We start from the raw sequence: 57,671 nt of genomic DNA on the forward strand, positions 1-57,671 counted from the left end.
GAAATTATTGACTATTGGAATATTTGGATATATATTATTGGAATAAAGAGAATTGTGAAAATATTATTTAAGGAGTGTCATTATGACTGCTGATAAACTGGCTGCAAGAAACATGCTCCAACGAATGATTGTTGATTTTACGACTAACGAGTTGGCACCGCTAGATATGGCGATTGATAAATTAGGAAATTACCCCGACGGATTATTCCAAAAGGTAATCGATAATGGCTTGTTGGGAATGATCCTTCCCCGTGAGTTTGGCGGCGCCGCGTTTGACTATGAATCTGCTGCCGAGGCGTTGCACCATATGGCGTTTGGTAATGCAAGTATGGCCGTCACTTTGGAGGGCCACTTTAAAACGATTGAACAATTCCTCAAATACGGAAACGAGAAGCTGAACCAAAAATACTTACCATCCGCAACCAACCGAATTTTCGCCTTTTCGCAAACCGAGGCCTCAGGGGGCTCCAATCCTGCCGGAATTTCTACCCGCGCCGTTAAACAGGGTGACAACTGGGTGATTACTGGCGATAAGATCATGATTACAAATGGCGGCCTCGCACAAGTTTACTGTGTTCTCGCAAAAACTGAGGATGACGAATTTGTCGTATTCGTGGTCGATCAAGACATGCCTGGGTTCCAATTTGGCAAGCGAGAATATTTTCTCGGCTTAAAGGGTGTTCCTGTGGGTGAAATCGTGATGGATCACATCGTGGTGCCCGACTACCACATGCTTGGGAAAATTGGTCAGGGACACGACATTGGTAATAATGCGCACGATGATGCACGAATTTTGATGGGCGCTGTTTTAGCCGGCATTTTAGAACACGAGTTAAAGATTGCCATTGATTACACAAAGCAGCGAAAAGCCCTCGATACTCCCCTTTATGAACTTCAAATTATTCAGGAAAAATTAGCTGACATTGCGATTGCCAAACAAAATACCCAGTTGCTATACGAGGCAGGCGCGAAAGCGAAGGATGCTAGCCAACCCTACTCCGAAGTTGCCGCAATGGCGAAATCCTATGGGAGTCGTGCAGCCGTTTCAGCTGGTGACAAGGCACTGCAGGTTCTTGCCGGTTACGGCTACAGTCGCGAGTATCCGGTTGAACATCTCATTCGGGATGCCCGCGCAATGGAAATTGCGGAGGGTACCGTTGAAAAGATGAATACCGAAATCTCACTTAGCGAAGTCACTAAATAAGGAGCTACCAAAATGAAAATTGTCGTTTGTATTAAACAGGTGCCAGTTGGGGCCGTTAAAATTGATCCTGAAACTCATAACCTCGTCCGGTCAAACGTGGAGGGCGACATTAATCCCTATGACCGCAATGCCATTGAAGCTGCAATTCAATTGAAGGAACAGGCTGGCGGTGAGGTCATTTTGCTCAGCATGGGACCGGATAGCTACATCAGTTCATTGCGCGATGGTTTGGCAATGGGCGCAGATTCAGCTGTTCTGCTCAGCTCACGGGCATTTGGTGGTGCTGATACGCTCGCAACCGCCTACACCCTCGCTGCAGGAATTAAAAAAATTGGCAACGTTGATCTTATTCTATTTGGCCGTCAATCCGTTGATGCCGACACTGGTCAAGTTGGCCCAATCGTGGCTGAAGACCTCGCCATTCCACAAATTACCTTTGCCGAAAACATCGAGTTGCACGATCACAACGTGTTAGTGGTGAAACGACTACTCGACAACGCCGTTCAAGAAGTCAAAGTAACCTTACCAGCAGTTGTTTCCGTTCGGGCGGAACTCAACCAACCCCGCTATGAAAATCCGTTGAACATTCAAACGAGTTTTGAAAAGTCCGTCACCATTTGGAGTGAAAAGGACCTTGATTTAGACGACTCGCAAATTGGTCAAGCAGGTTCGCCAACTGTTGTTCGAAAGGTTTATGCGCCAGATAAGGCCACGAAACAAATGGAACAATTGCCAACCGATGCATCAAAAGCCGTCACTCAACTACTTTCAGAGCTGAACAATTAGGAGGTCAATCATGAATAATGCATTATGGGTTTACGTTCAATTAAACGGACAAAAGGTTGAGCCAACTAGTCTCCAGCTGATTACAAAGGCTCGCCAAATTGCGGAAGGTCGACCAGTCGTTGCCCTCCTTGCAGAAGATTTAACCACGAATGCCGAGGAAACCGTCAAGGAATACGGTCCAGACGAGATTATCGTTCTCAAAGACGACCATTTCACTCAGCCAACTGATGGTGAGCTTGCCGACGCGCTTTTTCAGGTTGTCAGTGCCAATACACCAAACGGCTTACTCTTCCCCGCAACGGTGCAAGGTCGTTCAGTTGCTCCCCGTTTGCAGGCTAAGCTTCGAACCGGTTTGACGGCCGACTGTCTTGACGTTTATTACGATGGTGAGGACCTCATTCAGGTGAAACCAACGTATGGTGACGACATCATGTGTGAGATTCTGTGCCCTGACCACCGCCCTCAAATGGCAACGGTTCGACCGAATACGTTTAATGCGGAAAAGGTCACTGGTGCTAACGTTAAAATAACCACCGCGACTTTCACCTTTCATCCAGAAGCTAACATTGAAGTCGTCAGCGAAAAGCCAATTATCAGTAGCTCCGCTAACATTGCGGATGCCAAGATTGTGGTCGCCCTGGGTCGAGGCGCAGACAACGACAAAACTATCGCGCTAGCTGAAAAAGCTGCAGCAAAATTGGGTGGCATGGTCGGTGTTTCCCGTCCCCTGACTGATAACCCTAAGTTCAGTCACGAAAGCCAAATTGGCCAAAGTGGAAACACGATCGCACCTGATTTGCTCATCAATCTAGGCGTTTCCGGTGCTGTGCAATACACCGTTGGAATCGAAAATGCGGGTAAAGTCGTTTCTGTCAATACAGATGACAAAGCGCCAATTTTTGCCGTTTCTGACTTCGGCTATGTTGGAACTGCGAATGAATTTTTGGAAGCATTGGTAAACGATATTAAATAACTATGATAAAAAGAGGGTTCCAATTCAGTTAGATTAGTTGTCTAACTAGATTGGAGCCCTTTTGTATTTGTTTTAGAATTCATGTTGCTCACGTCAAGCTGTTTTCTCTTCTAATAAATTATTGATTAAACTGCGTCTTCACGTACTCTCGATACAATGGAGATTTCTCTTGAAGTTCTTGATGCGTCCCACTACCACTCACATGGCCTTTTTCAATGAAGTTGATGGTATCCGCATTAACAATCGTGCTCAGTCTGTGGGCGATGACCAAAGTGGTCCGGCCCTTCATCAATTCATCAATGGCTTTTTGAACCATGGCCTCTGATTCTGAATCCAATGATGCCGTTGCCTCATCGAGCATTAAAATCTTTGAATCTCTCAAAAAGGCTCGCGCAATTGCAATTCGTTGTCGCTGTCCGCCTGAAAGTTTGACGCCCCGCTCTCCGACGGTCGTGTCTAATCCATCCGGCATTTCATGAACAAACTTATCTGCATAAGCTAACGTTAAGACGTGACAAAGGTCATCATCGGTATAGTCGTCAATGTCGTCATCGGCCAATCCATACGTCAAATTATAGCGAATGGTGCCCGCCATAATGGCTGAGTCTTGAGATACAAAGGCAATCTGCTCGCGCCAATTTGCCAAATTCAAATCCGTCACATTTTGATCACCAATTGTAATTTTGCCTGAATCCGGCTCATAGTAGCGTTCCAATAGACTAAAGATTGTCGATTTACCGCCACCTGAAGGCCCAGCAAACGCAACAACTGTATTCGGTTTTGCTTCAAATGAGAGATCCTGAATAATTGGTTCATCTTGATCATAGGCAAAGTTCACGTGACTGACTTTGAGGGTTTCATTGTCGATATCTAATGAGCCATCAGCACTTAAATCTTCCTCTGGTTCATTTAGCAAGTCTCTCACCCGTTCTGTGGAACCGCTAGCCTGTGACATTGACGAGAAGAAGTTGCCCAAATTTCCTGCGGGTCCCATTATCTGGAAGAGGTACATCAGGAACGCAAACATGGTCCCCATCGTCATCGTTCCTGCCGAAACTCGACTAGCACCATAGATCAATACGCCAATCACTAGCGCCATCATCACCCCCATTATAAGGGGATTCGCTATAGAAGCGTAAACGGCTTCTTTCAACCCAATCCGGTAGAGTTTCTCTACTGAATCTGCCCCTCGTTTTTCTTCGTAGGGTTCGGCGTTTGATAATTTCACCAGCCGAATCTCGCTCAATGTTTCGCCCGTATCACCGGTAAACGTAGCAAGCGCATCTTGGCGAGCACGCGCAACCTTGGCTGACAAACGGATGAGTGGCATCATCACTAGGAGTACCAGCGGAATTGCCGGAACCATGATGGCAGTCATCCGCCAATCCATTTGAATCATTAAAAATAAAGCACCAATGATTGTCAGGATGGAGGTCACCATTGAAGGAACCGCGCTAGCAAGAAAATCCTTGATTTGCGTTGTGTCGTTGACTAAACGCGATGTCATCTCTCCCGACTTGGTGTTATCAAAGTAAGGAATTTGTAAATGAAGCAATTTTCCCCATAACCGATTCCGAAGTTTTGCGACTACATCCTGACCGAAGAATCCAAGAACGGATCCTGAAAGGGCGCTGATAATCGCACTTCCAATGAAAAGGCCAATAACCAACTCTAATTCATGATAATTAGATGCATGTTTCAAACTATTAATCAGACTGCTGGCCATTTTGGGGATTGCTAATTGGGCACCCGTTGAAATGAGGCCGAAAAACAATCCCAAGCCTAGTAACCAATACGCCGGTTTTGTTTGATTCAGCAAACCAAAGAAACTTTTTAAACTAAATTTTGTCTTTTTATAAGGCATGCTTGTGCCTCGTGGTCCTCTTTGCATGACTGCGCCTTCTTCTAATTAATCCCGATCAAACGGGTTTCTTCCATTCATTCCGTCATGAAAATCAAATGGTCGTCCTCTATGAAACTGACCATGGTGCGGCATGAACTTCATCATTTCTTTTTTGACATCGGGCATTCCACTTAACAGCTTACTTAACAAATCATGAAGCTGCTGTTGCTCGTCTTCGGATAAAGACTCAAAGAATATTTCCGAAATTTCATTATGGCTTTGATTAGTTGAATCCAGGAGCTTGCGACCCTTCTCGGTCAAATGGATAGCGGACATGCGACCATCACTTTCAAGTGGTTGCCGCTCAACAATGCCGCCGTCTTCCAATCGTTTGACCATGGTACTGACTGAACTAGGTCGAATATCCAGTAGCTCAACAATTTCAGCGTTCGTTAACCCATCCTGCTTACTCAGTAATTTCAATAAGCGTTCGCGACCCCGTCCTTTATCGAGATCGCTATAACGATGCATGTTTTCGTTTCGTTTTAAGGCGCCCATAAAGAATGGCTGCGTCATTAATTGACTAAATAAGTCCATTAGACTGTTTGTTTTATCTGACATTGAACTGCCTCCAAATTTTCGTTTGTGTTTTAGTTAGCTTTTGATTAATTAAACTAACTAAATGATAATATAGTCGCCTCTTTTTACTTTGTCAACAAACTTCCCTATTTTATTTGACACTAAAAGATTTTCTGACCCCAGTCTTTTCCTTTGGTATCCTAAGTCGTTGCAGTAGGATGGCTCCTTTCACTTCAGGACTTACACTTCTTTGAATCATTTTCTGCCAAAAATTTATAATGGTCACACATTTAGCTATCCGTAAACTACTGGTTACTTGTATTATTAGTCCCACGGCTTTAAGCTTTTTATGTTAACAAAATAACTCAATGCGCATTGATAATAAAATTAACCACAAGGAGTAATTATCATTAAAAATTTAATTAAAGTTGTATCCACTTTATTAACAAGCATTTTATTATCAGCACTATTTATTCAATCAGCTTACACAGTAAAAGCTGATCAAGTTATTGATCTGTCCAAAAGTGTCAACAATGATACCGGTGAATTACCTAATAAAGTAGTGACACTTAATCCTAATAATCCAATTTTTATTGCTAATACCGATAAATAATTAACAGAACAGCAGAGGCAATCTGTTAATGTAATTTTGAGTTGTCTTGTAAATGAAGTTAAAGATTCCGCTGATTTTTTGGATCCAAGTTATGGACAGACCATTATTTCAAATACAGAAAAAAGTGGTAAGGCAGGATTAACTGCAAAAGCTGCAGCTAAATTGATGAAAGCCGGACTTAAAAAAATGGGCAAGAAAGCATACACCAAAATCGCTAAAACTACTGGATTACAAGCTGTTGGACTTAATTGGACTGCAATTAATAAAGTAGCAAACTACGCCGGTAATTTCGGCGGCAAAATTGAAACTGCTTTAAAAAAAGCTCTAAAAAAAGTTGGCTTAAATAATTATTGGGCAGGTGTTGCCTCTCGAGTTATCTCTGATGTGTGCTTCTAAATTTTCAATTGGAGTAATTATTCTATGAAATCCATCAAAAACGCTATATATAACACACTTTTAATTGGTATAATTTGTTTTCCCATTCTATTTGGCCTTAAGGGTATTCTTGATTTTATTAATAAAGGAAACTACTTTCTTGAATTCTATCTAAAAACCTATTTCACTGGATTGCTGGGCACGTTCATTTTCTTCTTGATTTTAGAGTTAGTAGACAAATTATACAAAAACAAACATCACTAACGGATTCGAAAATTTAATTTTACCATACTAACAACTAAAATCAGTTAACTCGTTATTTTAAGCGGCCTCTATTTGGGATGAATCCCAAATAGAGGCCGCTTCTGATTTATAATATAAATTATTTTATTTATTTCTTTTAAAACTTCCCTTAACCAATTCATCCAGAGTTAACTGATAAAAATCACTTAAAAAGACTAAATTATCGATGTCAGGATATGTCTTTCCCGTTTCCCATTTTGAAATTGCCTGACGCGTAACATTCAAAATTAACGCCAGGTCATTCTGAGAATAACCCGCCTTTTCTCGCGCACCTTTAAGCTGCGTTGCTAATTCTAGCAATTATTCCACCTCCAAATAGAACAAATTTCCATATATCAATTACCAGTGTAAGTGAAAATAAATAAAATTTCATCTGGACTAAGAAAGGAACAGCCACCCAAAAATTGTCTGGTTGGCTGTTCCTCAGAATTTACTGTTCAATTAAACTAATTATGTCGATTGATTACCAAACTCAGTCATAATTTTATCCACAAAATTGGTTAACTTCATACCAGACACTGTAAATTCAAGTGGAATGTATGTAATTTCACTATAAATCAAAACGCTATAATAGTATCTGCTTCTATTGTTCTTATATCTTAATAGATTATTTAAAAAGGTTTCATAGAGGCTCTCAATAATCATAGCATTGAGTTACGTTCAGATTGGATAATCTCATTAAGTGCTGTAATAAAATGGTGCCAGTCACCTTCGAATTCAGTGGCACCTTCACAAAAAAAGGTAAGTTTGAAAATCGAGGCTCCAAGTATTTTCTATAGGAACTTATTGGCGCAATGATGACTGTATTAAATACTTTTTGATACGAGTTATTGCTAACAATCAAGTAAGGACGTAATTTTTTGGTCTCAGTGCCCTTACTTGGTTCTAAATCAATCATATAGATTTGACCTTGTTCAATCATAATAATCTATAACCTCCGCACCAACATCTGGTCCCCAGTCAATTTCCGGACTATCATCAATTGGTCCATACTGGGCAACATTCTCGTTAACGCGATTCCAAAAAGAATCTGTTTCTTCCACTTTCATCAGATAGGAATCAGCACTATTTTGGATAAATCGTAATTTCGAGTCCGTATCTATCCCCAAATCGTCCCTTACTGCCTTAGGAATGGTAATTTGTCCCTTAGCTGTTACCTTACTCAAAAACTGCTTATTCGATTCGTACATCATTGGTTACCGCCTCTACTAGATTCCTTACTTTTCCTTACTTATTACAGTTGATTAATTACGTTTTGACAATTTAGCTAATTAAAAAATTTACTATCAGTTTTGTGCAAACAGCTTATTATTTTCCAATGACTAAATTCAATGTCACTTGATCCTTTAATTGCTGACCTGCTTCAAAAATGGGCTCGGCATAGTATCTGATGAAGTAATTCTTTGCTACTGACACCACTTGAAAACCGAATTTCTCATAAATGCGTTGCTGTGGCGACTGATATCCCGTCCTAATCACCAAATGTTTAACACCTACTACCTTACAGTTTTGCACAGCAAAACTAAGCAAACCACGACCGATTCCCTGATGTTGCCAGGCTGGGCTCACTGATAAATTCATGACTTCGCTATCCGTCGAATTGAGCGACTTCACAACAATTATGCCAACTGTTTGCTGCTCGCGTTGATCCACAAAAATATCAGCTTCTGCCAGATATGTCAGCACAACCGCCCGATCAGGATCTGCTTCAAGTAACAACCGCCACTCAGCATCCCCAACTTCGTTAACTTGTATTTGTTTGATTGTTATATTTTCACCTCAAATAAAAAACTCGCTAACGGTAGTGTACCATCAACGAGTTCACGCTAGCCTAGTTTTAAGCATTTTCATCAATCATAATAATCGGCTTAATCACTGATCCATCCAGCGATTCTGCCATTGCCTGATTAATATCTGCTAATGAATAGAATTTAACCAATTTTTCAAATGGAAATTGACCCTTTTTATGAGCTTCGATTAACTGTGGCAAAAATAGTTGTGGAATTGAGTCGCCTTGGGTGATTGCCATTAGGCGACGATTATCTGCCAGCATATCTGCCGTGAAGTTCATCTTGAGCTCTTGAGTGGCACCCACGAGGCCAGCCGTTCCCATAATATCTAATGACTTAACGGCAGCCAATGAAACCATGCTGACTGCAGTTGTATCCAGAGTGTACTTGACCCCATAGCCATTCGTTACTTGTTTGACCGCTTCAGCAATTTCGTCCGCTGATTTTAAATATCGGCTATTTACGACCGTCGTGGCACCCAGTGATTTGGCTAATTCAAGGCGATTATCGTGAATGTCAACGGCAATAATCTGTTGAACATTACGCATCTTAGCGGCCATGATAGCGGCTAGACCAACTGCTCCAGTTCCAAATACCGCAACCGAATCGCCTATATCTGGTTGAAAAACATTTAAAATGGCACTCGCACCTGTATTAAGTCCACAACCAAGTGGCCCATACCATTTCAAGTCCAAGTCAGGATCAACTTTAATTGCTGAACGCTTGTTGACAATTGCGTGTGTCGCAAATGATGATTGACCAAAGTAATTACCTAACTCTTGATCCCCTTGGTGTAGTCGCTTCGTACCATCCTGATAATAGCCGCCAAAATTAAGTTCATTTACTCGGCGACATTCTGCTGGATGTCCGGCCAAGCACTGGTCACATTCCCCACAAGAAGCAACAGTTAAAATGACGTGGTCCCCCACCTTTAAATTGGTGACGCCAGTACCAACCTGTTCAATAATACCTGCACCCTCATGGCCTAACACAGCTGGCAAGGGTGTCATTTGAAATTGTGTTGCAATAATGTCGGCGTGACACATCCCGGTTGCAACCAGTTTGACCATAACCTCATCGTTCTTTGGTTGATCAAGTTCTGCCTCTTCTACTTTTAATGGTTGGTTAAAGTCATGTGCGACTGCTGCAGCTATTTCCATTATTAATTCCCCCGTGTTTTAAGTTGTTTAGCAACGTATTCTTTAAATGTTGTCGGCTTTCTTCCTAATAACCAGGTCAAAACATTTGGATTACCTGCCAGACCGTAATCTGAATAGGTTTTTGCTAAATGTTTAACCGATTCACGTCCGTATACATTCAAGAATCCAACCTGATTCATAAAGTCATCTAGATCTGGTACTTGTTCGGCCACGGCATGCTCACCAGTCAACTCATTAAATTCTTTAACTAGACCTTTTGGTGATAGGAAGTCCGGTCCGACTAATTCATAACTGGCACGATTGTGCTTCTGTGGATCTGCCAATACCTTGCTGACTACTTCACCAACATCATCTGGATCAACGTAGGATAACTTAGTTTCCGTATTATAGAATATTTCATATTTTCCACTCTCTTTGACCGCATTGGGATCGAAATTATGCATATAGTGCATCGGTTGCAAAATTGTATAGTTGAAATGCGCTTTCAATTCCTGATACATCAAATGCTCTTCAACTAGGCGTTTTGCTGTATGGTTGAGTAAGCTGCTCATGATTGGATGAGTGACGGAAACGAAAACAAACTGTTTAACATTGGCCTTAATTGCTTCGTCAATCAAGTATTTTCCTACTAATGCCTCTTCTGCAATAAACAGAGGTGGAATATGCACGATTTGACCGACGCCTTTTACCACTTTTCGAATTGTTCGAATATCTGTTATATCACCAACGACTACTTCCTTGACACCTAACGTTTCCTTCAATTTTTCAGTTTCCGGAGAAATATCAGTAGCACGCACGTCATACCCGCTTTTCACTAACTGTTTGATAATAAATTGACCTGAATGGCCATTTGCTGAAGTAACAAGTATCATTTAAATCCAGCTCCTTTTGTGAACTAATGAACTTTTAAAACCACTTTCATTCTACATCCAACTTTATCAAAGTAAAACAATATGTATGCGCATACATATTTATAGCAAAATAAAACCGAGTAATCATCACTAATTACCCGGCTCAGTCGTCATTAATTTATAAATTTGGGTTCTATACTTTTTCCTGTTGATGGATTGCCAGAGTGGTAATCTATTAACAGGATTTTTTTGTAAATTAAAAGCCCACAGGTCCCCATCCAATAAAATCCACCCACTACAGCATCATTAAAGGAGATAAGAACCCATGAACCCTATTGATAATACCATAAAGTTCGTCCTAAGCATAACTGACGAGAACGTTAACTTTTTTGCTTATAAAAGCCAATCTATTAAAAACAAACAATCTAAGATTTACATCGCCAACGTTAAAGTTAACTGTGTGAGATGTCCCCAATGTGGTTTCAATCATCTGAACCATAATGGTCACTACATTGCGCGTACTTCGTACCCGTCAGCCAATGCCAGTGAGCCAGTGTACCTTGAGCTGCATAAGGAACGATTAGTTTGTAAAGACTGTGGTGCTTCAATAATGGCATCCACTAGTCTAGTTGATAAATATTGCAACATTTCGCAAGCCACACGACAGAAAATATTCATGCATTTGCAGGACGACCGGACTCAGGCCAGCATCGCCTTAGATAATTGTGTATCACCAAGTACAATTTGTCGCTATTTAGATAATTACGATGATTTATTCCGCCGGAATTATGATTACTTACCAGAGCATTTAGCGATGGATGAAGTTCGCGGTGTTGGTGGTCAATTACACTTTATCTGTATTAACGGTGCCAGCAACCATGAAATTCAACAAATCTTGCCGGATCGCTATAAAAAAAGCATTATTGAGTACTTTAATAAATTCCATATCAATACCCGAAAACGGGTTCAAACCGTAACTCTGGATCTCAATAGTTACTATAAAGATATCGTTAAGGAAATGTTTCCAAACGCAGAAATTGTCGTTGATCGATTCCACATTATCGCCATGATGACGCGGGCATTCAACCAGACTAGAGTTCAGACAATGAAAAAATATGACAAGAAATCTATCGAATATCGACTGCTTAAGTTCTCATGGAAACTATATTTGAAGCACATTGATGAACTAGAAGTCAGCCAAACTTTCTATGATCGTCATTTACGACAGCAGTTAACTCAACAAGGGCGAGTACAAATGGGGCTTGACACTGATGACACTATTTCGAGCACATACGATGCGCTGCAAGGTATCATGTCCTGTCTTAAAAATCATGACAAAGATGGCATTGTCCACTATCTCTACAAAAATGAAAACCTAAGTTTTCAAATGAAGGAAACACTAAAAACGTTTAAAAGTAATCTGGAAATTGTCTTGAATGCCAGTGAATCTAAGTATTCTAACGGCCCAATTGAAGGTATTAATCGGATGATTAAGCAGATTCAGCGGACTGCGTTTGGATTTAGAAATTTCCATCATTTAATCTCGCGGATCAAACTTCAACAAATGAGAACAAAACCAAATACAAAAACAGAACTAGAAGCCGCTTAGCTTCTAGTTCTGTAAAACTATCTATCAACAGGATTTGACAGAGAGCCTAAATTTGTTCCCCAACTTTTTTTAAATCCTTGGAGAATTGTGCCTTTCGACCTTCAGGAATTTGAGCAATTAAGGCCGAATTTTGTTCGTCAATTTCTTTCGCAACAATCTTATATACTTGCTTACCAGAATCCGTTAAAAACAGATTGGCCGTCCTTTTGTCATCCGGATTACGAACCTTGTCAATATAGTTTAAATGGACTAATTGTTGAATTCCCCTCGCAATCCCGCTTTGATCAATGTAAATGATATCATTCAGTTCATACTGCGAAATGCCAGGATGATCGTGAATTTTTAGGATAAAGTAGTAAAGACTCGCTCCCAAATGATAAGGTTGAAGTTTCCGGTCGATTTGTACAGCTGCATATTTAGCAGCTACTGCCAGCCACATGTTGACATCTTCCATTTCTGACATCCCCTGACGATTACTTTAATATTAATAGTTTAGCATAACTCAAGGGATTCACTATCAAAAACTATGCCAATTTATCCTTAATGGCTGCAAGTGACACGTCACTCGTATCCGCAAAGCGCACATCCGCTTCCGTCAATTGATTACCAATCCCGATTGAAAGTTCACCCGCCGCATTAATTGACTTAATGCCAGCACCTGAATCTTCTAGACCGGCAACAACTTCCGGTGCTAAGTCCATCACACCGGCCGCCAAACTGAAGATTTCTGGATCCGGTTTTCCGGCATGCAACTTGGCTGGATCAACCACGCCTTCAAAGTAGTCGGTAATTTTCAACTGCTTCAAAATTGCAGGGGCGTTCTTTGAGGCTGAAGCAACGGACATTTTATAGCCGCTAGCTTTTAATTTGTCTAAGAAGGCTTTCATCCCTGGTAGCACGTCATCTGGCGTTAATGATTCAACCAGCTTCAAATACTTGGTGTTCTTTTCGGTAGCCAAAGCCACCTTTTCATCCTCGGTGTAGTCATTTTCATGGCCACCCGCCTTCAAAATCATTTCCAGTGAATCCATACGGCTGACACCCTTCAAGGCTTCTGCCAATTCTGGTGTCCATTCTGAATGAACTTCATCCGCCGTTTGGTGCCATGCCTTAGCGTGCAATCGGGCACTATCGGCAATGACGCCGTCCAAATCAAATGCAAATCCCTTAATATCTTCAAACTTCATGGTTATCCCTCCGAATAGTAATAAGTTGATGTGTACGTTTTAGTTTGATTAGCGGGTAAAACAATGTCGCCAAATCCGTCGTGGTGAATCGCATCTGGGACCGTTTGTAATTCCACAGCCAGTCCGTTATCTGGGTGAGCAGCAAGCCAATCCGCATCTTTGCCAATGCAATCGGGATTGACGTTAAAAATAATGACGCCATTGCGATCACTGCCCATTTCTAATTGATGCTGCTTTGCGCTATCAACTAGTAACAAGCTTGGTGTTACGCCTAGCGATGTATTTGGTTTCTTAAAGGCATCATCAAACTGTTCGTTGCTGCCAAGTTTTTCACATTGATCGCCCAGCTTAACAAGGTTTGTAAAATCAAACGGGGTATTTTCAACGACCTGTATTTCACCCGTTGGAATCTTTTCTTCATTTACCACGATATGCCTATCCGCAACTATCTTCAAGAATTCATCCTTGATCGGCGCATCCGGTCCATCCAAATTAAAGTAAACATGCGTCATCGGATTAAATAGGGTTTCCACGTTGCTGCGTCCCTCATATTGTACGGAAACGTGGTTATCCTCATCTAAAGAATAGGTGACGGCCATTTCCAACGTCCCAGGAAAAATTGCTTTCTGTTGCATGGTATATCGAATTTTTGCAAATTGGTCGTCGAGAATAATCTCGCCATGCCAATTGAGCCGGTCAACGCCAGTGTTGCCACTGTGCAGCACATTTTTATTTTCGTTGGGCTTCAAATTGACCCTGAATCCAGCGACGTTAAACGTATGGCCGCTCAACCGTCCTGCCACCCGACCAATGGTGTTTCCTAAATGAAAGGGATTCGTTTCATATTCGTGCACATTATCAAAATTTAAAATGATATTCTTCTCTGGTGTCACAAAGTAGCCAGTCCAGGTTGCTCCGTAACTGATTGTGCGGAGGCTCACACCATTTTTATTTGTAATCGTAAATTCTTTGACTAACTCACCATTTTCTAAATGGCCAAAGTCTTTAACAGTCGATTCCACCAGTCTCACCCACTTTCTTTTAATAAAAAAGGCGAAGAGCAGTTTCCCACTCTTTGCCCTTTTTTTAGTCCTATTTAAGCTCTTTCTTCTTACCATCGAGGTCAACCGTAATTGGGTCGCCATCGAGTAAGTCTAGCTTCGTACCAGACTGATCAACCGTTACCTCAATCAAACGACCGCGGAACAATTGACGGAACTGGTATGACTGCCATTTCTTAGGTAGAAATGGTGCATAGTGTAACTCACCGTTGCGAACTCGCATGCCAGCAAATCCTTGAACAATGGCTAACCAGCCACCAGTCATAGCTGTGATGTGCAAGCCATCGACCGTGTCATTATTGTAGTTATCCAAATCGAGACGAGCTGTCCGTTCGTACAATTCGGTTGCCTTTTCTTCATAGTGAAGATCAGCTGCCAAAATGGCATGGATTGAAGCTGACAAACTTGATTCATGAACCGTTAATGGCTCATAGAAATCAAAGTTGGCTTTCTTCTGTTCAGGTGTAAAGTCATCAATAAAGTCCCAGATTCCTTGAAGCACATCGGCTTGTTTGATGTATGGTGAACGAAGAATTTTGTCCCATGACCAGTTTTGGTTAAGTGGTAGTTGATCCTTAGGAAGTGAGCTAACTGGCTTGATATCCTTGTCTAGGAAGCCATCATGTTGAACGAAAATTCCTAACTTCTTGTCTTCAGGAAGGTACATTCTGTCCACAATGTCTTGCCACTGTTTCTTTTCAGCGTCAGTGACGTTTAAGTCTTTAGCAACTTCTGGGGCAACCTCTGGCAAAATTTCAAGCGTATATTTCAACGTCCATTGTGCCAAAATGTTGGTATACCAGTTGTTATCGACGTTATTTTCGTACTCATCAGGACCAGTAACACCATGAATCATGTACTTGCCATTCCGTTCTGAGAAGTGAACCCGGTCAGCCCAGAAACGTGAAATCTCCGTTAAGACCTTGGCGCCTTCATGCTGAACGTATGACTTGTCACCAGTGTAGTTTGTGTAGTTGTAAATTGCGTAGGCAATGTCGCCGTTACGGTGAATTTCCTCAAATGTAATTTCCCATTCGTTATGAGACTCAATCCCATCAAACGTAACCATTGGGTATAAAGCACCCTTAAGGCCCTGTTCCTTAGCATTATGGAAGGCACCGTCAATTTGTTGGTAACGATACTTCAACAAGTTCTTGGTAACATCTGGATCCGTAACACCAAGGTAAACGGGAACCGCAAAGGCTTCTGTATCCCAGTATGTGGCACCACCGTATTTTTCACCGGTAAAGCCTTTAGGTCCGATGTTCAAACGAGAATCCTCGCCATAGTACGTTGAGAAGAGCTGGAATAGGTTAAAACGAATTCCTTGTTGCGCTTCATCGTCGCCAGCAATTTTAACATCAGAAACGTTCCAGCGATTTGCCCAAACTGCTTTGTGGGCGTTGAATAAATCACTGTATGATGCTGCAGAAATTTCTTTATTTAATTCGGTTAAACGAGCTTCAAGATCAGCTTGCTTAGGGAAGTCACGTGATGACACAACCACTGTGCGCTTCTGGATAATTGTTTGCTCACCAGCAGCTAACGTTCCGCTAAAATGGTTCGTCGCTGAGACATCAGTTTGATCTGCAGACTCACTGTTCCAGTCCGTGACAACTGTTGATAAAGCACCAACCGTAAATTGTGGTGTTCCAAAGTCGTTTGGCTTTGTTTCCGCAATTACTTCGGCTTCATTATCAGTCTTGGCAACTTTCAAAACGTCCCAGAACTTTTCATCGTAATTGGCGTCTTCATTTTGTACGTCAGCATCAACGGATGAACTGAATTCAACCTTAGCTTCTTTAGAACCCATATTCTTCAAGATAATCCCTTGAACAACGAGTTCCTTAGTTGCAGCACTGACAAATCGTTCAAATGAAATCTGAACCTTTGCGCCACCCTTTTCAACAGTGAAAGCCCGTTCGAGAACGGCTTGTTGCATATCTAAATCAAGGTTGAAGTCACTCACCTTGTCCTTAGCCAAATCAACAACTTCACCGTTAATTTTAATGCCAACCTTGATAAAGTTGATCGCGTTAATCACTTTGCCAAAGTACTTAGGATAGCCGTTTTTCCACCAGCCAACCTTTGTCTTATCTGGGAACCAAACGCCACCAATGTAGATTCCGGGAAGCGTGTCGCCACTGTAACCTTCCTCAAAGAATCCACGCATGCCGAGGTTACCATTTGCAAGACTGGTCATTGATTCTTGAAGACGTTTATCGTCTGGATTAAGTTTAGTGGTCACAATGTGCCACGGTGATACGTCAAATGTTCGTTTCATCATTCAGACTCCTTTAATTTTTATGCGAATACTTCTTTAATACTGCTTACTGAGAAGGCACCGACTAACATCAAGATACCGGCTAAGAGAACCATCCCTGGCATTGATGAGCCCATCAATGGGAACAAAGCGAAACTCAATACTGAAGCAACGATTTGTGGTAAGCAGATACTTCCGTTGAATAAACCAAGGTATGACCCCATGTTGGCACCTGAAAGTGCGTTGGTCAAAATGGTGAATGGGAACATCATCATTGCGGCCCATGAAATACCAATCAAGCAGAATGAAAGGATGAGAACCCATTGATTATGAACAACGAAAATTGAGGCAAACCCAACGGCACCTAATACTAAACTAGTTGCGTACATTGGCTTGTGCTTGTCATTTGGCATCTTAGCAAGAACTAATGACCAGACAACGGCAGCTAAAGCGTAAATTGCGGATAGAACACCGAACCAGTTGGCACCGGCTTGATAGCCAGCACTTGCAGGATCTGTTGCACGCCAAACGTTCTTAGCGACGGCACCTGCACCATAAGTCCAAAGGTATTGGAAGGCCATCCAGCAGAAGAATTGAACAAGGGTTAACGTCCAGAATACTTTAGGAGCACGTTTCAAAAGTGTAAATAAACCAACTTTTTCTTGAACATCTGCTTCAGTAATACCGTGATAGGCGTTATATTCTGCAGGTGTATATTCTTTAACTCTCAAAATAGTGAAGGCACTACAGATAACTAAGATAACGGCACCTGTATAGAATGAGAAAATAACTGAGTTTGGAATGACACCCTTTGGCGCAATGTTGGCAACGCCCAAACCAGTTAGGAGGTATGGGAAGATTGCAGCTAGCACTGAACCACTATTTGATAAGAAACTTTGGATTGAGTAAGCAAATCCTTTTTGCTCATCATTCACCATGTCTCCGACCATCATCTTGAATGGTTGCATGGCAACGTTAGACGATAAATCCATGAAGAGAATTGTGATGGCACCGAACCAAAGTGCGGCAAGTGACCCATAACCAAATCCTAAGCTACCAGAGTTTGGTAGTAAGAACATAACGATGACGGCGACTAACGATCCCATCAAAAGGTAAGGTAATCGACGACCAATTTTAGGCATCCACGTTTTATCTGAATAATAGCCAACTAATGGTTGAACCACTAAACCTGCTAGTGGAGGAAGAATAAAGAAGAAACCTAATTTGGTTGGGTCAGCTCCCAAAGTTTGGAAGATCCGCCCCATTTGTGAAGATTGTAAAGAGAAAGCCATTTGAACACCGAAGAATCCGAAACTAATCATCCAAATTGTCGCGATAGACAATTTTGGCATTGGCTTGGTTTTTGGCGTTGTAGCCGTGTTACCTTGTGCTGAATCATTTTCCATGATTTGTCACTCCCTGTTTATTTGGGTTATGTGAACCCATTTTTCTTAACAAAATGAATTATAAACCGCTTTCATAATTTGTGCAACCGTTTGCACAAAAATAAAATAAAAAAAAGTTGTTGCTCACAACTCGTACTGCACAATTAATTTTTGAACATTTCGATCCGTAAATAACAATTCCACCGCGCGACTACCCAGCATTTCCGGCCGCATATCAACCATACGGACATCTTGGTCGATTAACGCTAATAGCTCACTCTTATTGAAACTCATCATCGGAATTTTCTTTGTGTGTCGAATTTTGCTCCAAACCCGATTAAACCGCAGCAAGCCAACATCGTCGGTTGCAATTACCGCATCGACCTCTTGGTGTTGATTCAAAAATACCTCGACTGCTGTTTCAGAAACGCGTTTTGGTAATTTAAATACTAGCGGTTCTAATTGAACCTCCGCCATCGCTTTTTCGTAGCCCATTCGGCGATTTCGCTCGTATTGCCACTCATATTCGGATTCAACAAATAGCGGGTTTCGAACCCCACCGTTTTGAAGAATTGCCATTGTGGCATCTCGCCCAGCCTGAACATTGTCGTTATCGACATATCGATCCGTCAAATCTCCAATTGGCTGACCAATAACCACAAAGTCCAAATTTTCGCGACGCAAATAGTCAACGACCGGATCATTCTCATCCGTATATAGTAGAACGAACCGTTTGACCTTTGCCTGTTGAACCATGGCCGTCACGTTAGCAAGAACCTCTTCCACCCGACTCCCAATCGCAATTGATAAAACATAGTGACGAGCGACCAGCGACTGATTGATGCCTCGGAGCATATCAATATAGAACGGATTCTCCGGTGAGGAACTTTCCGCCGTTGGAAAAATAACTCCGACGACGTTTGCTTCACCGCGAGTCAGGTTCTTAGCAGTATAATTTGGCAGATAATCAAGATCCTTAGCGAGTTTTTGAATTCGCTCCCGCGTTTTAAGGCTGATTCTTGAATTATTATTTAGCGCACGTGAGGCGGTTGAGACTGAGACACCAGCTCGACGCGCAATATCTTTTATTGTAATCATGAGCGTTTCCTTTTTCATTTATTGGTAAGTTTCTCCATCTGAAGTTTACCACGAAATCCCTCCCATTTACCGACAAATTCAGGTAGGTCGGCCATTTTAATCTCAAGTACGCCGGCCGTCTTGTCCAAATTCATTCTTTCATCGCTTACACAATTACTTAAGGCCCTATACCTTTATAAAATTCTTTCATTGTGAAAAAATTATTTTCAAAATATTTCCCGTAGTTACTAATGTAAGACAGTTTTCACGAAATTGTGTCGATTTAAAGTAAATGAAAGCATTTACAAAAAAACCAGATGAGTTTATAGTGAAAATGTAAACAAATTCAGAGGAGGATTTCCGTTATGAAGGAAAATTTTGACTTTTTAATGCCTAGTGTTAACTTTTTTGGTGCTGGTGTTATTAAAAAAGTTGGCGATCGGGCCAAGATGCTTAACATGAAGAAGCCTTTGATCGTAACTGACAAAGGAATTGAATCACTTGAAAATGGTCCTGTTGACCAAACCTTGGCTTCATTAAAAGGTGCCGGCGTGGATTACGTTGTTTATGATGGCGTTGAACCCAACCCTAAAGTTCATAACATTCAAGAAGCTAAGAAACTTTATTTAGCTGAAGGTTGTGACAGTATCATCACTGTTGGTGGTGGTTCAGCTCATGACTGTGGTAAAGGAACTGGTATCATTTTGACTAATGGTGATGACATCACTAAGTTAGCCGGAATTGAAACCCTTGAAAATCCACTACCACCTTTGATGGCCGTTAACACCACTGCCGGTACTGCTTCAGAGCTTACCCGTCACTGTGTTATCACTAATACTGAAACGAAACTTAAGTTCGTTGTTGTTTCATGGCGTAACGTTCCATTGGTCTCATTCAATGACCCAATGCTAGAACTTGACGTTCCTAGGGGTATGACTGCTGCTACAGGTATGGATACCTTTGTACAAGCAATCGAACCATACGTTTCAACCAACCGAAACGACATTACAGACGGTCAATGTATACAAGCTATCAAATTAGTTGAAGAGAGTCTTCGTGAAGTCGTTGCTAACGGCCACAACGTTGAAGCTCGTACTAAGATGGTTGAAGCTGAAATGCTCGGTGGTATGGCCTTCAATAACGCTGACTTAGGTTACGTTCATGCCATGGCTCACCAACTCGGTGGCCAATACGATGCACCTCATGGTGAGTGCTGTGCAATCTTGTTACCAATCGTTGAAAAGTACAACATCGTTGCTTGCCCAGAACGTTTTGCTGAATTAGCTGAAATCATGGGTGAAAACACTGAAGGACTTTCAGTTCGCGATGCTGCTGACCTTTCAATTAAGGCAATGCGTCAGATGTGTGATGACGTTAACATCCCTCGTAGTATCAAAGCAATCGGTGCAAAGCCAGAAGACTTTGAATTGATGGCTGAGAATGCTTTGAAAGATGGTAACGCTCCTTCGAACCCACGTAAGGGTACTAAAGAAGAAATCGTTAAGTTGTTCCAAGAAGCTTACGATGCAGAATAGTTATTAATTTATGAAGTTTAGGAAGTCGCGGACTGTGAGCCACGGCTTTTTTTCTAATAGAAAATAAAATTACTAATTTTCCGTAATTATCTGACAAAATAATTGGATTATGTGGCAATTAGTTATACAATTTATCCTAACTTCAAACTTAATGAATAACTAGAAATGGAGTGGTGCTCAATGTTGAAGTTTTACTACAATGCAAATACGCCATCCAAGCGGAAAGCCTTAAAGTGGCTAGATGACAACGAAATTCAATACGAAACTCGAAACATTAATTTCAAGCCTTTGGATGAAGAAGAAATTACTCATATCATGCACCTTTCTGAAGAAGGTACTGACCAGATTATTTCAAAGCGCTCAAAAATCATGCAAAACTTGCACGTCGCTTTGAGTAAGCTCTCATTTAATGGTGTCGTTAAATTGATTAAGGAAAATCAAGGGATTTTAAAGAGTCCCATTTTGATGGAGAATGATAAATTAATGTCTGGCTTTGATTCAGAACAGGCCCGCATGTTCATTCCCCCAAAGAAACGCCGTTTGGAAATGCGCAACTTACTAAGTTTGCTTATTAAGAACGATCCATTATTAAACTAAACAACTAATAAAGCTGAAGTATCTTGGTTTGATTGACTCAACCAGGATGCTTCAGCTTTTTTGTTATATAAAATTCGTTAACCTTATTTCTATGAATCACCCTTAACGTAATTAACACCATCGGCAGCCGGAGCGACGGCCTTACCAAGAAAAATTACCAAAACAACAATGGTAATCACGTATGGTGCAATTTGGAACCACACATCATTAATATTTTTCAATCCCGGAATGTACCCACTAATAATTGGGAGACTTTGCGCTAAACCAAAGAAAATTGCTGCGCCGGTTGCGCCCATTGGATGCCATTTGCCAAAAATCATGGCTGCTAGTGCCATAAATCCCTGCCCTGAAATAGTCGAGGCACTAAAGTTCAACGTAATCGACTGTGACATGACAGCACCGCCAATGCCACCCAATAATCCAGAAATCATAACGCCCAAATAGCGATACCAGCTCACATTGATTCCAAGCGTATCTGCCGCAGCGGGATTCTCACCAACTGCTCGAAGTCGAAGCCCGGTATTCGTTTTGTAGAGTAAATACCAACTTAAGCCACCAAAAACGACTGCTAGATAAGCAACTAAAGACGTCTTCGTAAATAAAATTGGTCCCAGAATGGGAATTTTGTCTAAACCTGGGAACGTAAAATTCCCAATACTTTGATCGATAATTGGCGTTTGTCCCTTACCGCTGTAAAAAATTCTCGTCAAAAACACACACAGCGCTGGCGCCAGCAAATTTAACACCGTCCCACTAATAATGTGGTTAGCTCTTAGGGTAATTGTGGCGACCGCATGTAGCAGTGTAAACACAATTCCAACGAGTCCGCCAATAACTAATGAAATCCATGGAGTCGCAGCACCAAACACGGAAACAAACGTCAGGTTAAAGACTGTCGCACTGAACGCTCCAACAATCATTATTCCCTCTAGCCCAACATTGATAATCCCACTATGTTCTGAAAAGGCACCACCGATTGCGGTGAAAATTAATGGTGCAGCATAAACTAACGTCGTTGAAAAAATCGTCATTAGAACCATTGATGTACTCATTAATTTTTCACTCCCTTCTTTTGTAGCATTGGGGCGATTAAACGCTCAAATAAGTAACGAATTCCAACGAAGAAGATAATTGACGCAATCACGATGTCCACGATTTCTGGTGGAGTGGTCGAATAGACTGAAATGCTAAGTCCACCAATTTGTAATGCTGAAAATAAGATTGAGGCAAAAACAATCCCAATCGGATGCTCATTTGCCAACAACGCAACGGCCATCCCATCAAATCCAATATTCGGCAAACTGTTGGAAACTGAAATGTTTTGATAGTTTCCGAGGCCGTCAATACAGCCCGCCAAACCGGCTAGAACCCCGGATAGCAGCATTGCAATCATAATCGTTTTCTTTGTATCAATCCCAGCATATTTAGATGCCTGTGGATTTAGCCCGACCGAATTAATCTCAAATCCAGACTTGGTTTTGGTCATATACACCCACATAATTACGATAAAAATTAAGGCGATTAAAAATCCCATATTAAAAGTTGAATTATCAGTCAATTTTGTTAGCCAAGAAACTCGTAAACTGGCCTTTTTTAAAATATTTGCGGAGGCATCTGCCCCCTTAGCGGCAAACCATTGCTTAACGGCAAAGTTCACAAAATAGAGTGCAATATAGTTCAGCATGATTGTTGTAATAACTTCACTGGTCCCAAAGTAAGCTCGTAAAAAACCAGCAATCCAAGACCAAATACCGCCTAAAAGTGATCCAGCAATTAACGCACCAATAATTAGCAGCCAGCCTGGCAGGAAACTAAATTTTAGTGCAAAAATAATCGAACCAAACCAACCCACTAAATATTGACCGGAGCCACCAATATTAAAGAAACCAGCGCGACTAGCTATTGAAAACCCAAGACCCGTTAGCATTAATGGTGCTGCATTACGCAGCGTTTCACCGATTGAATAGATATCACCAAATGCCCCATTCAGTAAATTGCCATAATTTTGCAGAGGTGAATAGCCAAAAACGAGCATGATGATACCACCCACAATCAGTCCCGCTAAAACAGCACTTAGCGACACTATTAAGCCTGAATACTTTTGTTTCACCATTCTATTCGCCTCCTACTGTTTGGTGCTGACCCGCCATTAATAGGCCGAGTTCTTGACTAGTCGTGCTTCGCGGATCAATTTCGCCAGTGATTTCGCCATTATGCATCACTAACACCCGGTCCGCTAATCGCAAAATTTCATCTAATTCAAAACTAACGAGCAAAATGCCACCACCTTGGTTTCGGTGATCCATTAATTGCTGGTGGATGTACTCAATTGCCCCCACATCGACACCACGAGTCGGATTGGCTGCAATTAAGACTTTCGGATTACCTGCTAACTCACGGGCAATAATTACTTTTTGCTGATTTCCACCTGATAATTCTCCTGCAGATTCTAATTCGGATTGCGATCGAATATCAAAATCTTTGATTAATTGGACAGCATGCTGATTAATTTTTTGATAGTTCAACAATCCGTGTCGATTGTATCGAGCTTGATAATACATTTTTAACGTTAAATTTTCTGCCAAAGTGAGCGGCAGGATTAGGCCCACATTCTGGCGATCTTCCGGGATAACTCCTAAACCACTCTCGTTAATTTTGCGTGGAGATTGATGGGTCACTTCTTTCCCCGCAATTTTAATTTTTCCGGACTGGATTTTAACGAGCCCAGAAATGGCATCGATTAATTCAGTTTGGCCGTTCCCGTCTACACCAGCAATTCCGACAATTTCACCCGCTCGAACCGTCAAATTGAGATCTTTCACCTTAATTCGCTGGTCACGTTTGACTGTTAGTCCGCTGACTTCCAAAACCGGCATTGTTGGTGCCGTTTCCGACCGATTCAGTTGGTCATTCATTGGATGTCCAACCATTAATTCCGCTAACTCATTTTCGGACACATTTTCAACTGGTAGTTTCTTAATGACTTTTCCCGCTCGAATGACGACGCAGTTATCCGCAACTTTTTTTATTTCTCCAAGTTTGTGCGTAATAAAAATGATGGCTTTATTTTCTTTAACTAGTTGCTTAAAAATCACAAATAGCTCATCAATTTCTTGTGGCGTCAATGCAGCAGTTGGTTCATCAAAAATAAGCACCGTTGCCTGTCGGTACAAGGCTTTCACAATTTCGACTCGTTGTTGCATCCCGACCGAAATAGTTTCAACCTTGGCATTTAAATCCAAATTCAAACTGTATTTTTTAACGAGCGACTCAACGGCGATCCGTGCCTTTTTATAGTTAATTTGACCAAGCTTAGTCGGTTCATCACCCAAAATAATGTTCTCTAAAACCGTAAATGCTGGAATAAGCATAAAATGTTGATGCACCATGCCAATACCGAGTCGTTTTGCCTGTCTGGGTCCCGTCAATTTGGTAATTACACCGTTAATCTCAATTGTTCCCGTCGTTGGCTGTAATAGCCCAGATAAAACGTTCATAATAGTTGATTTTCCAGCGCCATTTTCACCTAGTAACGCTAATATTTCACCATTGTGCAGAGTTAACGAAATGTCGTCATTTGCTTTAAAATTACCAAATTGTTTTGTAATGTGGTTCATTTTCACTACTTCAGCCATAATCTACCTCGTTATTGATATGTAAAAAGGTGAAGTATCATACCCCACCTAATTGCGAATCGAACCTATTTTTATTCTGCAGATACTTTGATTGATCCATTTTCAATTTTCTTTTGGTAGCTCTGAACAATCTTCCATGCGGATTTACTCATATTGTCATTAACTAATGAAACACCATCATCCTTCAGATCATATGAAAGGGTTTTGCCACCAGGGAACTTGTTCTTCATTGCATCATTGGATAGGTCTTCAACTGCAGTTCCTACCTCTTTGACAGATGAAGCTAACGTGACGTTACCGCCTGAATACTTACCGTCAGCCTTTTGATCTTGATCAACACCAATGACCCAGACTTTATTGCCGCTCTTTGAGGCATTCTTGGCTGCCGTAAACACACCAGCACCAGTACCACCAGCTGCATGATAGATAACATCTTCGCCATTATTGTACATAGCGGTTGCTAATGACTGACCGACATCTGCTTTTGTAAATGAGCCGGCATATTTAACATCAACCTTAATTTTTGGATTAACAGCCTTTACGCCTTGTTGAAAGCCGGCCTGAAAAGTTTTAATAAGTGAGCTCTTAACGCCACCAACAAAACCAACTTTATTTGTTTTAGTCGTTTCTGCTGCTGCCACACCAGCTAAGAAGGAAGATTGTTCGGTCTTGAAGGTTACTGAAGCAACGTTCTTCCGGTTCTTAACAACAGAGTCAATAATTGCGAAATTGACTTTAGAATTATCTTTTGCGGCATCACTAATTGCATTATCTAAGTTATAGCCAATTCCAAAGATTGTTTTGTAGTTCGCTTTAATCAACTTGTTAATGTTTGGCGTGAAGTCTGAATTAGAACTAGACTCCGCGTAGTTAAACCCATTGACACCCTTGGTTAAATCGTGACTTTTACCCCAGGCTTTCAAACCCGTCCAGGCGGATTGATTAAATGATTTATCATCAATTCCGCCACCATCTGTCACCAATGCAGCTGTATGAGAATTCCTTTTACTAGAAGAACTGTTACCACAACCCGTTAACACGCCACCAATTAAGAATAATGCTGCTGAAAGAACCACGACTGCCTTTTTGTTCATGAGTAACCTCCAATAGATTTGATACCTAATTATAACCACTTAAATTTTATAAAATCAATACATTTATTATTTATTATTTTAAATAGTTCGTGTTTTATAATTATTTATGAGTTGTATAAGTTTTAATATACTCAAGATGTTTAAAAACACGAACAATTTTATATTTAACAAAAAAGGACTGAGATCCAATGATCTCAGTCCTTTTGGTGAATTAGAAGCCAGAATTTCTTTTTTTAATTTTTTGCTTTCCAACTTACATTGGTTTCACGCTGCCTCGTTCTTCAATCTTAATTGACGTAAACTTGGTCGTCCTACCGCTTTCGAGTGCCCTGACGCCTTCAACCCCCATTTCAAAGAAAGCCTGGGTAACACTGGTCAACTGTGGCTGAACAATTTTGCATAGGTCGGTGCCATCAATACTAATGATTGAAAGGTCGTCTGGCACAGCGATTCCATAATCATGTGCCTGATTCAGAAGACCGATGCCAACCATATCACTCGCAGCGACCACAGCCGTCATTCCGGAATGTTCGCCAAACTTCTTCATAGCATCAATCCCGGCGTCATAACTGTAATCCCCATACTGAATCCATTTTTTAAGGGGCTTAATGCCAGCCTCTGCCAGCGCTTTTTCATATCCTGCCAAACGATTTCGGCCCGTCATCGCATTCTTTTGAACGTCAATTCCGGCCAATCCAATTTTTCGGTGACCCTTATTTAACAAATAGCTGGTTGCTTGATATCCAATCTCTAAATCATTGGATGATATGTATGAGATTTGCTCGTCAGTAAATGCCTGTGATAATGAAATATATGGAATTTGGGCCTGGTTTAAAAGCGCCAAATCATCGGTTGAAACATCGACAGAAAGAAGTAGAATGCCTTTTACCGACCGTTCAATCACGGTTTGAATGGCCCGGTGCTGCATTTGTGCATCCCCGACCCCTGCATACACAATAATGGCGCTAAGATCGTGTTCATTGGCTTCCTGTTGAATGCCTTCGATAATGCTATTCGAAAAGTTCGTTTGCGTTGAGTTGATGACAACCCCAATTGCCTTACTTTTCTGAGTCGCTAATTCGGCAGCTGCCGTGTTTTTTTGATATCCCAGCTTCTCTGCAGTTTTCTTGACTTTACGAGCCGTTTTTTCAGAATAGAACGATCCCTTATTCGATAAAACTCGGGAAACGGTTGTAATTGAAACCCCTGCCGCTTGTGCAACATCTTTGATTGTGACCGTCATAATTGCTGGCCTCCCTCTAACTTATTTTTATTATAGCAAAAATTCCTGAACATCCTGATATTATCACTATCAAGGCATTTTGTGAAACATTAAACGTTTGTGTTGCTGCTATATAGCTATTGCAAACGTTTTCTTTTTGACCTATACTCGATTTTGTAAACGAACAATAACTCATTTATTCATTGCTATTATTTTAAATCTAATTCCTAGGGGGAATGTTTCATGGAAGCTTCTAATGATTCACTGCCAAAACTACCTTTACTAACCCTTTTTGCCATGACATTTGGTTATTTCGGCGTCAACATGGCGTTTTCGCTTCAATCATCGCAAATGGGTCGGATTTTCCAAACGATTGGTGCTGACCCAACCAAGCTTGGCTTCTTCTTCATTTTGCCACCGCTTGCCGGAATGGTTGTTCAACCGTTGATTGGTAAGTATTCCGACAAAACCTGGAACCACTTCGGGCGTCGAATGCCATACCTCATCATCGGTGCACCCGTGGCAGCACTCGTCATGGTTCTTCTGCCCAACGCGGGATCATTCGGCTTTGGGTATGCCTCGGTTGCCGCACTGCTGTTTGGTGCCATTGCCATCCTCTTCATGGACTTGTCATCAAACGTCTGCATGCAACCATTTAAGATGGTTATCGGGGACATGGTCAATGAGGATCAAAAGGATCTTGCCTGGTCATGGCAACAATCCTTCGCCAACCTTGGCGGGGTACTTGCAACCTTACTCCCATTCTTACTAACGAGTATTGGGATTGCAAACGTCGCACCAAAAGGATCCGTTCCACTTTCCGTTAAATTGGCCTTTTACATTGGCGCTGCCCTTCTATTAGGAACCGCCATTTACACGATTGCGTCAGTTCACGAATACGATCCAGATACCTACGCAGAATATCATCATCTCAAAAAACAACCCAAGAAAAAATCTGAAAGTCTTTGGAAATTATTACTCAAGGCGCCCCCGTTCCTTCTGGGAAATTGCGTTAGTTCAGCTATTTGCCTGGTTTGCAATTCAGTACCTTTGGACATACGGAACCGGTGCAATTGCCGCTAACGTTTGGAATACATCAAATCCTGCTTCAGCAGGTTATCAAGATGCTGGTAACTGGTTCGGAATTATGACCTGTGTTGAGTCATTAGCCGCCGTTATTTGGGGCTTCCTGGTTCAATCACACACAAGCCCAACTCACCGAAAATTCTGGTATCGGCTCGGACTTGTAATCGGCGGTTTTGGCTTTATCGGCGTCTTCTTCGTCCACTCACAGCTATTGCTTATCATTCCATTTAGCATGATTGGTATCGCTTATTTGGCAATGCAGACCCAACCATTTTCAATCTTTACCGAAGAGTTAAACGGTCAAAACGAGGGTGCTTACCTCGGACTCTTCAACTGCGCCATTTGCCTACCTCAAATTATTGCCTCGCTTTGCAGCTTCTTCATTTTCCCACTTATCGGAAAATCAATGCCCGGCATGATCTTCGTTGGTGGCGTTGTGATGTTAATCGGCGCCTTATCAGTTGGTATTATTCACGAAAATAAAAATGTTATTGAAGTTAAAATTTAGGAGGAATTAATGATGGCTCAATCAAAAGATTGGTGGAAACATGCAGTTGTTTATCAGGTTTACCCACGAAGTTATCAAGATAGTAATGGCGATGGGATTGGTGATTTACCAGGTCTAACGCAACGACTTCCATACATTAAGAAATTAGGAGCCGACGTCATCTGGTTGAATCCAATTTACAAATCTCCCGACAAAGATAACGGCTACGATATTGCGGATTATAAATCAATCCAACCCGCTTATGGCACAATGGCCGACTTCGACGAGTTGCTCGCAACCGCCCATAAATTAGGCTTAAAAATTTTAATGGATCTAGTTGTGAACCACACTTCAGATCAAAACGAGTGGTTCAAAGAAAGCCGCAAATCACGCGACAATAAATACAGTGATTATTACGTTTGGCGTGATCCCGTTGACGGACATGAGCCCAACAACTGGGGCTCCTACTTCAACGGCCCAGCTTGGACGTATGATGAAAATCGCAAGCAATACTACTTGCACTTATTTGCGCCAGGTCAACCCGATTTAAATTGGGAAAATCCAGAAGTTCGCGAAACGGTCTTTGACGTCATGCGTTTCTGGTTAGACAAGGGTGTTAATGGCTTCCGAATGGACGTTATTAATCTGATTTCGAAACCTGAAGGCCTTCCTGACGCTCCAAATCCAGAACATGCCAAGTATGCAAACGTTGAACCATTCGTTTCTGATGGCTATCGTTTGAATGAATTCTTGCAGGAAATGAATCGTAAAGTGCTTTCGAAATACGACGACATCATGACCGTTGGTGAAATGCCTGGATCAACACCACAAGATGCCACGGAGTACACCGGATTTGACACAAATGAGCTGAACATGATCTTCCAATTCCAGCACGTCAGTTTGGCGGGTAATCCTGATAAGCGTTTGGGCAAATGGAACGATCAACCAATTCCACTTAGCGATTTAAAGAACGCCCTCTCACGCTGGGAAGTCGCCCTTAATGGGAAAGGTTGGAATAGCCTCTACTGGAACAACCATGACCAGCCACGCGCCGTTTCCCGATTTGCCACGGACGACCCTAAGTACCGCGTTCTCGCCGCTAAAATGTTGGGAACAACGCTGCACATGATGCAAGGGACCCCTTACGTTTATGAGGGCGAGGAACTTGGTATGACCAACGTTCATTACCAGAAGCTTTCACAATACGAGGATTTGGAGTCAATCAATGCGTACCACGAATACGTCGACCAAGAAAAGCTCTTGCCAGGCGACACGATGCTCAAGTACTTATCCAACATGTCGCGGGACAATGCGCGAACACCGATGCAGTGGGATGAATCCGCTAACGCAGGCTTCTCAACCGCAACACCGTGGTTTGACCTCAATCCAAACTACCCTGAAATCAACGCAAAGGATGCTTTGGCAGATCAACATTCAGTCTTCTACTACTATCAAAAATTAATTGCGTTACGCCACAAGAGTGATTTAATCGTTTATGGTGATTACGAAGAAGTTGCCGTTGACGATAAGGACGTATTCTCATACAAACGCCACTATAACGGGCAAACGCTACTAGTCATGAGCAACTTCAGCAACCATGAGGTCAACCGTGATTACGGCCAAACGAAGGCGGATCACCTGGTTATCGGAAACTATAACGATGACGAGGGAGAGACGCTGAGGCCTTATGAATCAAAGGTATATGTGATGTAATGAAAAGAAGCCGAAATCAACTGATTTCGGCTTCTTTTTTTTCTATTCACTATTTAAAACTTTAATCTACATCCTCTGGATCATGCACAACTAACACGTCACACTTTGCATTTGCAACCACGTACGTTGTGTTTGACCCAATCACGGCTCTTTCTAACTTATTGAGCCCAGTTGACCCCATCACAATTAAATCAATGCTTTCCTTTTGCGGAATTGTTTTAGCTAATTCCACCTTTGAATTGCCATAGTAAACCTTTGTATCAACTGGCAATCCAGCCGCTATCACTTTTTGTGTATAGCCGCGCATTAATTCCTTAGTCCGGTCATCTGCCCGTTTCTTCTCTTCAACCATAATTGGTGCGCCCATTCCGGCGCCTCCAGCCATGACTGGTCCAAATTGGGTATCAGCCTGTACGGTAACTAATAATAAGCTTGAACCATTCTTCCTGCCAATGTCGATTGCAGTATCCAATGCATTTTCTGCTTGGGGTGAGCCGTCAATTCCAACTAAAATTTTATGATAGGTTCTCATGGCGGTGCCTCCTTAAGTAGTGGCTTCTGTGGGCTAACTATTACCTTAATTCCAGTCTAACAAAGGTATTTTTAAGGATAAAGAAATGTGCCTATGTTAAAAAGGACACCACCAACTTAATTATCACATGAGATTCAAGGACACTACATTTTTAAGATTGCGGACATTTGCCATAACCCATATGTGAAAACACCTAGCGCTATCACAAATATCACGACTTCGTAGGGCTTGAAAACGCGCACTGATTCTTTTCTTCTGACGTAAATGTACATCAGGGTTCCCGGTACCAAGGATAAAATTGTGAGTACCAAATAAATGGCACCTGAAGCATAAATTAACCAGAACATATAAAGGGTCGCGATGATCCCCACAAGCATGTCTGTTGAAACTAATTTAACGTGAGTTTGATAATTAGTTTTTAGCTGAAACAGCACAACACAAGTATAGGGAAGTAAGATTGTGGCCGATGAAAACTTCATGAACAACGAATACGCCTGATCCGTTATAAAGAAACTAAACAGCATCCCTTGAACAATCAAATTTGTAATAAAGGTTGAATTGACGGGCATTCCCCGCTTATTTTCCTTTGTAAATATTTTAGGAAATAGCTGCTGTTTGCCGGCTTGGTAAGCAACCTCTTCAGCCAACATTGTATTTGCCATCCACGCACCAAATATTGCGATAATCACGCCAATATTAACGATTATGGCTCCCGGTTTCCCGATAATATCAGCTAAAACGTAAGCCATCGCAGGATTAGGAAGTTTACTCAACTGACTCTGAGTCAGTAAACCATACGAGAAAACGGTCACCAATACATAGATTAGTGTCACTGCACCAAATCCTAGAATGGTTGCCTTGCCGACATCCGTTCGTTTCTTCGCTCTTGCAGAAAAAACAACCGCTCCTTCAACGCCAATAAAAACAAACATGGTGGATAAAACAGTCCCTTTTAGTTGAGTCAAAATGCCGGTCGCAGGAACTGCCTTTGACCCGATGCTTCCCCAAAAATCATGAAAGAATATTTGCGCGTGAAATGCGCCAATAATGCAAACAATGAAGATGATGATGGGAACTAATTTTGCAATCATGACTAAGGCATTTAAAATTGTCGCCTGCTCAAGTCCCCTGGTAATGCAATAATTTATCAGCCAGAGAACGATTGACGCCCCAATAATTGACGGAACATTTTGACCGTTACCAAAAATTGGGAAAAAGTAAGCCAAGGCGCTAAACATTAGTGTTCCAAATGCAACATTGCCGATGATGACCGACAACCAATAGCCCCAAACCGAGTTAAATCCGATGTAATCGCCAAATCCAGCTTGCGCGTAACTAAAAATACCTGCATCTAAATCCGGGCGTTTTTCAATCAAACTCTCCATACAAAACGCCAGTGAGCCCATCCCCACGCCTGCAATGATCCAGCCAATAATGGTGACACCAACCGAGGCAGTGCTGGCCATTTCCTTCATGAGGTTAAAGATTCCAGCGCCAATAATGGCACTCATGATAATCCCGATTAAAGGAAATAACCCAATTTTTCGTTCAGCTTGCTGCATATGGTCACCTTCCCTTATTTCAAATTCAAAAAATCATTTTATGAAATAAAGTTAAAAGCGAAGTGATAAGCAGCTTAATCCACCGTCAATTTTACGATACTCCGACGTATCAACATTCAAAACCGGATAGCCTAAACCTTCAATTTTCTTTTGAATCTTAGGGTAACCGGATGCCACGATAACAGTTCCATTAACCCAGATACAATTGGCACCATAGGCTTCATCTGGATCGATTTCTAATTTATTAAATGTGTCAAAACGTGGATCATTTTTAAACTCACCGGAAACGAGCAGATTGTTATTCTCAATGTAGGATAAGCCGGTCTTTAAATGTAGAACCTCTTTTAACGGAACTGCCTCACCAGATAAGCCATATTTCTCAAGGATCGCAATCATTTGATCTGCGCCAGCCTGGTTTGTCCGAGCGGAAAGTCCGATGTAAAAATGATCACCAACCATCATAATATCCCCAGACTCTACCGTTCCCGGCTCCTTTATGGTCTCAATATTTTGATAGAATTTTTCTAGCGCTTCCTTCATGTCCGGAAGTTCTGCTTCTTTACGACGCGTTAGGGCTCCTGGACGGGTAATAATGGCAACTTTACTGGTACACAGGGCCACATCTTCAACAAAACAGGAATCAGGAAATTCATCATGTGGCGCTAATACCGTCACATCCACACCCAGCTTCGTTAAAGCACTCACGTAATTTTCATGTTGCACTAACGCTTTGCGGTAATCTGGCTTACCTTCGTTTGCGCTCGTGATTCCTTCTGAAACGGTCTGTGATGGAACTCTGACAATGACATTTTTGAACATGCTGCTTTCCTTCTTCCTTGTAAAATTAAAACATGATTAGAATATACATCAAATAAAATAATAATTCAAATAAATAATTAAAAATGCCACTATTATACATAAATTGAATAAAAATTCTCAGGAAAAAACTTCCTGAGGCTAACTTTCTCCTTGAGTAGTTGCCAAACCATAAATTCAAATTTACTGTGTAATCTGCATCATTTATATTAATTTGATGTAGAATGGGATTGAACTGGATCCTGGTTTTAATTGACATCGTAATCATTACTTCGTTGCTATTCTGCATCATTTAACGTAAAATGATGTAAAATATTGGTGAAGGAGTTCTACGATGAAAGAATTTGACTATGAAAATCTAAATAATCTGATAATTACACCTGAGATGGCCAAAAAGATCGGTCAAATTGGTGAATTACGTGGGCAATTGAAAAATATTCAACAACAAAATCCAACCATGCTTGATCGATTAATTGAAGTTGCTAAAATCCAAAGCACAGATTCATCTAACCGAATTGAAGGAATTTACACCAGTAACACTCGGCTACGTCAACTGGTAGAAAAAAAGACTATGCCACATAATCGTAGTGAAGAAGAAATTTCTGGCTATCGCGATGTCTTAGATTTAATTCACCAACAATATGCCTACATTCCAATCTCAGATAGTACCATTCTAACAATGCACAAGCGGCTGTTCGAATTCACCGCGAGTACCTGGGGTGGTCACTTCAAGGATATTGACAATCAAATTATTACAACATTTGCTGATGGCACATCAGAAGTAAGGTTTAATCCAGCGCCTGCCTTTATTACACCAACGCTAATTGATAATTTATGTAATAACTATCAGAAGGCTGTAGACAAAGAAGAGATTCCCCTCCTTTTGCTTTCCGGAGCATTCGTGTTTGATTTTGTTTCTATTCACCCATTCCGCGACGGAAATGGACGAATGTCTCGCTTATTAATGTTACTAACGCTGTATCAAATAGGTTACGGCATTGGCTGCTATATTAGTATTGAGTCATTAATCGAAAAAACTAAAACTAACTACTATGACACCCTCAAAGATAGCTCGGTTGGCTGGAATGAGAATACAAATTCATATACACCATTCTTAAATTATTTTCTGAGCGTCATTTTACAAGCTTACCGTGAACTGGCACAACGAGTTAAGCCAGATGAAACATGTAAAGTACCAGTAAAAGCCCTTATTTTGGATGCACTTAGAAGCGAACTTAAACCGCTAGCCAAGCGTGAATTAGTTGGGTTAATTCCTAACTATAGTCAAATTACGATTGAGCGAGAATTGAATGCATTAATCAAAGAACAAGAAGTAGAAAAAGTCGGTGGTGGACGTTCAACTAAGTACATTTTAAATAATAAAAAGTAGCTTAATTCCGGTGATACCACGGAATCAATCTACTCTCATATAAATTAAAAGAAGAGATCCTTGAATGCTTATTCAAGGGTCTCTTCTCTGATTATTATCTAATTAAGCAGTTGCGACTTCTTTAACCTTTGTCTTTAGAACATCATAGCCTAAGTCTTTTACAACTTTAGCTAAATCGTCTGCGGTAATTTGGTCATCATCGATAACGGCTTTTACCTTACTTGCGTTAAATAAAACTTTTGTATCCTCAACGCCAGCTTGGTTGCTAACGGCGCTTTGAATCTTAGTCATACATGATGGGCATGTGAGATCTTCTAATTGTAACGTTACTTTTTGTTTCATAATTAATTCCTCCTCTTTCTTATCTACAAATACAGTATATGATGAATTATCGTTTATTTACTTGATTTAAGTCAAGAACCAGAATCTTTTTAAAATTTATTTTGCGGGTTCGAGGGCAACATCGCCAATTTCGTCCGTTGGTTTGCCAAAGCCGATTAATCTCATGGCATTGAAGATAACGACTAGGATACTTGCTTCGTGCACGAACATCCCACTAGCCATGTAGATGAAGCCAAGAAGTAATCCGATGAACAGGAAGGCAACCACGCCAACTGCGATGACAATGTTTTCTTTGGTGTTTAAGACGGTTCGTTTAGCTAATCCATAAGCATGAACCAAGGCGGCAAAATTAGATTGCATTAAGACAACGTCTGAAGTTTCAATGGCAACGTCGGTTCCACTTCCCATGGCAATTCCGATGTCGGCAGTGGCAATCGAAGGGCTATCGTTAATTCCGTCACCAACGAAGGCAACTCGGCGGCCATCCTTTTGGAACTGCTTTACAAATTTAACTTTATCTTCGGGCATCAATTCTGCATGAACTTCATCAATTCCGATTTGTTCAGCCACGAAATTGGCAGTTGCTGCATTATCACCGGTTAACATAACTAAGTGCTTAGCCCCTTCTTTACGAAGTGCGGCCAATTCATCGGCAATTTCAGGACGGATCGTGTCGGAAACGCCAAGGATCAATTGTAACTGATTTTTAACGGCGACAAGGACAACGGAACTTCCATGTGATTGGAGCTCTTTCATATCGGAAACCTGCTGATCGGTCATCGCTACGTTGTTCGCTTGCATTAATTTTTGATTACCAACCAAAACCTCTTGGCCGTCAACGTTTGCGGCAATTCCTTGGCCCTTGGTGGTTTCGTTATCAGCAATTGGTAATGCGTTATATTCAAGTTTCTTAGTTGTGGCATACGTTGTGATTGCACGACCAAGTGGATGATCTGATAATGTTTCTACTTTGGCGGTCAAAGCAATGACTGAATCCAAATCGTCTGAATAGTTCTTAACGGCTGAAACGGCTGTGTTTCCCTTAGTTAACGTTCCAGTTTTATCAAAGACAAATGTATCAACTTTGGAGAATGTGTCCATTGCGTCGCCACCCTTGATGAGGATGCCTCGTTTGGCACCATTCCCAATTCCGGCAACGTTTGAAACGGGCGCCCCAATGACCAAAGCACCTGGGCAACCAAGCACTAGAACCGTGATGGCAAGCTTGAAGTCTTGTGAAAACAGGAAGACGATGATTGCTAAAAGTAAAACGGCTGGTGTGTAATAAGTTGAGAAACGGTCGATAAATTTTTCGGCGTGTGATTTTGTATCCTGGGCATCTTCGACTAATTCAATAATCTTAGCAAAAGTGGTATCATCCCCAACTTTGGTAGCTTCCACCTTTAGAAAGCCATCACTGACAATTGTTCCAGAGAAAACACTGTCGTCGACTTGCTTAGAGATTTCTTTTGATTCACCGGTAACGGCTGATTCATCCGTGTATCCGTGACCTTCAACGATTTTACCATCGACTGGGATTGAAGCCCCAGTCTTGACGAGCACAACATCTCCCTCGTCAACGTCATCAACATCGACCTCTTCGGTGGTGCCGTCATCTTGGACAACTAATGCGGTTGTTGGCGCCATTTCGGTTAATGATTTGATTGATTCACGTGTTTTGGATAGGGTTCGTTTTTCGAGGTAGCCACCAAACATGAACAGGAAGGTGACGATTGCGGATTCGTTATACTCTCCGATAATGAAGGCGCCAATGACGGCGATGGTAACCAACAATTCAATGCTGATTACTTTGACCTTCAACGCTTGATAGGCGTGAATGAAAATTGGAATAACGGCGATAATGGAGGCAACGGCTAATGTGACGTCGTAGCCAACGTTACTACCTAGTGCATACTTTGCGAGATATCCTGCGATAATTAAAATGGCTGTGAGTAACGTAATTTGATTTGAGTGCTTTTCAATATATTGTTGAAATTTCATAATTGCTGCCTCCTATTGGCTTTCTATAGTTACATCATAAGGCCTTAAGGAGGATATGAAATTGACGCACATCAAGTTAAACAAAAAAGAGCAAAACTTTTTAAAGTTCTGCTCTAAAGGTTACCGATTTCCACTCAACAACGTGTAGTAACTTGTTGCCGATTCCTTTATCAATAATTTTTTATGATTAGCCGATCTTGTTAGATTAAAAGTTGAATAATTGCCGGTTTGGGTATAGACCCCATTCAAGACGTAATGGTTCCCATACTTATAGTACCGCATCTTTTCCATACCATGGTACGGATAGCGATACTTCTTGCCACCAACTTTGTTCCAACCACTAATGCGGTCCCAATAGTGGGTCCCGTTAATCCAAAAGGTTTCGTTTTGTGTGTGCCAGTATCCCTGCGCAAATCCAGGCGTGCCGTTATGCCAAGTGATGATTTTTGAATACCACTTAGTTGGCTTATCCGTAATGATAATATAGAAGCTTCGATTTGAGGCGACATATTTGCGCGTACTTCTGATAGTGTAGCCGCCCGTGGCCATTTTCCAGCCACTTGTGTAAATCTTGGAACCCTTTTTCAGGGTACTATATTTTGAAAAAGTATTAGCTGCTTCATACTTTCCAGTCTTGACCTGGTATACCTGCATGTTTCGCTTGGCTTTAACCAGCATTGTTGCATTTTTCGCGTAATCATTTCCATTTAGATATGAAGACGCGTGAACAGGTTTATCCGTCAGGTTGACTAGACAAATGAACACTATTAACCCCAGAATAACCGTCGAAATTTTCTTGCTAACTTGCACTTTGACCCCTCCTATATAGTTTAGGATACAGGACAGTTATGCTGGTTTCAATAATCATTAAAGATTAATTTGTTCCATACAAAAAGGCAGAACCTTAAAAAGGATTCTACCTGTTACAAAAGCTTTCGTAATCGGGCTCCAACAGACAACTTCCTACGCCTAACTACGATTAGCAAACAATCCAAGTACAGGATTATTCGCTAATCTAGGTTACGCTCAGAAGCTAATCGTCTGTTGTCGCACCTACCCGTTCTTCCGTATTCCTCAACAAATACGTCATCAGGAACGACACCGCCAAGAATCCTGCCACCACCACGTACGGATAGTGCGGATTCATATCCAACAATTCACCCGACATAATGGGTCCAATAATATTTCCGATACTCGTCAGCGACATGTTTAGGCCATTCATGAACCCTTGATTGCCGCTACTAATCTTCGTAATCAACGAGGTTATCGCAGGGCGCAGCAAGTCAAACGCTGTGAAGGCAAACAGGGTCGCGATGACCACTTCCCATTTGCTGTGAGCGAGCACAATCCACAATGTCCCAATGAGAGATATCAGAAACGCATACCGAATCACCCGTTTTTCCTGAAATGCCAACACCAGTCGATCAAATAGAACCACTTGCAAAATCAGTGATAGAACCCCATTTATCGTCAGCACTAACGCAATATCCGACATTGTAAAATGGAAGACTTGGTTTACATACAAACTGTAAATACTTTCAAACCCTTGGAGTCCAAATGAAGAAATGAGAATCATCGCAAACAAAAGCACGACAGCCGTGGTCAGGATATCCTTCATTTTTCCTCGGTGAACCAGTGGCCCAACTTCCTTGGCGATTTGCTCCTTAGGAATTAAATCCTCTTCCTTTGGCAAAAAAATTGCTAGGGAAATCATACTGAGTAATCCCAAAGCAGCTGCCGCCCAGAATGGAAATTTATAGTCGATTCTGGCCAGAATACCACCCAGCCCAGGTCCCAAAATGAGACCTCCACTGAATGCGGCCGATAGATACCCAATGACTTTTGCTCGCTGACGTTTCGTCGTAATGTCAGCCGCCATTGCCATCGATGTTGGGACAACCATTGCGGCGGAAAGACCGCCAATAATTCGTGACACGTTAAAGAATAATAGCTGATTCGTCCATGCAAAGACAATTTCAGAAACCATATACAGCAATAGTCCAATGACTAGCACCGGTTTCCGGCCTGCCCGATCAGAAATTCGACCAATGATTGGAGAAGCGGCAAACTGGGCAAACGCAAACAGGGACGTCATAACCCCCATATCCGTTGCAGTAAAGTGATATTCATTACGTAAAAATGGCATCACCGGAATGACCAAGCTGATTCCCAAACACACGAGAAATTCACTTAAAATCAAAATGGTGATCGCCAACCGTACCTTTTTAGTCATAAAGCGACCTCCCCTCAAAAAAAGCTCCAATACCCTCCAGTATAAAGGCAGATAAAGGGTTTGTCTATCTTCCCCACGAAAATGAACCCATAAAAATAGTGACCGAAAATTTACTTAATTTCCAGCCACTTTTAATCATCAAAATGGGGCATCCTCACCAATTAGAAACTGCTTCGTTTTCGCTTCTCAATTTGAATAACTGTTTTGCCCGAATGATGCGCTTCAACCAGTTCATGGGCCTTAATCACATCTGTCAAAGTAAAGCTTAGATTGTTTTCAACTCGAAGTGAAACACCCCAGGTTGCCGATAGTTTTGTCCAGAATTCCAAAGCTTCCAAATTAGAATAGCCCTTGGTCGGATCAACGTGGTTCACCTTTACGCCATCCGTTTTAACTGGATAATCCAAATTGGCAATCAGGATAATTTGACCATTCGATTTCACGATTTCATCGCTTAGGCCGTTATCGTGGCCACCCAACGTCGCATTAAAAACAACGTCAGCTTGGGCGTCAAATCGGTCAGCATCGTAAGCCTCGTCATAAGCCAGAAACTCGTCAACCCCAATCCATTTGGCATAGTCAGCGTTCTTTGCCGATGCTGCACCAATCACGTGATGTCCCAAGCTCTTGGCCAATTGGACCAGCAATGAGCCAACAAGTCCGGTCGCACCTACAACGCCAATCACCGCATCATCGGTAATCGTTGCAAAATGGTGCCACGCATTATACGCGGCAATTCCTGGAGTTGGTAAACTTGCAGCATCTAAAAATGAAAGTGTTGCGGGTTTGGCCACCACTTTATCAGCGCTAGCATTCACAAATTCACCATACGCACCACTTGGCCGATAATTAATGACGTAATCGCCAACTTTAAAAGTCTTAACATTTTCACTAATCTTGACCACCTTACCCACCAAATCATTGCCAGGGACAAATGGAAATTTGAGCTCGCGGCCGCCTTTAAACTGGCCCTGCCTCAACAAGACATCATAAGGATTAATCCCAAACGCCATGTTTTCGATTTGAACTTGATCAGGTTTAGGATCCTTAATGTCTTTTTCAATTTCTTGAAATACGGATGGATCTCCGTATTCGGAAAAACCAAATGCTTTCATTCTGTCAGCCTCCTATTTGGGACGTTCAATTGAAATAATTTCACCTAACTTACCATAATTGCTGCCGGCTAAGCGGCTTATCGGATCCAATTTGCGTGCATCAACGTGGTAATTTGCCACATCAACTAAGTCATCTCGGAACACAAAGTTGACTACCTCCAGAATAAACAAGTCCGTCATCACTTGCGAATCATCCGCCTCAAGCGGCAAATGAGATTTCACCTTTACTTCAAAGGCCACCGCAGCTTCTGCCAAACGAGGTGTCTTAACTTTGCTCGAAGCAACCGTCTGTAACCCATTAGCGTCAACTTCACTTTCATCTGGCTGCAACGTTGCCGCCGTTTGGTTCATGGCTTCCAAATGTGCGCGATCCACAATGTGAATGACGCCCTCACCCGCAGTCACCAAATTTCGTGCCGTATCCTTCATCGCCCCATCTTGGCGACGGCGCATGACCGACAGCGAAACCAGCGGCTGCTCACTCGCCAAAACGGTAAAGAAACTAAACGGTGCCAAATTTAAGCTGCCAGTTTCCTCGTTTTGTGTGAGAGTCCACGCAATCGGGCGGGGGATCAACGCCCCCGCCAACAGCTTATAGCGTTCTCGTTCGGTCACTTGCCGCGGATCAATTTCTTTCATTTTCAAACTCCTCATTAAACCATTCTTTGGCTGCTTGCAATTCACTCGGTAAAATTTGGTGGGATTGCCTTTGGACATACCTCGTCAAATCAGCATCCTGCTGCTCAAAGGTATGCGCCAAAGTAGCAAAGTTCTCATCACTCACGATTGGATCAAGTGTCCCGTGTGACATCCAAATGGACATATCATTCAACCGTTGTGGGGTTTGAACCTTGCGCAACGCCATTGGGTGAAAGAAGAGAGCCGAACCAAAGTAACCCGTTTGATTCAATATGATATCCGCTGCAACGTTTGCACCATTTGAATAACCAACAACCACTAGCTGGCTGACATCCAGGTCATTCTCCGCGGCAAGTTCACTGATGGTTTGCTTCAACCACTCAATTTGAACAGCTAAGTCCTCCAAATCGAATCCCCCATCTGGTGTGTGCCGGAAAAAGCGGGTCATGCCATTTTCGATGAGTCGGCCACGAATTGAGAGGATGGTGGAGTCAGGAGAGAGCTCGGATGCGATTGGAATCAAGCTGTTTTCGTTGCCCCCCGTGCCATGAAGCAGCAGTAGGACAGGCTTTTCAGGATTACCTTTGATAAACCGATAATTGACCTCAGTCAACCGCATCAGCTCCCGTATCAATCGGATTCAAACCAGCTTGAATTTCCTCCCGTCGTTGTTCCAGAAACGGTGGTAGTTCCAAATGAATCCCGGCTTCTTCATACGTTTCGTCCTGTAGGAAACCAGGCCCGTTTGTTGCGAGTTCAAATAGAACCTGAGGTGCTGCACGGAAGTATTCTGATTTAAAGTAGAACCGGTCAACGAACCCCGATTGTGGTAATCCGGTTGCGCGCACCCGTTCAATCCAATAGCGCAACGAATCTTCATCATTTGTCTGAAATGCGGCGTGATGGACGCTGCCGTATCCTTGCACGGCAAGCGGTGCATCCGGATCGTGTTCCACGACAACTTGGGCGCCATGACCGCCATCGTTTAACTCAAACTTGCTGAAGGCTCCTTCAGTTTCTTTTTCGGTGAATCCCATTAAGTCCGTCAAAACGAGGCTTAAATGTTCACGGTTTATGACCGTGACGTATACGGGGCCTAACCCCACAATCGCGTATTTTTCAGGAACATCATTGTCCCGCCAAGGTGTGCCGCCACCAATGCCTTCGTTGTGTTCATCTGAAATTAAGGCGTATTGCTGGGTATTGCTGGTCGTCAAAGTCGTGAAATTTAATCATTTTTGTGCCAAATTGAACCGAAACATCTTCGTAGGCAACTTCGCTTTCGCTAAAACGCGCAGCCCAGTATTCGAGTGCGGCATCGTTTGGTACTCTAAAAGTTGTTCGGGAAATACTGTTGGTGCCGGGCCGCCCCTTCTGAATTCCAGGGAAATCAAAGAACGTCATGTCAGTTCCGGCCGTTCCCATGTCATCGGTGAAGTACAAGTGATAGGTATGAACGTCATCCTGATTAACGGTTTTCTTAATCAAATGCAGGCCCAAAACCTTTGTAAAGAAGTCATAGATTTTTTGTGCGTCAGAAGTAATCGCGGTCACGTGATGCACCCCAATTAAACTATTCATGTCCTTCGTCATTTAAAAACACTCCTCTCGCTTGATGATAGGCTAAAATTTCTGGTCGTTGTTCTTGCCAACGGGGACCCACTCGCAGCTTTTCGCCTAAGTGATCTAGCGGCTCATCCAAAGTAAATCCGGGGCCGCCCGTTGCAAATTCGATTCGCGTTCCGTTAGGTTCTTTTACATATAGACTGTAAAACCAGCCACGATCAATGTATTCTTCAATATTCATGTGCTGATCCTTCGCAAATTGGTGAACCGCATCCAACGTTTCTTTTGAGCCAACATCGAACGCAATGTGGTCAATGCTGCCCCGGCCAAATCGGGTTTTGCTGTCCTTGTCACCCTGTTTCACTTTGACGCCCGTTGTGTGATCCGCTTCGACCATGCTGGTTTCTTCATTAACCTTAAGCTCATCAAATGCCTTAAAGAAATCTAACGAAGCTTGGTAATCTGCACCATAGAGTTCCGTTTTATTTAAGCGAATAATTTGGTAGTCAGCCGGAATATCATTTGGAACGACTTGATCATCGCGCAACTTTTCATTCTTGTAGATAAAGCCAATTTTGACACCATCGGGATCATGGAAAACTAACGCATGGTCCTCGTAGTGAAATTCAATGTTCTTTTGCTCTAATCGTTTCTGCCAAAATCCATAAGATCCTTGGGGAACATCGTAGTAAATTGTCGAAAGGCGATTTGCGCCATCCGTCCTGTGACCCAGCAATGGCACTTGGATAAAAGTCGTTGCAGTGCCTGGCGTTCCTAAGTAGTCACCATAAAAGACATGCCGCATTTTCGGATTTTCCTGGTTGATTGAGTTTTTAATAAACCGAAATCCTAAAAAGTTAACGTAAAAGTCGTAATTCTGCTCTAAATCCTTCGTGAGAAGCGTAATATGATGGAGTCCAAACACTGCTGTCACCGCCTTAGTTTTGATTTTTCAATCGTAGTTTACACTACTAACAATAAATAAGCTCTTAATTAGCACCAACATTTGCGTATGATATTATTGAAGCATCAAATCCTTGGGGGAACTAATATGACAACTGGAAATTCATTACCAAAACAAATCAAAACAATTTGGGCGTTTCACGCTCTGGGCGAGTTCATTATTTTACTTGCCATTCACTTGGGATTCGTGGCAGCTTATCACTACTGGGCAGTTCCATTCCTTTACGTGATGATACTTATTTTTGGCGTTTTACTCGTCGCAGTGCCGCTCATTGACCTGGCATTAATTCCTTACCGCTATCGTTTCTGGCGTTATCAAATTTCGGAGACGGACGTGGAGTTGCAATCTGGGTTCGTTTTCCGCAAACGGGTTTCCGTGCCAATCGGTCGGGTTCAGGACGTCAAACTTGTCGCCGGTCCCCTCCTACAATGGCAAAAGTTGCAAAAAGTCGTCATCGAAACAGCGTCAACTTCGCATGATATCGATGGTCTTGAACTTGAAGCGGCCGAAAATTTAAGAGCCCAAATCATCCAACTAGCCAAGGAGGCTCGGAATGCCCAAATCTAGTCGACGACTACATCCCCTCGCCATTGTGTTAATGTTTGTCGGTTCAATTAAAAACTGGTTCATTTTGGGTCTCATGCTATTTCCGGTCATTTCTAATTTTGCTAAGCAATTCAGCTTTAGTGGCTTCTTCATTTATACGATCTTAATTTTGCTCTTATTTGCTTATGACTGCTTTCGCTATGCTTTTTTTACTTATGAAATTGGGGCGGATAGCCTGACGATTAATTCTGGGCTCATTGTCCGCAAACACACCCACATTCCTTTTGAACGAATTCAAAGCATCGAACAAAATCAGTGGTTCTTTTTTAAGCCATTCAACCTTGTTAAATTAAGTATCGAAACTGCCTCACAATCTGATAAGGCAGAGGCAACTTTGCCCTTGGTAAAGGCAACGGTCGCGACTGAAATTGAACAGCGCCGAACCCAAGACGTCCCAACGGAAGTAAACAAGGTCATCCCCGCTTTAGCAACCTATCAAATTGCCAATCGGGATCTCAATTTATACGCATTAACCTCACTCGGCATCATTCCCATTTTCATTGCGCTATCTTGGGTGTATAACCGCGTTGTGGATGTCCTGCCAAGCACTTGGCAAACGAATGCTGGCCAGTCGCTTCAAAAATTAAGTTTTGCTTACTTAATCATTGTGATTGTGGTCGTCTTCGTCATTGGCTTGGCATTCTCCTACTTAAATATTTTGCAAAAATACTACCATTTCAATTTAGCTCGGGTCGGAAATCGGCTTGAGGCAGAACGTGGCCTATTCAAAACCAACCACTATTCATTGCCAATTAATCGAATTCAAGCCGTCAGTTTCAAGCAAAACATTCTGCGGCAGCTTCTGCAATTGACGACAATTACCACCATCACGGCTTCCAAACAAGATGACGATGACAAAAATGAAAACATCACGATTATGCCGGTCATTAAGGACAATGCCGCTTTTTCATACTTGCACCCGTTTATTAATTGGGTTTCTCTGGATGCCCCTAAACTACAAAAGCTCACGCCAAATCGGTATTGGCTATTCATCCGAAATTCAGTTGCCACCGTGCTGATTCCCATTTTTCTGTGTCTCTGGTTTCTCAGGCCTTGGGGGTGGCTAAGTTTGCTGCTAATTCCTTGGGCAATGGGTCAAGGCTGGTACTCCGCAAAGTCTACCGGTTGGTTAATTGAAAATGACCAGCTAATTCTGCAAACGGGTCACTGGTTCAATCGGTCACTGACCGTGATTCCCCATTTGAACATCCAATCGCTCGCTTTTCGGCAATCAGTTTGGATGACAAGAACCCACTTGGCCCACCTGACCGTCAACGTTCGTCAGGGAAATGGGAACCAAGAAGTAGAAGTCCGATACCTACCTGAAAACGTTGTGCGTGACATTTATAAATGGTATCGCCAATAACCAAAAAAGAAGCAGCTTCGGAATTATATTTCCGAGCTGCTTCTTTTAGTTAATTTCTTTATTCTTCGTAACCGTTAGGATGGCTTTGTGTCCACGCCCAAGCGGTTTCAATTGTTTTCTTAATATCATCAAACTGAGGATCCCAACCCAATTCGGTTCGGGCCTTTTCACTTGCCGCAATCAACGTACTTGGATCGCCAGGTCGTCTTGGCGCCATTTCAGCTGGTATTTCAGTCCCAGTGACTTCTCTGGCTGCCTCAACAAGTTGCTTGTTTGAGAATCCGGTAGCGGATCCCAAATTGAAGGCATCGCTCATCCCACCATTTGCAAGGTACTTAATAGCTAATATGTGGGCCTGCGCAACGTCCATTACGTGCACGTAGTCTCGAACATTGGTGCCATCTTCAGTAAGATAGTCATCCCCAAAAATTTGGAGCTTCTTCCGTTCACCCTTTGCCACCTGTAAAATAATGGGTAGTAAATGCGTTTCCGGATTATGGTCCTCACCAATACTGCCATCGGGCTTTGCACCCGCAACGTTAAAGTAGCGAAGTGCCACAAACTTAATGCCGTAAGCCTCGTTTGCCCAACGAACGATTTTTTCCATGAGGAGTTTGCTTTCGCCATATGGATTAGTTGGGACTTTAGGGTCGCTTTCCTTAATCGGAATTTGACGGGGCTCACCATAGACGGCCGCCGTTGAAGAAAAGACCAAGTTGCGAACGTTATTTTTATTCATCGATTCGAGCAACTTCACGAATCCGACCGTATTATTATCAAAATATTTAAGTGGATTTTTCATCGATTCCGGTACGATTGAAAAAGCGGCGACGTGAATGACGCCCGTAATGGATTCATTCTTAAAAACGCTATCCATAAATGCTTCATCGCGAGTGTCACCTTCATAAAAGGTGGCCTTTTCATTCACAGCTGCCTTGTGGCCGGTTGATAAATTATCAACCACCACAACTTTTTCATTTTGTTCGATAAGCTGGTCAACCGTGTGTGATCCAATGTAACCAGCACCTCCAGTAACGAGTATTGACATTAAATAAATCCTCCTAGTGATGTTGAATCTTTAATTCTGGCCAATCTTGCTGCCAGTTTTTTTCGTTTATCCTATCTAAGTATACCTCTTTCCGTTTTCGGTCGCAGGCAAACGATGGACTAGGAATGACGAGCAAGTCAAATAGCACGGTTATCCCCAACGGTGCCACTAATTGAACTTCCTCTTTATCATCCAAATAAGCACCCACCGCAGTGCACGCTTCTGGGAAGTGGGCTAACGCATCTGGCGCTGATTTAAAAGGTGCCATATCGTCAAAATTATGGGTGTTCATGTACACCTCGTTCTTTGCTTCCCACTTAACTTCCGGTAGGCTTTCACTTAACTCTTTTTCGATTTTGCGGTTGTCATCATACGCTAACGTTTTATCATAAAAAACAACGTCCACGTCACCGGTTGATTCGACATGTCGATTGGTTATCTTGTTCCAGGCCAATCGGCGAATTGCGCCCGCTGCAATCATTCCCTGTTTTAGATGCAGCGACTGGACTGCACGCAATTCAGTCATCAGCTGCGTGTCTCCCTTTATCCAGGCCTTGAGCTTTCTTTCATAATTTTCCATCTAATTATCCCCTTAATAATTAGTTATTTGTTGTACCTCATTCTAATCCATTTTCGGAATAAAAGGTTAATCTTTAACGCCCTATTTGAAATAAATAAGTGAAGCCTCTATAATGATATTGTAATCGTTTTCACAATTTAAGGAGGCTTCATTATGGCAAGAGAATTTGCAAGTCCTGCTCACTATGTTCAAGGTAAAGGCGTTTTTAAGGATCCCAAGAAATACCTAGAACCATTGGGAAAGAGTCCGCTACTTCTTTGCGACAACGTGGTTTATAAAATCGTTGGTCAAGAGTTGAAAGAGACGCTTGAGTCCGAAAAGTTCACTGTCAAACGGGTCTCATTTGTCGGTGAAGCCTCTGATGAAGAAACTGCCAGAGTCGTTGGCATTGGCCAGGAGCACCAAAATGACTTTATCATTGGTCTTGGTGGCGGTAAAACCCTGGATTCAGCAAAGAACATCGCTGACGAATTGCAGATTCCAGTTGCTATTTTACCAACAGTCGCCTCAACGGATGCGCCCTGTTCCGCCCTTTCCGTCATGTATACACCAGATGGTAAATTTAAAAATTACGCTTTCTACTCAAAGAACCCGGACCTTGTCCTTGTTGATACCGAGGTGGTCAGTCACGCCCCCGTCCGTATGCTCATTTCCGGAATTGGTGACGCAATGGCCACTAACATCGAAGCCCAAGACGTCGCCCGCGGTTATAACAAATCAATGCTCGGTGAATCGCCAACTTTGGCATCCCTCGCAATTGCGCAAACCTGTGCGGACAATTTGTTCAAACATGGCGCTCAGGCGGTCGCTGCTGTTAGAGGTCAGGTTGTGACCTCATCACTTGAGACCGTTGTTGAATCAAACACGTTACTCAGTGGTTTAGGATTTGAAAGTTCAGGATTAGCTGCCGCCCACGCCATTTACGATGGCTTTACCGCATTAACTGGCGAAAGTGAAAAGTTGATGCATGGTGAAAAAGTTGCGTACGGCTACCTTTGCGAATTAATGCTCGATAACGTGCCCGAAGAAGAATTCGATAAATTTGTTGATTTCAACCAGTCGCTCGGCTTACCAACCACTTTGAAAGATCTTAATTTGGAAGGTGTTAGTTATGACGATCTGCTGAAGGTTGGTAAACAAGCAACCATTCCAACTGAGACCATTCATCAAATGCCATTTGAGGTGTCTGCGGAAGATGTTGCAAACGTCATTGTTGACGTAGATAAATACGTAACGAATAGAAAGTAACGAAAAAAGACTTCCAGTTGGAAGTCTTTTAATTTTGTGCCATTTCATATCCATCATGTTTCGGGTTGAGAAGGGTCACATCCTGATGATCCGCTTTTAATTTAGCGACCCGCTGTTCACCCCAAATTGACATTCGCACCAGTAAATCACCCAGTGTCCGACCATAATCCGTTAATTCATAAACGACCTTTGGCGGCACCTGCTGATAAACCTTGCGAGAAATAATCTGATTTTCCTCTAGCTCACGCAATTGCTGCGTGAGCATTTTTTGTGTAATTTGTGGAATTGCGCGTCGAAGTTCGCCGGTACGCATTGGTCCATTTCCTAAATGACAGAGAATAATGGGCTTCCATTTGCCACCAATAACTTCCAAAGTTGCCTCAACGCCAATGTGGTAAGTCTTCATTTTTAAGCTTCCTTCCATAGGTACCAAAAAGTGCCTACATAACTAAATAGTGCGTACTTGTATCAAAGTTCGTTCTCTCTATAATGGGCAATTGTAGCAAATAAATTGGTTAACAACAATCCCATTCAGAAAGGTTCTCAAAAAATGACAAACATCCTTTACGATAAACGAACTTCAGTTGGTACCCTGATTGCTTTGGCCATCAGCGCCTTCGCAATTGGATCAACGGAATTTATTAGTGTCGGTCTTCTACCTCTATTAGCAAACCAGTTTTCAGTTTCACTTGAAACTGCTGGCCTGACCGTCTCCATTTACGCAATTGGCATCACAGTTGGCGCCCCTCTGATGACCCTTTTGACTGGCAGCATTCCCAGAAAGAATCTCCTCATGATTACGATGCTGCTCTTCATAACAGGAAACTTAATTGCGGCATTCGCACCCAGTTTTTTGATTGTGTTGCTTGGGCGAATCGTTGCTGCATTAGCCCATGGCATATTTATGACGATTTCATCATTGATTGCGGCAAACGTCGTTACTCCTGATAGACGGGCAAGTGCCATCGCCATCATGTTTACTGGCTTGACAGTTGCTACAGTCACTGGTGTGCCGCTTGGTACCTTCATCGGTCAATTGGCAGGCTGGCGATTATCCTTTATTTTTTTAACCATTATTGGCGCCATTGGCCTCCTTGCAAACTTACTTTTAATTCCAAATGGATTACCCAATCCCGGAAAGACCTCGATTAAGGGAATCCTGACTGTTTTCTCTAACCGTAAAATTGTCTATGCATTGCTAATGACTGCATTCGGTTATGGTGGCACTTTTGCCGTTTATACCTACATTTCGCCAATTCTTGAAAAGCTCATGGGTTACTCAACATCTGCCGTTGTCTGGCTTTTGCTGGTATACGGTGTCATGGTCGCAATTGGCAACACGGTTGGCGGTCGCATGGCAAATTCGCATCCCGAAAAGGCACTCATCAAAATGTTTGCAGGTCTAGCCGGCTCTCTGCTGTTGATTGGTTTCTTCATTAATCAATCTGTATTAGGGTTAATTGCCGTGCTACTGATGGGGCTCTTTGCCTTCATGAACGTGCCTGGACTTCAGCTCTACATTGTCACGGTAGCAGAAAAAGAAGCTCCTAGTGCCGTTACAATGGCCTCTGCCCTCAACATTTCCGCCTTCAACATTGGAATTGCCCTCGGTTCATTGCTTGGTGGTCAAGTTACCGCTCACTTCGGCTTGGCTCAAACCCCTTGGATTGGAATTGTTATGGTTATTTTGGCAATTTTGATAAATGGTAGGTTGATTGGGGTGGTGAAAAGGGAAATAAACTAAAAGAACCCCCCGCTGGGAGTTCTTTTTTACATAAATCTTCTACTCAACTTATCAAACACGCGATTCGGCAACACCTTTGCCAAAAAAACAGCTGGCTTTGCGCCCAATCCTGTTAAGTAGCGCGTGCGTGGTTTAGCCGATAATGCGACCCGCCCAATCTTTCGTCCAAGGGTCACCGATTTGGTGAGCAATGGGTTATGGCTATAAAGGCTACCAAGTTTTTTAATCTGCTGGGCAACCGCCTCAGCGTATGGACCGTTCCCCGAAGTTTTGCGCAGGTTATCCAGCGCAATGTTACTCCAGTTTGACTCAATTGCCCCTGGTTCGATCACAACCACTTTGATGCCAAATGGTTCGACCTCCAAGCGGAGCGCGTCAGAGAATCCCTCAAGGGCGTATTTAGTTGCATGGTAGTAAGCGCCAAATGGTGTCCACATTTTGCCACCCATTGAGGCGATATTGATAATCTTACCCGACCGCTGGTATCGCATGCTTGGCAAAACCAATTTGGTAAGCCTAGCGACCCCGAGCACGTTCACGTCTAATTGATGGCGAGCTTCTTCAATTGGAACATCTTCAACCGCGCCATATGACCCATAGCCGGCATTGTTGATTAAAATATCAATCCGTCCCTGTTCTTCCAAAATTTGATCAATCGTCGATCTGGCAGAGTCATCATCGGTCACATCTAAGTGCAACACGTGAATCCCCAAATCAGCTAACTTTTGCATCTTATCGACGTGCCTTGCAGCACCATAAGCGATGGCACCTTGTGCGGCTAACTTGATTGCGGTACTTTCACCAATTCCGGAACTGGCACCTGTAACGAGAACAACTGGCTGGGACATGGTTGAAAACCTCCTTGGGTTTGCTTGATGCGTTAATTGTACTGCAAATGTCTAATTTAAACAGTTCTATTAGTTGTATAATTATTACTAGATATCCTTTGAAATATAAAATCACTGGAGGAAAAATAAACGTGAGCACTTATTCCATCTCAAAAATATACGCAACCGATAAAAAGAAGAATCGGGCCGTTGATTCCTTGCTCCATCAGGAAGGCATCAATCGCGATCAAAATTTAGATTATACATGTGGCATCTTCGACGAAACCGACAATTTGGTGGGGACCGGAAGCTGCTTTAAAAGTAGCTTGCGCTGCCTGGCAGTTGATCACAACCATCAGGGCGAGGGTCTAATGAACAAATTAGTCACCCATTTGATGAGCTTTCAATTCCAACGCGGGAACTCGCACATTTTTGTCTACACTAAGGTAAAATCGGCAAAGTTTTTTCAAGACTTAGGTTTTACTGAAATTGCTAGGGTCGCCGATAAATTAGTATTCCTGGAAAATGAATCATCCGGTTTTTCCGACTACTTAAGTCAATTAACTAAATCTGAGCAACACTATCAACGCGTCGCTGGAGTCGTTATTAATGCCAATCCGTTTTCATTAGGCCATCAATACCTCGTTAGAAAAGCCTGCGAAGAAAACGATTTGGTTCATTTATTTATCGTTAGCCAGGACAGCAGCTTGTTCCCATTCTCTGTTAGGGAAAGGCTTGTCAAAGAAGGAACCGCACAATTTGATAATATTATTTACCATGAAACCGGCTCGTACATGATTAGTAGCTCGACCTTCCCAAGTTACTTCTTAAAGGATGACGAACTTGTCATCAAGACCCAGGCTAGTTTAGACATTCAGCTATTCATTAAAATCGCGCAAACCCTCGGTATCAATAGTCGGTACGTTGGTGAAGAGCCTTTCAGTCAAGTTACTGGTATCTATAATGAAGTTATGAAAACTGATTTATCAAAGGCAAATATTGATTGCCACATCGTTCCACGGTTAGCAGTAAAAGATAACGTTGTAAGTGCCTCGAAAATTCGTCAGGCTATAAAGGACTCGGATCTTGAAGCTGTTCGGCCAATGGTTCCTCAATCTACTTTTAACTTTCTTGAAACAGACGAAGGAAAACAGATTATTGAGAGAATTCAACAGAGTCAACACGTTATTCACTATTAAAAACCATTCCAGTAAAAATATGCTGGAATGGTTTTTAAATTAGATAATGTTTTTTCTAAGTCCCATGAATATTGTCAAAATCAATAAATCCGCTGATCCACCGAGACTTAAATTTTTTGCTAGAAAAATCTGATTCAATTCTTCAAGAAATCTCATCCCTTGTGGTGTTGCACTTCCGCCCAATTTGAAATATTGAGTTGCTTGCGCTTTTACCCAGTCAATAATATCAACTGACCCAGCTCGTTTAATCAAATTGGTATCAATAGAATGACCTACTATACTCATTAACACATCCAGTAAACTTTCATTAATTGGCGCAGTTGACCGCTCTAAAATGGGGAGTGCATACGTCATCACAACGGGGAATCCCGCTTCCGCTTCACCACGAATTCCCTTTACACCATAGTCTAAATACTCACGTTCACCAGCAGTTAACTCATCCCTTGTCTTACGATGTACGTTCTTAAAATCGTTATCGGTTAAGCCATGAAGCATCTCACGAACAATGTTCATTAGCGATTCATCAGACTCACTGGATAGACGATAGGCCTCTGCCGTCGTCAGGATTCCTAATGAGAACACCGCGCCTTTATGCGTATTTACGCCATGCGTCGCTTGAAACATGACCTTTTCAGCTTCTACCCCAATCGGGCGGATATTTTTAAATAAAGCTTTCAAATCAGAACCAGTAAATACTTGTCCTTCTTTCACACATGCAGCAAAGTAATTTCGTAGACTAACGGAACTATCAATAAACGTAAAAACTGTCATATCAGGATGGGGCCCCGGAGAAATTGGATCCACCAATCCTGGTTTAGGGTGGACACTCACTTCATATAATAATGAGCGTAAGGCATCGGAAACGATTTGATTATATGAAGTTTCCACGGCTTTCGACTCTTTCATTTATGCTAATCCTCACTTGTTTTCTAATTCTAAATAATAAAGCTGACTAATTTTATCTTGCAATTCTGCAACAGAATGCCGGCGAGATCTTGCACAATCCTTCGCAGGCCGACTACAAATGAAACACTTACGAACGGGTAAGTTTAAACTTACTCGAGACAGTGCGGCTTGTTGATCATTTCCTAAGACGTCAATGTCAAATAGACGACCAAGCGGATCCTCATCTTCAAAGTGAATTGCCTCTAGTTTGGTCTTTTTAATGTCATTTTCAACAAGTAAAAAGGCTTCACTCCCTGAGGGCTTGGCCGTTTGCTTTAGTAAACTAAAACGAAAGTCATTGATTTCCAACTCATTTAAAAATTTCTTCAGTCCCGTCGAAAATAGTTGATCAATCTTTTGATTATTTTTAATTGGCCCTGGAATATTTAATTTAATTGCTAATAGGGTTTTATGTGGATTCTCAGCTACAATTTTATTCTGATAGGCTACCCGTTCATCACGACTAGCTAACATTTCTTCAATACTTTGCGCATCACCATCGTTAAAAATTGATTCCATGGTCTTGGACCACCTTTCTCTAAAAAAGGAGCATCGTTTTTAAACGATGCTCCTTCATTATAACTCATCCTAATCTTTGACTTCGCGAATCGCGTCAATCAATGAACCATCACGATATTCAATTAGTGCAACTGTTCTATCAGTGAATTCCAAAGGCTTTGGCTTACCAACTTTGGCTTCAGCCATCTTTTGAAGATCTTCAATATGATAAACAGGAACACCAGGAAGTGAACTTAAAGCCTTTACTAAATCTTGGCGTTTAGGGTTAATTGCGATTCCATATTCAGTCACTAAAACATCAACTGAATCTCCGGGTGTAACAACTGTGGTTACATCGGGAACAATCGTCGCAATTCGACCACGAACTAACGGTGCTGAAATAATCGTTAACTTACCCGTAGCAGCGTCTTGATGTCCACCAATTGCACCACGGATAACACCATCTGAACCGGACATGACGTTGACGTTAAACTTCGTATCAATTTCAAGTGCACTTAAGATTACAACGTCCAATTGATCAACCATAGCACCCTTATTATCAGGATCAGCATACCAAGAAGCATCGATTTCTTGTTGCTTAGGGTTTGTGTGCATTGATTCAGCGGCACCCTTATCGAAGTCTTGAACGTCCATAATACGGTCAATAAGACCCTCTTTTAGCAAATCAGTGGTTGGCTTTGTAATCCCACCTAATGCAAATGATGCTTTAATTTTATTATCAATCATTGCCTGACGTAAGTATCGAGTTACAGCCAATGCGGCACCACCGGAACCAGTTTGGAATGAGAATCCATCCTTGAAGTATGGTGAATTAACAATGACATCGTTAACTGTGGATGCAATCTTAAGTTCCTTAGGATCCTTGGTGAAACGCGTTGCACCAGAACCAATTTTGTCGGGATCCCCAACTTTATCAACCTTCACAACGTAATCAACTTGAGTTTGCTTGATTGAGGCAGGTGTATTTGGATATGATTTAATATTGTCGGTCAATAGAACAACTTTGTCGGCATATTGTGCATCCATTAAGGCATAACCAAGTGATCCAAATACGGCGTCACCTTCCATACCATTAGCATTACCCAACTTGTCGGCATTTGGAACGCCTAAGAAAGCAACATCAATCTTGATATCACCGTGTTCAATTGCCCGAGCTCGATTACCATGAGAACGGAAAATAACTGGGTTTTTCAACCCACCATGAGAAACGAAACCACCTAGTGACCCACGCATCCCTGAGCTAGTGATGTTTGTGATTGTACCGGCCTTAATTGCTTCAATAACCATATCATTCATGACACCAGTCAAAGATGATGGGGCAAGAGTTAAGTCTTTAATACCTAAATCGATAACTTCTCTCATAACTTCGTTAAAGACGAAGTCACCATTTCTAAAGTGGTGATGAAATGAGATTGTCATGCCATCTTTAACCGTTTCTTTTACAACATCTTTGATTGAGTCAACGACTTTATTATCACCAGTTGATACGTGTACTTTTGGCGCAACGCGTTGAATTTCAGGATTTCCGATTTCGGTTGTCTTGAAGCCCTCGTAATCATACTTCTTCATTAAATCATCAGGTATCTCTCGATTTACACTATTTTTCAATGTAGTTTCCCTCCTCATCAAGTAAGTTTGATGCTTTAGCAAGCATCATAACTCGTTGGGCACGAAGAACAACTGGACGGTCAACCATTTGACCGTTCATTGAAATAACACCTGAACCCTTAACTTTGGCTTCTTCAATGGCATTGATAACGTTCTTGGCATTTTCAATTTCTTTTTCAGTTGGTTGATAAACATCATTAACCATCGCAATTTGGCGTGGGTTAACGAGTGACTTACCGTCAAATCCAAGTTGATGGATATAACGCGTCTCACGGTAGAAGCCATCAGTATCATCCATATTTGTAAATACAGTATCAAAGGCAGCAATTCCAGCAGCACGAGCTGCATGTAAGACCATGTTTCGGGAAAATTCAAGCTCTGCACCATCTGGATAACGGTGAGTCTTCATATCAGTTGTATAATCTTCGGCTGATAAAGCAACCCCAATCATGCGGTTAGAAGCAGCCGCAATTTCAGCAACGTTTAAAACACCCTTTGCACTTTCGATAGCTGCCATAACGTGCGTTGAGCCAACTTCTCGTCCAACCTGCTTTTCAGCTGCTTCAACATCTTTGACCAAAGTTTTGATCATGTCAGCCGATTCAACCTTTGGCAAACGGATAACGTCTATTCCCGCCTTAACCATTGCAATAACATCGTTGTGATAGTACTCAGTATCTTGGCCATTAACCCGAACGACTAATTCAGCATCCCCATAGTCCTGGGTCTTTAATGATTCATAGACCAAAACTCTAGCAGCATCCTTTTCCGTCATTGAAACGGCATCTTCAAGATCAAACATAATTGAATCTGCTCCGTAAATTCCAGCATCTTTAACCATAGCTGGATTATTACCAGGAACAAACATCATCGTACGGCGTAACCGTTCTTCAGTTTCTGCCATTTTACAATACCTCCCAAGCTGGTTGATCAACTGTATCAGTGGCGCGTTGTGCTGCTGCAAGTGTTCTTGCTTTTACGACACAATCAAGCGCTCCCTTATCAACCGCCTTAATCTTTGCATCAGTTAGGCCAAATTGATTCAGTGTTTCCGTAATCACTTTTTCAATTTGATCACCAAATTGTTTCTTTACATCTGAATCCAATTCAATTTCAACACCATTTGAACCCTTAGAAATTGTAATTTGAATATCTGAAGATTCTAGTGTTCCTGCGATTGCTGTACTTTTTATGTCCATCAATACTCATTCCTTCCTTGTATCTTTTGCATAGTTTATTAAGGCATTGCTTACGCCGCCGACCACTCGTTCATCAAAAACGCTCGGAATAATCTCTTCCGCACCAGGATGGCGCAAAATATCTGCTAATGCTTCAGCGACAATCTTTTGCAAATTGAAATCAACTTGCTTCAAGCCACTAGCCAATAATCCTTTAAACAAACCTGGAAATGCTAAAATATTATTCACTTGATTAGGGTATTCGCTGGAACCCGTTGCAACAATCTTTGCGCCGGCATCCCTACCAACTTGTGGGTCAATTTCTGGCACTGGATTAGCCAATGCAAAAATGATAGGATCATCATTCATTTGCTGAACGTCTTCTTTAGTCAATACGTTGGCATCAGAAAGACCGATAAAGACATCCTGGCCTCCGATAACGTCACTTAACTGCTGACCTTTTAATTCATCCGGAGTTCCAAATGTTCGTGCGGCATCTGTTTGATACTTGTTATATTGGTCATCCTTGCTTGTCACAACCCCGTGAATATCGACTAAGGTAATGCGTTGATACCCAACTGCCCAAAGTAGGTTTGCAGTTGCTAGGCCAGAAGCCCCAACGCCATTTACAACAATTTTCACGTCTTCTGGTTTTTTGTTAACAACCTTTAAGGCGTTAATGAGACCGGCTAGAACTACGATAGCAGTCCCTTCTTGATCATCATGATAAACTGGAATATCCAGTTCTTTTTTGAGCTTTTCTTCAATTTCAAAACATTTAGGAGCTGCAATATCTTCCAAATGAATTCCAGCAAACGATAGTGACACATTCTTAATCGTTTCAACTATCTCATCAGCTGATTTTTGCTCAACTGCGATTGGAATTGCATTGATATTTGCCAAATCCTTGTATAGCAATGCTTTACCTTCGACAACAGGTAGACCAGCAGCTGGTCCAATATTACCAAGTCCCAAAACAGCTGATCCATCTGTAATTAATGCAACCAGTTTTCCGCTCATTGTGTACTTACTCTTTAACTCTGGATGTTGATAAATTAATTTTGAAATAATAGAAACACCGGGAGTATACGCCTTCCCTAAATCTTCTTTGGAATGCACGCCAAGGTCTGACTTTATGTCTAAGACACCCGTATACTTTTCATGCAGTCGTAAAATATCATCAGCTTCTGTCATCACAACATCCCTTTCAATTTA

The 57,671-nt window shown here is 42.1% G+C and carries 54 protein-coding genes and 2 pseudogenes; 15 read left to right on the plus strand and 41 right to left on the minus strand.

Annotation, left to right across the window (positions count from 1 at the left end; all coding sequences use genetic code 11):
• The first annotated feature begins 82 nt into the window (after positions 1–82).
• Genes FGL90_RS03415 through FGL90_RS03425 form a run of 3 tightly spaced genes read left to right on the plus strand, consistent with a single transcriptional unit; the run spans position 83 to position 2,963 of the window.
• Entirely contained in the window at positions 83–1,204 is a 1,122-nt protein-coding gene (locus FGL90_RS03415; protein WP_147656882.1) for an acyl-CoA dehydrogenase family protein, read from the plus strand.
• Positions 1,205–1,216: 12 nt separating this feature from the next.
• Positions 1,217–1,990, plus strand: a complete 774-nt coding sequence (locus FGL90_RS03420) for an electron transfer flavoprotein subunit beta/FixA family protein (RefSeq protein WP_147656884.1) — start codon at positions 1,217–1,219, stop codon at positions 1,988–1,990.
• Positions 1,991–2,000: 10 nt separating this feature from the next.
• Entirely contained in the window at positions 2,001–2,963 is a 963-nt protein-coding gene (locus FGL90_RS03425; RefSeq protein WP_147656886.1) for an electron transfer flavoprotein subunit alpha/FixB family protein, read from the plus strand.
• Positions 2,964–3,081: 118 nt separating this feature from the next.
• On the opposite strand, the gene FGL90_RS03430 is transcribed toward FGL90_RS03425, so the two are convergent.
• Positions 3,082–4,854: an ABC transporter ATP-binding protein gene (locus FGL90_RS03430; RefSeq protein WP_187240434.1), complete on the minus strand. Its 1,773-nt coding sequence runs from the start codon at positions 4,852–4,854 to the stop codon at positions 3,082–3,084.
• 18 nt (positions 4,855–4,872) lie between these two features.
• Positions 4,873–5,427, minus strand: coding sequence for a MarR family winged helix-turn-helix transcriptional regulator (locus FGL90_RS03435; protein WP_010619283.1), 555 nt, complete (start codon positions 5,425–5,427; stop codon positions 4,873–4,875).
• A gap of 649 nt (positions 5,428–6,076) precedes the next feature.
• Between FGL90_RS03435 and FGL90_RS03440 the strand changes: the two genes are divergently transcribed.
• Entirely contained in the window at positions 6,077–6,394 is a 318-nt protein-coding gene (locus FGL90_RS03440; protein ID WP_133278272.1) for a hypothetical protein, read from the plus strand.
• A gap of 366 nt (positions 6,395–6,760) precedes the next feature.
• Here the strand turns inward: FGL90_RS03440 and FGL90_RS03445 are convergent, their stop codons facing one another.
• From FGL90_RS03445 to FGL90_RS03470, 6 genes are all read right to left on the minus strand, one after another.
• Positions 6,761–6,976, minus strand: a complete 216-nt coding sequence (locus FGL90_RS03445) for a helix-turn-helix domain-containing protein (protein ID WP_147656888.1) — start codon at positions 6,974–6,976, stop codon at positions 6,761–6,763.
• Between the two features lie 334 nt (positions 6,977–7,310).
• A complete protein-coding gene (locus FGL90_RS03450; protein WP_010619280.1) occupies positions 7,311–7,598 on the minus strand; it encodes a type II toxin-antitoxin system PemK/MazF family toxin in 288 nt (95 codons plus the stop codon).
• On the minus strand, positions 7,591–7,869 hold the full coding sequence (locus FGL90_RS03455; protein WP_050899308.1) for an AbrB/MazE/SpoVT family DNA-binding domain-containing protein: 279 nt from the start codon (positions 7,867–7,869) through the stop codon (positions 7,591–7,593). Before FGL90_RS03455 ends, FGL90_RS03450 begins: the two co-directional genes overlap by 8 nt.
• Positions 7,870–7,984: 115 nt before the next feature.
• Entirely contained in the window at positions 7,985–8,395 is a 411-nt protein-coding gene (locus FGL90_RS03460) for a GNAT family N-acetyltransferase (protein ID WP_010619278.1), read from the minus strand.
• A gap of 118 nt (positions 8,396–8,513) precedes the next feature.
• The gene (locus tag FGL90_RS03465; protein WP_147656890.1) at positions 8,514–9,626 is read right to left on the minus strand and encodes an NAD(P)-dependent alcohol dehydrogenase; all 1,113 of its coding nucleotides are present in this window, start codon (positions 9,624–9,626) and stop codon (positions 8,514–8,516) included.
• 2 nt (positions 9,627–9,628) lie between these two features.
• Positions 9,629–10,498 (minus strand): SDR family oxidoreductase, encoded by an 870-nt coding sequence (locus FGL90_RS03470; protein WP_147656892.1) that lies wholly within the window; start codon positions 10,496–10,498, stop codon positions 9,629–9,631.
• Between the two features lie 304 nt (positions 10,499–10,802).
• On the opposite strand from FGL90_RS03470, the gene FGL90_RS03475 reads away from it, so the two are divergent.
• Positions 10,803–12,086, plus strand: coding sequence for an ISL3 family transposase (locus FGL90_RS03475; RefSeq protein ID WP_125547835.1), 1,284 nt, complete (start codon positions 10,803–10,805; stop codon positions 12,084–12,086).
• A gap of 46 nt (positions 12,087–12,132) precedes the next feature.
• Here FGL90_RS03475 and FGL90_RS03480 read toward each other — a convergent pair whose 3' ends face one another.
• The 6 genes from FGL90_RS03480 to FGL90_RS03505 all read right to left on the minus strand — a co-directional run bounded on the left by FGL90_RS03480 (position 12,133) and on the right by FGL90_RS03505 (position 19,080).
• On the minus strand, positions 12,133–12,540 hold the full coding sequence (locus tag FGL90_RS03480) for a MarR family winged helix-turn-helix transcriptional regulator (protein WP_187240435.1): 408 nt from the start codon (positions 12,538–12,540) through the stop codon (positions 12,133–12,135).
• A gap of 70 nt (positions 12,541–12,610) precedes the next feature.
• A complete protein-coding gene (gene pgmB, locus FGL90_RS03485) occupies positions 12,611–13,273 on the minus strand; it encodes a beta-phosphoglucomutase (RefSeq protein ID WP_147656896.1) in 663 nt (220 codons plus the stop codon).
• Positions 13,274–13,275: 2 nt separating this feature from the next.
• Entirely contained in the window at positions 13,276–14,295 is a 1,020-nt protein-coding gene (locus tag FGL90_RS03490; protein ID WP_010619273.1) for an aldose epimerase family protein, read from the minus strand.
• Between the two features lie 70 nt (positions 14,296–14,365).
• On the minus strand, positions 14,366–16,618 hold the full coding sequence (locus FGL90_RS03495; RefSeq protein ID WP_147656898.1) for a glycoside hydrolase family 65 protein: 2,253 nt from the start codon (positions 16,616–16,618) through the stop codon (positions 14,366–14,368).
• Between the two features lie 20 nt (positions 16,619–16,638).
• Entirely contained in the window at positions 16,639–17,949 is a 1,311-nt protein-coding gene (locus FGL90_RS03500) for an SLC45 family MFS transporter (RefSeq protein WP_198930090.1), read from the minus strand.
• A 177-nt stretch (positions 17,950–18,126) separates the two neighbouring features.
• Positions 18,127–19,080 carry a LacI family DNA-binding transcriptional regulator gene (locus FGL90_RS03505; RefSeq protein ID WP_147656899.1) on the minus strand — a complete coding sequence of 318 codons (954 nt, stop codon included), beginning with the start codon at positions 19,078–19,080 and terminating at the stop codon, positions 18,127–18,129.
• 344 nt (positions 19,081–19,424) lie between these two features.
• Between FGL90_RS03505 and FGL90_RS03510 the strand changes: the two genes are divergently transcribed.
• Both FGL90_RS03510 and FGL90_RS03515 read left to right on the plus strand, forming a co-directional pair.
• A complete protein-coding gene (locus FGL90_RS03510) occupies positions 19,425–20,594 on the plus strand; it encodes an iron-containing alcohol dehydrogenase (RefSeq protein WP_010619269.1) in 1,170 nt (389 codons plus the stop codon).
• 180 nt (positions 20,595–20,774) lie between these two features.
• Positions 20,775–21,191 carry a Spx/MgsR family RNA polymerase-binding regulatory protein gene (locus FGL90_RS03515; protein WP_010619268.1) on the plus strand — a complete coding sequence of 139 codons (417 nt, stop codon included), beginning with the start codon at positions 20,775–20,777 and terminating at the stop codon, positions 21,189–21,191.
• A gap of 89 nt (positions 21,192–21,280) precedes the next feature.
• Here FGL90_RS03515 and FGL90_RS03520 read toward each other — a convergent pair whose 3' ends face one another.
• The 5 genes from FGL90_RS03520 to FGL90_RS03540 all read right to left on the minus strand — a co-directional run bounded on the left by FGL90_RS03520 (position 21,281) and on the right by FGL90_RS03540 (position 27,163).
• Complete coding sequence (locus FGL90_RS03520; RefSeq protein ID WP_010619267.1) at positions 21,281–22,243, minus strand: ABC transporter permease; 963 nt, start codon at positions 22,241–22,243, stop codon at positions 21,281–21,283.
• A complete protein-coding gene (locus tag FGL90_RS03525) occupies positions 22,243–23,304 on the minus strand; it encodes an ABC transporter permease (RefSeq protein WP_010619266.1) in 1,062 nt (353 codons plus the stop codon). Before FGL90_RS03525 ends, FGL90_RS03520 begins: the two co-directional genes overlap by 1 nt.
• A gap of 1 nt (position 23,305) precedes the next feature.
• Positions 23,306–24,826 (minus strand): ABC transporter ATP-binding protein, encoded by a 1,521-nt coding sequence (locus FGL90_RS03530; RefSeq protein WP_010619265.1) that lies wholly within the window; start codon positions 24,824–24,826, stop codon positions 23,306–23,308.
• Between the two features lie 71 nt (positions 24,827–24,897).
• Positions 24,898–25,920, minus strand: a complete 1,023-nt coding sequence (locus FGL90_RS03535) for a BMP family lipoprotein (RefSeq protein ID WP_010619264.1) — start codon at positions 25,918–25,920, stop codon at positions 24,898–24,900.
• Positions 25,921–26,173: 253 nt separating this feature from the next.
• A complete protein-coding gene (locus tag FGL90_RS03540) occupies positions 26,174–27,163 on the minus strand; it encodes a LacI family DNA-binding transcriptional regulator (protein WP_010619263.1) in 990 nt (329 codons plus the stop codon).
• A gap of 222 nt (positions 27,164–27,385) precedes the next feature.
• On the opposite strand from FGL90_RS03540, the pseudogene FGL90_RS03545 reads away from it, so the two are divergent.
• Together FGL90_RS03545 and FGL90_RS03550 are read left to right on the plus strand one after the other, a co-directional pair.
• Positions 27,386–28,736, plus strand: a pseudogene (locus FGL90_RS03545) (SLC45 family MFS transporter).
• Between the two features lie 12 nt (positions 28,737–28,748).
• Complete coding sequence (locus tag FGL90_RS03550; protein ID WP_147656901.1) at positions 28,749–30,428, plus strand: glycoside hydrolase family 13 protein; 1,680 nt, start codon at positions 28,749–28,751, stop codon at positions 30,426–30,428.
• 61 nt (positions 30,429–30,489) lie between these two features.
• Here the strand turns inward: FGL90_RS03550 and FGL90_RS03555 are convergent, their stop codons facing one another.
• From FGL90_RS03555 to FGL90_RS03565, 3 genes are all read right to left on the minus strand, one after another.
• Positions 30,490–30,960: a universal stress protein gene (locus FGL90_RS03555; protein WP_010619260.1), complete on the minus strand. Its 471-nt coding sequence runs from the start codon at positions 30,958–30,960 to the stop codon at positions 30,490–30,492.
• 143 nt (positions 30,961–31,103) lie between these two features.
• Positions 31,104–32,522 carry a basic amino acid/polyamine antiporter gene (locus FGL90_RS03560; RefSeq protein WP_010619259.1) on the minus strand — a complete coding sequence of 473 codons (1,419 nt, stop codon included), beginning with the start codon at positions 32,520–32,522 and terminating at the stop codon, positions 31,104–31,106.
• A 51-nt stretch (positions 32,523–32,573) separates the two neighbouring features.
• On the minus strand, positions 32,574–33,341 hold the full coding sequence (locus FGL90_RS03565) for a dimethylarginine dimethylaminohydrolase family protein (RefSeq protein WP_147656903.1): 768 nt from the start codon (positions 33,339–33,341) through the stop codon (positions 32,574–32,576).
• Positions 33,342–33,672: 331 nt separating this feature from the next.
• Between FGL90_RS03565 and FGL90_RS03570 the strand changes: the two genes are divergently transcribed.
• Entirely contained in the window at positions 33,673–34,728 is a 1,056-nt protein-coding gene (locus FGL90_RS03570) for a Fic family protein (RefSeq protein WP_010619257.1), read from the plus strand.
• Between the two features lie 102 nt (positions 34,729–34,830).
• On the opposite strand, the gene FGL90_RS03575 is transcribed toward FGL90_RS03570, so the two are convergent.
• The 9 genes and pseudogenes from FGL90_RS03575 to FGL90_RS03615 all read right to left on the minus strand — a co-directional run bounded on the left by FGL90_RS03575 (position 34,831) and on the right by FGL90_RS03615 (position 43,549).
• Complete coding sequence (locus FGL90_RS03575; RefSeq protein WP_010619256.1) at positions 34,831–35,070, minus strand: heavy-metal-associated domain-containing protein; 240 nt, start codon at positions 35,068–35,070, stop codon at positions 34,831–34,833.
• Between the two features lie 96 nt (positions 35,071–35,166).
• Entirely contained in the window at positions 35,167–37,071 is a 1,905-nt protein-coding gene (locus tag FGL90_RS03580; RefSeq protein ID WP_010619255.1) for a heavy metal translocating P-type ATPase, read from the minus strand.
• Positions 37,072–37,191: 120 nt separating this feature from the next.
• Complete coding sequence (locus tag FGL90_RS03585) at positions 37,192–37,881, minus strand: hypothetical protein (protein ID WP_010619254.1); 690 nt, start codon at positions 37,879–37,881, stop codon at positions 37,192–37,194.
• Positions 37,882–38,104: 223 nt separating this feature from the next.
• The gene (locus tag FGL90_RS03590) at positions 38,105–39,304 is read right to left on the minus strand and encodes an MFS transporter (RefSeq protein WP_010619253.1); all 1,200 of its coding nucleotides are present in this window, start codon (positions 39,302–39,304) and stop codon (positions 38,105–38,107) included.
• Positions 39,305–39,465: 161 nt separating this feature from the next.
• Positions 39,466–40,419, minus strand: coding sequence for an NADP-dependent oxidoreductase (locus FGL90_RS03595; RefSeq protein ID WP_147656905.1), 954 nt, complete (start codon positions 40,417–40,419; stop codon positions 39,466–39,468).
• A gap of 12 nt (positions 40,420–40,431) precedes the next feature.
• Positions 40,432–41,058 carry a flavin reductase family protein gene (locus tag FGL90_RS03600; protein ID WP_010619251.1) on the minus strand — a complete coding sequence of 209 codons (627 nt, stop codon included), beginning with the start codon at positions 41,056–41,058 and terminating at the stop codon, positions 40,432–40,434.
• Positions 41,045–41,677 carry an alpha/beta hydrolase gene (locus FGL90_RS03605; protein ID WP_029327498.1) on the minus strand — a complete coding sequence of 211 codons (633 nt, stop codon included), beginning with the start codon at positions 41,675–41,677 and terminating at the stop codon, positions 41,045–41,047. Before FGL90_RS03605 ends, FGL90_RS03600 begins: the two co-directional genes overlap by 14 nt.
• Positions 41,664–42,639: pseudogene (locus FGL90_RS03610) on the minus strand (ring-cleaving dioxygenase). Before FGL90_RS03610 ends, FGL90_RS03605 begins: the two are co-directional and overlap by 14 nt.
• Positions 42,632–43,549 carry a VOC family protein gene (locus FGL90_RS03615; protein WP_187240436.1) on the minus strand — a complete coding sequence of 306 codons (918 nt, stop codon included), beginning with the start codon at positions 43,547–43,549 and terminating at the stop codon, positions 42,632–42,634. The pseudogene FGL90_RS03610 and the gene FGL90_RS03615 overlap by 8 nt, the downstream one beginning before the upstream one ends.
• Positions 43,550–43,675: 126 nt before the next feature.
• Here FGL90_RS03615 and FGL90_RS03620 point away from each other — a divergent pair, with 126 nt between their 5' ends.
• Both FGL90_RS03620 and FGL90_RS03625 read left to right on the plus strand, forming a co-directional pair.
• Positions 43,676–44,155: a PH domain-containing protein gene (locus FGL90_RS03620; RefSeq protein ID WP_010619246.1), complete on the plus strand. Its 480-nt coding sequence runs from the start codon at positions 43,676–43,678 to the stop codon at positions 44,153–44,155.
• The gene (locus FGL90_RS03625) at positions 44,142–45,560 is read left to right on the plus strand and encodes a PH domain-containing protein (protein WP_147656909.1); all 1,419 of its coding nucleotides are present in this window, start codon (positions 44,142–44,144) and stop codon (positions 45,558–45,560) included. Before FGL90_RS03620 ends, FGL90_RS03625 begins: the two co-directional genes overlap by 14 nt.
• Positions 45,561–45,618: 58 nt before the next feature.
• Here the strand turns inward: FGL90_RS03625 and galE are convergent, their stop codons facing one another.
• Positions 45,619–46,608 carry a UDP-glucose 4-epimerase GalE gene (galE, locus tag FGL90_RS03630; protein WP_010619244.1) on the minus strand — a complete coding sequence of 330 codons (990 nt, stop codon included), beginning with the start codon at positions 46,606–46,608 and terminating at the stop codon, positions 45,619–45,621.
• Positions 46,609–46,621: 13 nt separating this feature from the next.
• Positions 46,622–47,188, minus strand: a complete 567-nt coding sequence (locus tag FGL90_RS03635) for a nucleotidyltransferase family protein (protein ID WP_010619243.1) — start codon at positions 47,186–47,188, stop codon at positions 46,622–46,624.
• Positions 47,189–47,341: 153 nt separating this feature from the next.
• Here FGL90_RS03635 and FGL90_RS03640 point away from each other — a divergent pair, with 153 nt between their 5' ends.
• Entirely contained in the window at positions 47,342–48,436 is a 1,095-nt protein-coding gene (locus tag FGL90_RS03640; RefSeq protein ID WP_147656911.1) for a glycerol dehydrogenase, read from the plus strand.
• Positions 48,437–48,464: 28 nt separating this feature from the next.
• Here FGL90_RS03640 and FGL90_RS03645 read toward each other — a convergent pair whose 3' ends face one another.
• Positions 48,465–48,842 carry a winged helix-turn-helix transcriptional regulator gene (locus FGL90_RS03645; RefSeq protein WP_010619241.1) on the minus strand — a complete coding sequence of 126 codons (378 nt, stop codon included), beginning with the start codon at positions 48,840–48,842 and terminating at the stop codon, positions 48,465–48,467.
• Between the two features lie 144 nt (positions 48,843–48,986).
• On the opposite strand from FGL90_RS03645, the gene FGL90_RS03650 reads away from it, so the two are divergent.
• Positions 48,987–50,180, plus strand: a complete 1,194-nt coding sequence (locus FGL90_RS03650; protein ID WP_187240437.1) for an MFS transporter — start codon at positions 48,987–48,989, stop codon at positions 50,178–50,180.
• 26 nt (positions 50,181–50,206) lie between these two features.
• Here FGL90_RS03650 and FGL90_RS03655 read toward each other — a convergent pair whose 3' ends face one another.
• A complete protein-coding gene (locus FGL90_RS03655; protein ID WP_147656915.1) occupies positions 50,207–51,028 on the minus strand; it encodes an oxidoreductase in 822 nt (273 codons plus the stop codon).
• Positions 51,029–51,159: 131 nt separating this feature from the next.
• Here FGL90_RS03655 and citC point away from each other — a divergent pair, with 131 nt between their 5' ends.
• Positions 51,160–52,206 (plus strand): [citrate (pro-3S)-lyase] ligase, encoded by a 1,047-nt coding sequence (gene citC, locus FGL90_RS03660; protein ID WP_010619238.1) that lies wholly within the window; start codon positions 51,160–51,162, stop codon positions 52,204–52,206.
• 39 nt (positions 52,207–52,245) lie between these two features.
• Here citC and citG read toward each other — a convergent pair whose 3' ends face one another.
• The 6 genes from citG to FGL90_RS03690 all read right to left on the minus strand — a co-directional run bounded on the left by citG (position 52,246) and on the right by FGL90_RS03690 (position 57,650).
• Entirely contained in the window at positions 52,246–53,112 is an 867-nt protein-coding gene (gene citG / locus FGL90_RS03665) for a triphosphoribosyl-dephospho-CoA synthase CitG (RefSeq protein ID WP_010619237.1), read from the minus strand.
• A gap of 12 nt (positions 53,113–53,124) precedes the next feature.
• Complete coding sequence (gene citX / locus FGL90_RS03670; RefSeq protein WP_010619236.1) at positions 53,125–53,670, minus strand: citrate lyase holo-[acyl-carrier protein] synthase; 546 nt, start codon at positions 53,668–53,670, stop codon at positions 53,125–53,127.
• Between the two features lie 69 nt (positions 53,671–53,739).
• Positions 53,740–55,278: a citrate lyase subunit alpha gene (gene citF, locus FGL90_RS03675; protein WP_147656917.1), complete on the minus strand. Its 1,539-nt coding sequence runs from the start codon at positions 55,276–55,278 to the stop codon at positions 53,740–53,742.
• Positions 55,268–56,182, minus strand: a complete 915-nt coding sequence (citE, locus tag FGL90_RS03680; protein WP_010619234.1) for a citrate (pro-3S)-lyase subunit beta — start codon at positions 56,180–56,182, stop codon at positions 55,268–55,270. The genes citF and citE overlap by 11 nt, the downstream gene beginning before the upstream one ends.
• Position 56,183: 1 nt before the next feature.
• On the minus strand, positions 56,184–56,477 hold the full coding sequence (gene citD / locus FGL90_RS03685; protein ID WP_010619233.1) for a citrate lyase acyl carrier protein: 294 nt from the start codon (positions 56,475–56,477) through the stop codon (positions 56,184–56,186).
• A gap of 6 nt (positions 56,478–56,483) precedes the next feature.
• Positions 56,484–57,650, minus strand: a complete 1,167-nt coding sequence (locus FGL90_RS03690) for an NAD(P)-dependent malic enzyme (protein ID WP_010619232.1) — start codon at positions 57,648–57,650, stop codon at positions 56,484–56,486.
• Between the last annotated feature and the right edge of the window lie 21 nt (positions 57,651–57,671).

Origin of the sequence: Secundilactobacillus malefermentans, from assembly GCF_008033155.1 — a bacterium.
In the GTDB taxonomy this organism is placed as follows: Bacteria; Bacillota; Bacilli; order Lactobacillales; family Lactobacillaceae; genus Secundilactobacillus; species Secundilactobacillus malefermentans.

Bases quoted from the DNA above. Each gene is read 5' to 3' on its own strand.
- FGL90_RS03635 (WP_010619243.1), bottom strand. From the start codon at position 47,188: ATGGAAAATTATGAAAGAAAGCTCAAGGCCTGGATAAAGGGAGACACG.
- FGL90_RS03540 (WP_010619263.1), bottom strand. From the start codon at position 27,163: ATGACGGTCACAATCAAAGATGTTGCACAAGCGGCAGGGGTTTCAATT.
- FGL90_RS03465 (WP_147656890.1), bottom strand. From the start codon at position 9,626: ATGGAAATAGCTGCAGCAGTCGCACATGACTTTAACCAACCATTAAAA.
- FGL90_RS03570 (WP_010619257.1), top strand. From the start codon at position 33,673: ATGAAAGAATTTGACTATGAAAATCTAAATAATCTGATAATTACACCT.
- citX (WP_010619236.1), bottom strand. From the start codon at position 53,670: ATGGAATCAATTTTTAACGATGGTGATGCGCAAAGTATTGAAGAAATG.
- FGL90_RS03425 (WP_147656886.1), top strand. From the start codon at position 2,001: ATGAATAATGCATTATGGGTTTACGTTCAATTAAACGGACAAAAGGTT.
- citG (WP_010619237.1), bottom strand. From the start codon at position 53,112: ATGAAAGAGTCGAAAGCCGTGGAAACTTCATATAATCAAATCGTTTCC.
- FGL90_RS03495 (WP_147656898.1), bottom strand. From the start codon at position 16,618: ATGAAACGAACATTTGACGTATCACCGTGGCACATTGTGACCACTAAA.
- FGL90_RS03650 (WP_187240437.1), top strand. From the start codon at position 48,987: ATGACAAACATCCTTTACGATAAACGAACTTCAGTTGGTACCCTGATT.
- FGL90_RS03450 (WP_010619280.1), bottom strand. From the start codon at position 7,598: ATGATTGAACAAGGTCAAATCTATATGATTGATTTAGAACCAAGTAAG.
- FGL90_RS03510 (WP_010619269.1), top strand. From the start codon at position 19,425: ATGAAGGAAAATTTTGACTTTTTAATGCCTAGTGTTAACTTTTTTGGT.
- FGL90_RS03645 (WP_010619241.1), bottom strand. From the start codon at position 48,842: ATGAAGACTTACCACATTGGCGTTGAGGCAACTTTGGAAGTTATTGGT.
- FGL90_RS03625 (WP_147656909.1), top strand. From the start codon at position 44,142: ATGCCCAAATCTAGTCGACGACTACATCCCCTCGCCATTGTGTTAATG.
- FGL90_RS03530 (WP_010619265.1), bottom strand. From the start codon at position 24,826: ATGGCTGAAGTAGTGAAAATGAACCACATTACAAAACAATTTGGTAAT.
- citD (WP_010619233.1), bottom strand. From the start codon at position 56,477: ATGGACATAAAAAGTACAGCAATCGCAGGAACACTAGAATCTTCAGAT.
- FGL90_RS03420 (WP_147656884.1), top strand. From the start codon at position 1,217: ATGAAAATTGTCGTTTGTATTAAACAGGTGCCAGTTGGGGCCGTTAAA.
- galE (WP_010619244.1), bottom strand. From the start codon at position 46,608: ATGTCAATACTCGTTACTGGAGGTGCTGGTTACATTGGATCACACACG.
- FGL90_RS03435 (WP_010619283.1), bottom strand. From the start codon at position 5,427: ATGTCAGATAAAACAAACAGTCTAATGGACTTATTTAGTCAATTAATG.
- FGL90_RS03640 (WP_147656911.1), top strand. From the start codon at position 47,342: ATGGCAAGAGAATTTGCAAGTCCTGCTCACTATGTTCAAGGTAAAGGC.
- FGL90_RS03520 (WP_010619267.1), bottom strand. From the start codon at position 22,243: ATGAGTACATCAATGGTTCTAATGACGATTTTTTCAACGACGTTAGTT.
- citE (WP_010619234.1), bottom strand. From the start codon at position 56,182: ATGGCAGAAACTGAAGAACGGTTACGCCGTACGATGATGTTTGTTCCT.
- FGL90_RS03430 (WP_187240434.1), bottom strand. From the start codon at position 4,854: ATGCAAAGAGGACCACGAGGCACAAGCATGCCTTATAAAAAGACAAAA.
- FGL90_RS03505 (WP_147656899.1), bottom strand. From the start codon at position 19,080: ATGATTACAATAAAAGATATTGCGCGTCGAGCTGGTGTCTCAGTCTCA.
- pgmB (WP_147656896.1), bottom strand. From the start codon at position 13,273: ATGAAGTTTGAAGATATTAAGGGATTTGCATTTGATTTGGACGGCGTC.
- FGL90_RS03535 (WP_010619264.1), bottom strand. From the start codon at position 25,920: ATGAACAAAAAGGCAGTCGTGGTTCTTTCAGCAGCATTATTCTTAATT.
- FGL90_RS03620 (WP_010619246.1), top strand. From the start codon at position 43,676: ATGACAACTGGAAATTCATTACCAAAACAAATCAAAACAATTTGGGCG.
- FGL90_RS03415 (WP_147656882.1), top strand. From the start codon at position 83: ATGACTGCTGATAAACTGGCTGCAAGAAACATGCTCCAACGAATGATT.
- FGL90_RS03515 (WP_010619268.1), top strand. From the start codon at position 20,775: ATGTTGAAGTTTTACTACAATGCAAATACGCCATCCAAGCGGAAAGCC.
- FGL90_RS03455 (WP_050899308.1), bottom strand. From the start codon at position 7,869: ATGATGTACGAATCGAATAAGCAGTTTTTGAGTAAGGTAACAGCTAAG.
- FGL90_RS03470 (WP_147656892.1), bottom strand. From the start codon at position 10,498: ATGATACTTGTTACTTCAGCAAATGGCCATTCAGGTCAATTTATTATC.
- FGL90_RS03580 (WP_010619255.1), bottom strand. From the start codon at position 37,071: ATGAAATTTCAACAATATATTGAAAAGCACTCAAATCAAATTACGTTA.
- FGL90_RS03500 (WP_198930090.1), bottom strand. From the start codon at position 17,949: ATGCCAAAATTGTCTATCGCGACAATTTGGATGATTAGTTTCGGATTC.
- FGL90_RS03575 (WP_010619256.1), bottom strand. From the start codon at position 35,070: ATGAAACAAAAAGTAACGTTACAATTAGAAGATCTCACATGCCCATCA.
- FGL90_RS03525 (WP_010619266.1), bottom strand. From the start codon at position 23,304: ATGGTGAAACAAAAGTATTCAGGCTTAATAGTGTCGCTAAGTGCTGTT.
- FGL90_RS03550 (WP_147656901.1), top strand. From the start codon at position 28,749: ATGGCTCAATCAAAAGATTGGTGGAAACATGCAGTTGTTTATCAGGTT.
- FGL90_RS03595 (WP_147656905.1), bottom strand. From the start codon at position 40,419: ATGAAAGCATTTGGTTTTTCCGAATACGGAGATCCATCCGTATTTCAA.
- FGL90_RS03480 (WP_187240435.1), bottom strand. From the start codon at position 12,540: ATGGAAGATGTCAACATGTGGCTGGCAGTAGCTGCTAAATATGCAGCT.
- FGL90_RS03690 (WP_010619232.1), bottom strand. From the start codon at position 57,650: ATGACAGAAGCTGATGATATTTTACGACTGCATGAAAAGTATACGGGT.
- FGL90_RS03565 (WP_147656903.1), bottom strand. From the start codon at position 33,341: ATGTTCAAAAATGTCATTGTCAGAGTTCCATCACAGACCGTTTCAGAA.
- FGL90_RS03600 (WP_010619251.1), bottom strand. From the start codon at position 41,058: ATGAAAGAAATTGATCCGCGGCAAGTGACCGAACGAGAACGCTATAAG.
- FGL90_RS03655 (WP_147656915.1), bottom strand. From the start codon at position 51,028: ATGTCCCAGCCAGTTGTTCTCGTTACAGGTGCCAGTTCCGGAATTGGT.
- FGL90_RS03590 (WP_010619253.1), bottom strand. From the start codon at position 39,304: ATGACTAAAAAGGTACGGTTGGCGATCACCATTTTGATTTTAAGTGAA.
- FGL90_RS03605 (WP_029327498.1), bottom strand. From the start codon at position 41,677: ATGCGGTTGACTGAGGTCAATTATCGGTTTATCAAAGGTAATCCTGAA.
- FGL90_RS03475 (WP_125547835.1), top strand. From the start codon at position 10,803: ATGAACCCTATTGATAATACCATAAAGTTCGTCCTAAGCATAACTGAC.
- FGL90_RS03560 (WP_010619259.1), bottom strand. From the start codon at position 32,522: ATGCAGCAAGCTGAACGAAAAATTGGGTTATTTCCTTTAATCGGGATT.
- FGL90_RS03555 (WP_010619260.1), bottom strand. From the start codon at position 30,960: ATGAGAACCTATCATAAAATTTTAGTTGGAATTGACGGCTCACCCCAA.